This window comes from Ensifer sp. Root1252 (genome assembly GCF_001425885.1).
Lineage (GTDB): Bacteria > Pseudomonadota > Alphaproteobacteria > Rhizobiales > Rhizobiaceae > Ensifer > Ensifer canadensis.
The window spans coordinates 728,028-783,642 of sequence record NZ_LMDT01000012.1; the positions used below are offsets into that span (position 1 = coordinate 728,028).

The 55,615-nt window shown below is 61.6% G+C and carries 55 protein-coding genes and 1 pseudogene (2 of these 56 only partly in view); 24 read left to right on the forward strand and 32 right to left on the reverse strand.

The genetic code is table 11. From position 1 onward, the window contains the following. Nucleotides 1-85, forward strand: the 3' end of a protein-coding gene (locus ASD02_RS16055) for an Hpt domain-containing protein (protein WP_025427193.1). 284 nt of this gene lie to the left of the window's left edge; the window shows 85 of its 369 coding nt (coding positions 285-369); its start codon lies beyond the left edge, outside the window; its stop codon occupies nt 83-85. 181 nt (nt 86-266) lie between these two features. Next, on the forward strand, nt 267-587 hold the full coding sequence (locus ASD02_RS16060) for a 2Fe-2S iron-sulfur cluster-binding protein (protein WP_025427192.1): 321 nt from the start codon (nt 267-269) through the stop codon (nt 585-587). 463 nt (nt 588-1,050) lie between these two features. On the opposite strand, the gene ASD02_RS16065 is transcribed toward ASD02_RS16060, so the two are convergent. Then, nucleotides 1,051-1,680: a DUF922 domain-containing protein gene (locus ASD02_RS16065; RefSeq protein WP_025427191.1), complete on the reverse strand. Its 630-nt coding sequence runs from the start codon at nt 1,678-1,680 to the stop codon at nt 1,051-1,053. Nucleotides 1,681-1,785: 105 nt separating this feature from the next. Here ASD02_RS16065 and folP point away from each other — a divergent pair, with 105 nt between their 5' ends. Genes folP through folK form a run of 3 tightly spaced genes read left to right on the forward strand, consistent with a single transcriptional unit; the run spans nt 1,786 to nt 3,534 of the window. Beyond that, entirely contained in the window at nt 1,786-2,637 is an 852-nt protein-coding gene (folP, locus tag ASD02_RS16070; RefSeq protein WP_025427190.1) for a dihydropteroate synthase, read from the forward strand. 14 nt (nt 2,638-2,651) lie between these two features. Further along, entirely contained in the window at nt 2,652-3,020 is a 369-nt protein-coding gene (gene folB / locus ASD02_RS16075; protein ID WP_025427189.1) for a dihydroneopterin aldolase, read from the forward strand. Nucleotide 3,021: 1 nt separating this feature from the next. Then, complete coding sequence (folK, locus tag ASD02_RS16080; protein ID WP_025427188.1) at nt 3,022-3,534, forward strand: 2-amino-4-hydroxy-6-hydroxymethyldihydropteridine diphosphokinase; 513 nt, start codon at nt 3,022-3,024, stop codon at nt 3,532-3,534. 69 nt (nt 3,535-3,603) lie between these two features. Here folK and ASD02_RS16085 read toward each other — a convergent pair whose 3' ends face one another. After that, nucleotides 3,604-4,155, reverse strand: a complete 552-nt coding sequence (locus tag ASD02_RS16085; protein ID WP_025427187.1) for a hypothetical protein — start codon at nt 4,153-4,155, stop codon at nt 3,604-3,606. Between the two features lie 248 nt (nt 4,156-4,403). Here ASD02_RS16085 and ASD02_RS16090 point away from each other — a divergent pair, with 248 nt between their 5' ends. After that, complete coding sequence (locus tag ASD02_RS16090) at nt 4,404-5,267, forward strand: cytochrome b/b6 domain-containing protein (RefSeq protein WP_162250506.1); 864 nt, start codon at nt 4,404-4,406, stop codon at nt 5,265-5,267. Beyond that, nucleotides 5,264-6,052, forward strand: a complete 789-nt coding sequence (locus ASD02_RS16095) for a molybdopterin-binding protein (protein ID WP_025427185.1) — start codon at nt 5,264-5,266, stop codon at nt 6,050-6,052. The genes ASD02_RS16090 and ASD02_RS16095 overlap by 4 nt, the downstream gene beginning before the upstream one ends. Before the next feature lie 110 nt (nt 6,053-6,162). Here ASD02_RS16095 and ASD02_RS16100 read toward each other — a convergent pair whose 3' ends face one another. The 3 genes from ASD02_RS16100 to ASD02_RS16110 all read right to left on the reverse strand — a co-directional run bounded on the left by ASD02_RS16100 (nt 6,163) and on the right by ASD02_RS16110 (nt 9,380). Beyond that, the gene (locus tag ASD02_RS16100) at nt 6,163-7,248 is read right to left on the reverse strand and encodes a TIGR01620 family protein (RefSeq protein WP_025427184.1); all 1,086 of its coding nucleotides are present in this window, start codon (nt 7,246-7,248) and stop codon (nt 6,163-6,165) included. Then, a complete protein-coding gene (locus ASD02_RS16105; protein ID WP_057220821.1) occupies nt 7,245-8,738 on the reverse strand; it encodes a YcjX family protein in 1,494 nt (497 codons plus the stop codon). The genes ASD02_RS16100 and ASD02_RS16105 overlap by 4 nt, the downstream gene beginning before the upstream one ends. Before the next feature lie 120 nt (nt 8,739-8,858). Beyond that, on the reverse strand, nt 8,859-9,380 hold the full coding sequence (locus ASD02_RS16110; protein WP_057208685.1) for a histidine phosphatase family protein: 522 nt from the start codon (nt 9,378-9,380) through the stop codon (nt 8,859-8,861). Between the two features lie 415 nt (nt 9,381-9,795). Between ASD02_RS16110 and dksA the strand changes: the two genes are divergently transcribed. After that, on the forward strand, nt 9,796-10,215 hold the full coding sequence (dksA, locus tag ASD02_RS16115) for an RNA polymerase-binding protein DksA (protein WP_025427181.1): 420 nt from the start codon (nt 9,796-9,798) through the stop codon (nt 10,213-10,215). Between the two features lie 101 nt (nt 10,216-10,316). Here the strand turns inward: dksA and ASD02_RS16120 are convergent, their stop codons facing one another. Further along, nucleotides 10,317-11,282 carry a flagellar biosynthetic protein FliO gene (locus ASD02_RS16120; protein ID WP_057208683.1) on the reverse strand — a complete coding sequence of 322 codons (966 nt, stop codon included), beginning with the start codon at nt 11,280-11,282 and terminating at the stop codon, nt 10,317-10,319. Nucleotides 11,283-11,558: 276 nt separating this feature from the next. Here ASD02_RS16120 and ASD02_RS16125 point away from each other — a divergent pair, with 276 nt between their 5' ends. Next, on the forward strand, nt 11,559-14,183 hold the full coding sequence (locus tag ASD02_RS16125) for a PAS domain-containing sensor histidine kinase (protein WP_025427179.1): 2,625 nt from the start codon (nt 11,559-11,561) through the stop codon (nt 14,181-14,183). A 142-nt stretch (nt 14,184-14,325) separates the two neighbouring features. On the opposite strand, the gene ASD02_RS16130 is transcribed toward ASD02_RS16125, so the two are convergent. Further along, entirely contained in the window at nt 14,326-15,255 is a 930-nt protein-coding gene (locus tag ASD02_RS16130) for a pseudouridine-5'-phosphate glycosidase (RefSeq protein ID WP_025427178.1), read from the reverse strand. Between the two features lie 31 nt (nt 15,256-15,286). Further along, nucleotides 15,287-16,234: a carbohydrate kinase family protein gene (locus tag ASD02_RS16135; RefSeq protein WP_057208681.1), complete on the reverse strand. Its 948-nt coding sequence runs from the start codon at nt 16,232-16,234 to the stop codon at nt 15,287-15,289. 239 nt (nt 16,235-16,473) lie between these two features. Here ASD02_RS16135 and recA point away from each other — a divergent pair, with 239 nt between their 5' ends. The 3 genes from recA to ASD02_RS16150 all read left to right on the forward strand — a co-directional run bounded on the left by recA (nt 16,474) and on the right by ASD02_RS16150 (nt 21,571). Next, nucleotides 16,474-17,562, forward strand: a complete 1,089-nt coding sequence (recA, locus tag ASD02_RS16140) for a recombinase RecA (RefSeq protein WP_025427176.1) — start codon at nt 16,474-16,476, stop codon at nt 17,560-17,562. Between the two features lie 229 nt (nt 17,563-17,791). After that, nucleotides 17,792-20,455 (forward strand): alanine--tRNA ligase, encoded by a 2,664-nt coding sequence (gene alaS, locus ASD02_RS16145; RefSeq protein WP_057220822.1) that lies wholly within the window; start codon nt 17,792-17,794, stop codon nt 20,453-20,455. 264 nt (nt 20,456-20,719) lie between these two features. Continuing rightward, nucleotides 20,720-21,571, forward strand: a complete 852-nt coding sequence (locus ASD02_RS16150; protein ID WP_025427174.1) for an AraC family transcriptional regulator — start codon at nt 20,720-20,722, stop codon at nt 21,569-21,571. A gap of 228 nt (nt 21,572-21,799) precedes the next feature. On the opposite strand, the gene ASD02_RS16155 is transcribed toward ASD02_RS16150, so the two are convergent. Continuing rightward, a complete protein-coding gene (locus tag ASD02_RS16155) occupies nt 21,800-23,014 on the reverse strand; it encodes an NADP-dependent isocitrate dehydrogenase (RefSeq protein WP_025427173.1) in 1,215 nt (404 codons plus the stop codon). Between the two features lie 267 nt (nt 23,015-23,281). On the opposite strand from ASD02_RS16155, the gene ASD02_RS16160 reads away from it, so the two are divergent. From ASD02_RS16160 to murI, 3 genes are all read left to right on the forward strand, one after another. Continuing rightward, nucleotides 23,282-25,270, forward strand: coding sequence for an FUSC family protein (locus ASD02_RS16160; protein WP_057208679.1), 1,989 nt, complete (start codon nt 23,282-23,284; stop codon nt 25,268-25,270). 89 nt (nt 25,271-25,359) lie between these two features. Next, complete coding sequence (locus ASD02_RS16165) at nt 25,360-26,205, forward strand: RNA methyltransferase (RefSeq protein WP_025427171.1); 846 nt, start codon at nt 25,360-25,362, stop codon at nt 26,203-26,205. Then, entirely contained in the window at nt 26,192-27,037 is an 846-nt protein-coding gene (murI, locus tag ASD02_RS16170; protein ID WP_025427170.1) for a glutamate racemase, read from the forward strand. Before ASD02_RS16165 ends, murI begins: the two co-directional genes overlap by 14 nt. Here murI and ASD02_RS38260 read toward each other — a convergent pair. Then, nucleotides 27,034-27,192, reverse strand: a complete 159-nt coding sequence (locus tag ASD02_RS38260; protein WP_156407977.1) for a hypothetical protein — start codon at nt 27,190-27,192, stop codon at nt 27,034-27,036. The genes murI and ASD02_RS38260 overlap by 4 nt on opposite strands. A gap of 255 nt (nt 27,193-27,447) precedes the next feature. On the opposite strand from ASD02_RS38260, the gene ASD02_RS16175 reads away from it, so the two are divergent. After that, nucleotides 27,448-28,962 carry an ATP-binding protein gene (locus ASD02_RS16175; RefSeq protein WP_025427169.1) on the forward strand — a complete coding sequence of 505 codons (1,515 nt, stop codon included), beginning with the start codon at nt 27,448-27,450 and terminating at the stop codon, nt 28,960-28,962. Between the two features lie 86 nt (nt 28,963-29,048). Here the strand turns inward: ASD02_RS16175 and ASD02_RS16180 are convergent, their stop codons facing one another. Continuing rightward, nucleotides 29,049-29,384 (reverse strand): cupin domain-containing protein, encoded by a 336-nt coding sequence (locus tag ASD02_RS16180; RefSeq protein ID WP_025427168.1) that lies wholly within the window; start codon nt 29,382-29,384, stop codon nt 29,049-29,051. A gap of 113 nt (nt 29,385-29,497) precedes the next feature. Here ASD02_RS16180 and ASD02_RS16185 point away from each other — a divergent pair, with 113 nt between their 5' ends. The 5 genes from ASD02_RS16185 (at nt 29,498) to ASD02_RS16205 (ending at nt 33,796) form a co-directional block, all read left to right on the forward strand. Continuing rightward, nucleotides 29,498-30,025: a MarR family transcriptional regulator gene (locus tag ASD02_RS16185; protein ID WP_057214325.1), complete on the forward strand. Its 528-nt coding sequence runs from the start codon at nt 29,498-29,500 to the stop codon at nt 30,023-30,025. A 227-nt stretch (nt 30,026-30,252) separates the two neighbouring features. Beyond that, complete coding sequence (gene rpsD, locus ASD02_RS16190; protein WP_025427166.1) at nt 30,253-30,870, forward strand: 30S ribosomal protein S4; 618 nt, start codon at nt 30,253-30,255, stop codon at nt 30,868-30,870. 161 nt (nt 30,871-31,031) lie between these two features. After that, the gene (locus ASD02_RS16195) at nt 31,032-31,979 is read left to right on the forward strand and encodes a glutaminase (RefSeq protein WP_025427165.1); all 948 of its coding nucleotides are present in this window, start codon (nt 31,032-31,034) and stop codon (nt 31,977-31,979) included. A 111-nt stretch (nt 31,980-32,090) separates the two neighbouring features. Next, complete coding sequence (gene ttcA / locus ASD02_RS16200) at nt 32,091-32,975, forward strand: tRNA 2-thiocytidine(32) synthetase TtcA (protein WP_057220823.1); 885 nt, start codon at nt 32,091-32,093, stop codon at nt 32,973-32,975. After that, a complete protein-coding gene (locus ASD02_RS16205; protein ID WP_025427163.1) occupies nt 32,972-33,796 on the forward strand; it encodes an inositol monophosphatase family protein in 825 nt (274 codons plus the stop codon). Before ttcA ends, ASD02_RS16205 begins: the two co-directional genes overlap by 4 nt. 72 nt (nt 33,797-33,868) lie before the next feature. Here ASD02_RS16205 and ASD02_RS16210 read toward each other — a convergent pair whose 3' ends face one another. The 8 genes and pseudogenes from ASD02_RS16210 to ASD02_RS16240 all read right to left on the reverse strand — a co-directional run bounded on the left by ASD02_RS16210 (nt 33,869) and on the right by ASD02_RS16240 (nt 41,966). Next, entirely contained in the window at nt 33,869-35,161 is a 1,293-nt protein-coding gene (locus ASD02_RS16210) for a multidrug effflux MFS transporter (protein ID WP_025427162.1), read from the reverse strand. Nucleotides 35,162-35,216: 55 nt separating this feature from the next. Continuing rightward, nucleotides 35,217-36,452 carry a multidrug effflux MFS transporter gene (locus ASD02_RS16215; protein WP_025427161.1) on the reverse strand — a complete coding sequence of 412 codons (1,236 nt, stop codon included), beginning with the start codon at nt 36,450-36,452 and terminating at the stop codon, nt 35,217-35,219. Nucleotides 36,453-36,844: 392 nt separating this feature from the next. Then, nucleotides 36,845-37,183, reverse strand: coding sequence for a Grx4 family monothiol glutaredoxin (gene grxD, locus ASD02_RS16220; protein ID WP_025427160.1), 339 nt, complete (start codon nt 37,181-37,183; stop codon nt 36,845-36,847). A gap of 135 nt (nt 37,184-37,318) precedes the next feature. After that, nucleotides 37,319-37,561 (reverse strand): hypothetical protein, encoded by a 243-nt coding sequence (locus ASD02_RS16225; protein WP_025427159.1) that lies wholly within the window; start codon nt 37,559-37,561, stop codon nt 37,319-37,321. Between the two features lie 7 nt (nt 37,562-37,568). Then, the gene (locus tag ASD02_RS16230) at nt 37,569-37,802 is read right to left on the reverse strand and encodes a BolA family transcriptional regulator (RefSeq protein ID WP_025427158.1); all 234 of its coding nucleotides are present in this window, start codon (nt 37,800-37,802) and stop codon (nt 37,569-37,571) included. A 19-nt stretch (nt 37,803-37,821) separates the two neighbouring features. Further along, nucleotides 37,822-40,062 carry a phosphoribosylformylglycinamidine synthase subunit PurL gene (gene purL / locus ASD02_RS16235; RefSeq protein ID WP_025427157.1) on the reverse strand — a complete coding sequence of 747 codons (2,241 nt, stop codon included), beginning with the start codon at nt 40,060-40,062 and terminating at the stop codon, nt 37,822-37,824. Nucleotides 40,063-40,258: 196 nt separating this feature from the next. After that, a pseudogene (locus ASD02_RS39790) lies at nt 40,259-40,399 on the reverse strand (acyloxyacyl hydrolase); the annotation flags it as partial. 148 nt (nt 40,400-40,547) lie between these two features. After that, nucleotides 40,548-41,966 carry a PLP-dependent aminotransferase family protein gene (locus ASD02_RS16240; protein ID WP_025427156.1) on the reverse strand — a complete coding sequence of 473 codons (1,419 nt, stop codon included), beginning with the start codon at nt 41,964-41,966 and terminating at the stop codon, nt 40,548-40,550. Between the two features lie 82 nt (nt 41,967-42,048). Between ASD02_RS16240 and ASD02_RS16245 the strand changes: the two genes are divergently transcribed. Next, complete coding sequence (locus tag ASD02_RS16245; protein WP_156408408.1) at nt 42,049-42,303, forward strand: DUF1127 domain-containing protein; 255 nt, start codon at nt 42,049-42,051, stop codon at nt 42,301-42,303. A 140-nt stretch (nt 42,304-42,443) separates the two neighbouring features. Here ASD02_RS16245 and ASD02_RS16250 read toward each other — a convergent pair whose 3' ends face one another. From ASD02_RS16250 to purC, 4 genes are all read right to left on the reverse strand, one after another. Continuing rightward, entirely contained in the window at nt 42,444-42,851 is a 408-nt protein-coding gene (locus ASD02_RS16250) for a hypothetical protein (RefSeq protein ID WP_025427154.1), read from the reverse strand. A gap of 55 nt (nt 42,852-42,906) precedes the next feature. Further along, nucleotides 42,907-43,578 (reverse strand): phosphoribosylformylglycinamidine synthase subunit PurQ, encoded by a 672-nt coding sequence (gene purQ / locus ASD02_RS16255; RefSeq protein WP_025427153.1) that lies wholly within the window; start codon nt 43,576-43,578, stop codon nt 42,907-42,909. Nucleotides 43,579-43,847: 269 nt separating this feature from the next. Next, complete coding sequence (gene purS, locus ASD02_RS16260) at nt 43,848-44,090, reverse strand: phosphoribosylformylglycinamidine synthase subunit PurS (protein WP_025427152.1); 243 nt, start codon at nt 44,088-44,090, stop codon at nt 43,848-43,850. 32 nt (nt 44,091-44,122) lie between these two features. After that, nucleotides 44,123-44,887: a phosphoribosylaminoimidazolesuccinocarboxamide synthase gene (purC, locus tag ASD02_RS16265; protein WP_025427151.1), complete on the reverse strand. Its 765-nt coding sequence runs from the start codon at nt 44,885-44,887 to the stop codon at nt 44,123-44,125. Between the two features lie 335 nt (nt 44,888-45,222). On the opposite strand from purC, the gene ASD02_RS16270 reads away from it, so the two are divergent. Further along, a complete protein-coding gene (locus ASD02_RS16270) occupies nt 45,223-45,537 on the forward strand; it encodes an ATPase inhibitor subunit zeta (RefSeq protein WP_025427150.1) in 315 nt (104 codons plus the stop codon). Nucleotides 45,538-45,594: 57 nt separating this feature from the next. On the opposite strand, the gene ASD02_RS16275 is transcribed toward ASD02_RS16270, so the two are convergent. Then, nucleotides 45,595-48,147, reverse strand: coding sequence for an EAL domain-containing protein (locus ASD02_RS16275; protein WP_057247485.1), 2,553 nt, complete (start codon nt 48,145-48,147; stop codon nt 45,595-45,597). Nucleotides 48,148-48,238: 91 nt separating this feature from the next. Further along, on the reverse strand, nt 48,239-48,793 hold the full coding sequence (locus ASD02_RS16280; RefSeq protein WP_025427148.1) for an alpha/beta hydrolase: 555 nt from the start codon (nt 48,791-48,793) through the stop codon (nt 48,239-48,241). Nucleotides 48,794-48,954: 161 nt separating this feature from the next. Here ASD02_RS16280 and ASD02_RS16285 point away from each other — a divergent pair, with 161 nt between their 5' ends. Then, nucleotides 48,955-49,773 (forward strand): DUF2189 domain-containing protein, encoded by an 819-nt coding sequence (locus tag ASD02_RS16285; RefSeq protein ID WP_057208670.1) that lies wholly within the window; start codon nt 48,955-48,957, stop codon nt 49,771-49,773. Between the two features lie 58 nt (nt 49,774-49,831). Here the strand turns inward: ASD02_RS16285 and ASD02_RS16290 are convergent, their stop codons facing one another. From ASD02_RS16290 to ASD02_RS16320, 7 genes are all read right to left on the reverse strand, one after another. Next, nucleotides 49,832-50,137: a PilZ domain-containing protein gene (locus ASD02_RS16290; protein WP_025427146.1), complete on the reverse strand. Its 306-nt coding sequence runs from the start codon at nt 50,135-50,137 to the stop codon at nt 49,832-49,834. A 229-nt stretch (nt 50,138-50,366) separates the two neighbouring features. After that, nucleotides 50,367-51,668 carry an adenylosuccinate lyase gene (gene purB, locus ASD02_RS16295; protein ID WP_025427145.1) on the reverse strand — a complete coding sequence of 434 codons (1,302 nt, stop codon included), beginning with the start codon at nt 51,666-51,668 and terminating at the stop codon, nt 50,367-50,369. A gap of 69 nt (nt 51,669-51,737) precedes the next feature. After that, on the reverse strand, nt 51,738-52,292 hold the full coding sequence (locus ASD02_RS16300) for a hypothetical protein (RefSeq protein WP_051509166.1): 555 nt from the start codon (nt 52,290-52,292) through the stop codon (nt 51,738-51,740). Further along, a complete protein-coding gene (locus ASD02_RS16305) occupies nt 52,289-53,032 on the reverse strand; it encodes a DUF2259 domain-containing protein (protein WP_025427143.1) in 744 nt (247 codons plus the stop codon). Before ASD02_RS16305 ends, ASD02_RS16300 begins: the two co-directional genes overlap by 4 nt. Beyond that, nucleotides 53,032-53,706: a ribulose-phosphate 3-epimerase gene (gene rpe / locus ASD02_RS16310; protein ID WP_025427142.1), complete on the reverse strand. Its 675-nt coding sequence runs from the start codon at nt 53,704-53,706 to the stop codon at nt 53,032-53,034. The genes ASD02_RS16305 and rpe overlap by 1 nt, the downstream gene beginning before the upstream one ends. Nucleotides 53,707-53,782: 76 nt before the next feature. Further along, on the reverse strand, nt 53,783-54,790 hold the full coding sequence (locus tag ASD02_RS16315) for a P1 family peptidase (protein ID WP_025427141.1): 1,008 nt from the start codon (nt 54,788-54,790) through the stop codon (nt 53,783-53,785). Then, nucleotides 54,787-55,615 carry the 3' portion of a branched-chain amino acid ABC transporter substrate-binding protein gene (locus ASD02_RS16320; RefSeq protein ID WP_025427140.1) on the reverse strand. The gene runs 260 nt beyond the window's last position, so only the last 829 of its 1,089 coding nucleotides appear in the window; its start codon lies beyond the right edge, outside the window; it ends in the stop codon at nt 54,787-54,789. The genes ASD02_RS16315 and ASD02_RS16320 overlap by 4 nt, the downstream gene beginning before the upstream one ends.

Here is a 55,615-nt window from a genome sequence, read left to right on the forward strand (position 1 = left end):
GCGTCCGACCGATGCGGCTTTGCCCGACGTTCTTGCAGAGAGCGTGCTTGAGGCTGAACTGTTTATCCTGAAGCTCTGCCGCTGATTGCAGCGAGCCACAAAGGTGCATCGCGGCCCGCGCTGAAACGCCGCGTCCGCGATGCAACTGCCGGCTGTTGTTGACTGGATGGCCGAATTGTTGGAAGAACTTTCCCTGAATTCGCGCCCGCCGCCCCGCGCGGCTTTGCGCAATCGGCCAGTCCCATCAGCTTATTCCGGAAAGTGACATGACAAAACTTACGATCGTTGCCTTTGATGGCACGCGCCACGAACTCGATGTCGAGAACGGCTCGACCGTCATGGAGAACGCCGTTCGCAATTCGGTTCCGGGTGTCGAAGCGGAGTGTGGCGGGGCCTGTGCCTGTGCCACCTGTCATGTCTATGTCGACGATGCCTGGACGGCTGTCGTCGGCGCTCCGGAAGCGATGGAAGAGGACATGCTGGATTTCGCCTATGATGTCCGTCCGACCTCGCGGCTTTCCTGTCAGATCAAGGTCAGCGATGCGCTGGACGGGCTCGTCGTGCACGTGCCCGAACGCCAGGCCTGATCGCTGGCCGTTGGCGCCCATCTTCAGTCTATCGATCTATTGATGTCATGTTTGCCAAAAAAGCGCCTCGCTGGTCGTGTGACGAGCGAGGCTAGGAGGGCGCATCGCACGCAGATGAGGGAGGGAACATCTGCTGCATGAAGACACGCCAGGAGAACCTGTATTTGCTGCGTCGTCGAGCTTTGCGCTTAAAGAAACGAAACGACACTGCTGAACTCAAGTAACGGCAATATTTATACGTCGTGCAAGACCATGATGGTCCGCCAAATTCCTTTCGACAACGGAGGGTTGGATTTCAATTCGCCCCCACGTTCCATATTCTGAATATAAGCGAGTCGCTCAGCTGTAGCTATCGCTAGATTTCACCAATAAAATACTGTGGGTGCGCACTCGTTGAACAGGTCGCCTCAAAGTATATTCCGGCTATGCTTATGTCGGTCGTGACCGTTGAACAGCGACCTGTCTAGCGCTGCGTTTTCTTCAGCGCATCCAGCCGGTATTGCAGCAATCGGATTATGCGCTTGTCGAAATTGGCCGCCTCCGTCCGGTCGAACCGGGCCTGGTCCTTGTCGTGAGCGGCGATCGCTTCGGTACTGGCGCGTGTGACGCTTTCTTGCATCTGTTCGCAGTCCGCCTGCGGCCTCAGGGCCAGAAACATCTTCTCCATCTCGCGGGCGTGGTTGCGGGCGATCTCGGCGTGGCGTTCCTCGTGCCGCTTGATATCGCTCGACAACGTATCCCAGACCAGAGCGAGGTCGCGGCTGGCCTGCTTGCGATATTTCCAGCGCGGCAGGATGATGCGCGTGCTGAGCGTGACGCGGGCGACGCCGACCGCGCAGCGTCCGCCGCGATTGACGTAGGTGATCGTGCCGCCAAACTTGATCCGCGTCGCGCCCGGATGGCGCGCGCCCGTCGATTTCATCATCGGCCCGGCTTTGGACAGAGCTTTGTCGAGGTCCGCCGCCGTGCGGCCGCCGATCGAGAAATAGGAAAAGCTCTTGTTTATCACCGTTTCGCCGGACGCAGAGCCCAAGGGCATGGCAACCAGAAGGGCAAGAAGGGCGGCTTTGAACGGAACGCGTACTCGAGACATCAATGCGTAGTTCTCTTTAGTTGAACTTCAATCAAGCTTGGGGCATAGCCAGCGTGGGTGCAACAGCAAATCGAAATGGTTGTCTGCGGCGCATCGTGAGGGGAAATGACTTACAATCCATTTCAAAATTTTCATTGGAAGCTGGCGCATGGCCGTAGTCTCGAACTGGGGCCGCGTGGCGTTTTGATGGCGATCATCAATGTTACCCCCGACTCTTTCTCCGATGGCGGTCGTTTCACGGATACGGCAGCAGCCGTTGTCCAGGGCAAGCGCTGCATCGACGACGGCGCCCTGATCCTCGATGTTGGCGGTGAATCGACCAGACCGGACGCAGCGCCCGTGAGTGCCAAAGAGGAACAGAACCGGATCTTTCCGGTCATCGCGGCATTGGCGCGCGACACCGATGCGCTCATTTCAGTCGATACCTATAGGGCAGAGACCGCACGGCTTGCCGTCGACGCTGGCGCCCACATCATCAACGACGTGCACGGCCTTCAGCGCGAACCGGATATCGCGCGGGTTGCTGCGCAGACGGGCGCCGGGCTCTGCATCATGCACACAGGCCGCGATCGCCAGAAGCTTGCCGATGTGGTGGACGACCAGTTCCATTTCCTAGACCGCTCGCTGCAGATCGCGGCAGAAGCCGGCATCGAACGCGAACGGATCGTGCTTGATCCGGGCTTCGGCTTTGCCAAGGACACGGAAGAGAACCTCGAACTGATGGCGCGGTTTACCGAATTGCACCGTTTCGAGCTGCCTTTTCTGGTCGGCACGTCACGCAAGCGGTTCCTTGGTGCTGTCACCGAACGAGAGCCGGCGGACCGCGATGCCGCCACCGCGGCGACCACGGCCCTGCTACGCATGGCGGGTGCGGCCATTTTCCGCGTACATGATGTCGCAAACAGCAGGGATGCGCTGATGGTGGCGGATGCTATGCTGGGTGCAAAGAAGAGCTGACGGGACGGAAAACCATGAGCGCGACCTATACGATCACCCTGAAAAACTGTGCCTTCTTTGCGCGCCATGGCGTTCTCGACGAGGAAGAATTCCTCGGGCAACGGTTTTTCGTCGATGCGGAGCTTGAAGTGGAGCAAGGCTCGGCGCTGGTCGATGATTCGATCGACGACACCGTGCATTACGGCATCGCCTTTACCGAAATCGAGCGCATCGTCACCGGTCGGCGGCGCTATCTGATCGAGGCGCTGGCGCTCGAGGTCGCAAAGACCCTGTGCGTGCGTTTTCCGCAGGTCCGGCGTGCCAAGGTCTCCGTCCGCAAGCCGAATGCACCGGTTCCCGGAATTCTCGATTATGTCGAAGTCACGGTCGAGCACGTCGCCTGAGATGAGCGGGCATATCGCAACTTTGGGACTTGGCGGAAACCTGGGCGAGCCGAGAAGGGCCATGGCAGATGCATTGCAGATGCTCGATGCCAGGCCGGATTGCGCGGTTCGGGCCGTTTCGCGTCTGTATCGGACACCACCCTGGGGCAAGACCGATCAGGACTGGTTCTTCAACGCCTGCGCCGAAGTCGAAACGTTGCTCGGCCCGGAGGCATTGCTGGACGCCTGCCTTGATATCGAGCGGCAGATGAAGCGGGTGCGCGACGAACGCTGGGGCCCGCGCACGATCGACATCGATGTCCTCACCTTCGGCGACCTGTCCCAGACCGAGACCAAGCTGGAGCTACCACATCCGCGCATGACTGCGCGCGGTTTCGTCCTGATGCCGCTTGCGGACTTTGCCTCCGGCATGCGTGTGAACGGACGGCGGGTCGAAGACTGGCTGGCGGATGCCGACGTCACCGGCATCGAGGTGGTGGACGAAGACAGGGGCTGGTGGCGGGCAGGGGCCTGAGTTCGAGTAGCACAAAAAGAAAAGCCCCAGCGTTTGGCCGGGGCTTTTCTCCGCAATCTGGACTGTCGTCTACTTGATCGAGCCGACGGCGATGTTGTCGAGCTGGCGGTTGAGACTGACGCCGATCACCGGCACCATTGTATCCTCGACCTTCACCGAGATGGTGATGTTCATGGTCGAGTCGTTCTGGAGCCGGGCGATCATCGCGCCGTTCAGCTTCTTGCGGTTGATGCCGACGACGACCTTGTCCTTGGCGACGTTGCCGGAGACTACGTCGAGACCCTTGCCATCAGCGCCGTCGAGAAATTTTCCGGTGTAGCTGCCGCCCTTCTGGGTGATCAGCGCCGACATCGGTTGCTTGAACACGCCGACGCGGCAGAAGCCGTCGAGCTTGATGCCGGCATCATTGCCGGCAACCGGTTCGCCGGCGAGATCGCAGGTGAACTTGGTGCCCTTGTATTTCCCGGCGACGATCTCGCCGGGGCCCTTCCACTGGCCGGAGACTTTCTCGAAGAAAGCCTTGTCCTTGCCACCGGAAATGGCTGGCGTAGCAACGCCGACGGTTGCTGCGAGCGCGAAGGCGGCAGCGCCGCGAGCGATCAAAGAAGGGCGCGAGAACATAAACGATCCTTGATGGGTCAACGTCCGAAACTAGGAGCCACATTTGCGCGCAAATGGTTAATGGACGGTTTCTTTCGGGCTGATATCAAGGCTTCTTTGTGTCGGTGATGCGCTCTGTGCGCCGCAGATCGGATGGCTGCAAGGCAGTCACGGCGGCCTCACCGTCATGTGCTACGATGCGCGCAGACGTGTTTATGAAACTCTATCGCAACGGCGTACGTATCCACTTGAAACGCGGAGGTTTCATGATGGCAGCGGCGATCAACAGCACCACCCCGGAAACGGACATCTCGCAGGCACTCATAATCCGCCGCCACGGACTTGCCACGCGGCTGACCCATTGGCTGTGGGCACTGGCATTGTTCTTCCTGCTCCTGAGTGGCCTGCAGATCTTCAACGCCCACCCGACGCTTTATCTTGGGCAGCAATCGGGCTTTGCCTTCGACAACGGCGTGCTGTCCATCAGCGCCGCCCGGACGCAAGATGGAGAGGTCAGGGGCGTGACGACGCTGCTCGGCCGGGGGGTCGACACGACGGGTGTTCTCGGGGTCAGCGGCGCCGCAGACCGGCGTGACTACAGGGCATTTCCAGCCTGGCTAACGGTGCCTTCTTATCAAGACCTGGCGACGGGCCGGGTGATACATTTCTTCTTCGCGTGGCTTTTTGCGACCGTCTTTCTTGTCTGGTTGGTTGCGAGCCTGATCAACGGGCACCTGTGGCGCGACATCCTGCCATCGGCCTCCGATATCAGCGGCCTGCCACGAAGTTTCGTCAACCACGTGCGGTTCCGATTCGATCACGGCCGCAGCTACAATGGCTTGCAGAAACTCTCCTATGCCGCTGTTTTGCTCGTCTTTTTTCCGTTGATGATCCTGACGGGGCTGACGATGTCGCCGGGCATGGACGCGGCCTGGCCATGGTTGATCGACGTCTTTGCCGGTCGACAGACGGCACGCACGATCCACTTCGTCGTCATGCTTTTGCTCGTGGGCTTCTTCGCCATACACATCTTCATGGTTTTTGCCGCCGGGCCGATCAACGAATTGCGCTCGATGATAACAGGGCGTTACCGCATCGATAGCGAGGCGCAGCGCAAGGAGGCAGGGCAATGACGCGGCTTCTGATCAATCGCAGGCGCTTTTTGACCGCCGCCGGCATTGCCGCCTCGACGTTGCCTCTTGCAGGTTGTGATGCATTCGATGGAATCCTGCAAAACAGAAGCCCGGTCCGTGATGTCCTGGCATCGGCGAACAGCCTGACTTATCGGGTACAGCGGCTATTGATGGACGCGGACCGGCTGGCGCCTGAGTTCGCCGAAAGCGAAATCCGCCAGGGACAACGGCCGAACGGCTCGACCGATCCGACCGACCCGGAGTATATCGCCCTCCAGCAGGATTTTTCCGGATACCGCCTCGGCGTCACCGGTTTGGTCGAAAAGCCGCTCAGCCTGACATTGGCCGAATTGCGCAACATGCCGTCGCGGACACAGATCACCCGCCACGACTGTGTCGAGGGCTGGAGTTGCATCGCCAAATGGTCGGGCGTTCCGCTAGCCAAGGTACTTGATGAAGCCAAGATCAGACCGGAAGCGCGTTATGTCGTCTTCCATTGCTTCGATCGCATGGGTCTCGGGCTTTCCGGACCGACGGCCTACTACGAATCGATCGACCTCATCGATGCGCGCCATCCGCAGACGATCCTTGCCTATGGATTGAACGGACGGTCACTTCCGGTCGCCAATGGCGCGCCGCTTCGAGTGCGCATCGAGCGGCAGCTCGGCTACAAGATGGCGAAGTACATCAGTGCCATCGAGGTCGTTGCGGATCTTTCGACGTTCGGTCGTGGACGCGGCGGCTTCTGGGAAGACTTGGGCTATGAGTGGTATGCGGGCATCTAGTTCTACAGGCCGCGCGTCTTTTCAGACGCGCAAAGGTCGCTGAAGCACTTTGAATTTCTGCATGTTTTCATCCTTAAGTCGGGTAGGTTTTAGGAAACATGCAGTCGTTTCTAGACGTCGCCGTTCTGACTAGCCGCGCGACCGGCACCGGGCGCGAGGTCCGAAAGAAAGTCGCCGATCCCGGGACGTTTCAGTGCTCTGAAAGGCATCGGTCGGCAAAGGTCCATGGCAGCGATGCCGATGCGGGCGGTCATCAGTCCATTGATTACGCCTTCGCCGAGCCGGGCCGAGAGTTTTGACGCCAAGCCGTGGCCAAGCACCTGCTGGATGAGGCTGTCACCGGCGGCGATCGAGCCGGTGACAGCGAGATGGGCGATAACGTCGCGCATCAGCCTGATCATGCCGAGCGTACCGGGGCGGCCGCCATAAAGCTCGGCCATCGCGCGGATCATGCGAGCGGATTCATAAAGCACATAGCCGAGATCGACGAGCGCGCGGGGGCTGACGGCGGTGACGATCGACACGCGCTTGGAAGCGGCGAGAATGATGCGCCGGGCCTCGCGATCGAGCGGCGTCAACAATTCGCGCTCCGTCAGGTCAAGCAGATGCGGGCCATCGATGATTTCGCCTTCGGTTTCCTTAAGGCGCGTACGACCGCGTGCCGTGCGCGGATTGGTGGCGAGAAGATGGACGAGTTTTTCCGAAGCGGACCGTGCCAGCTTGGTATTGCCGGAAGCGGCGGCATTCTCCGTTTCCGTCTTCAAGCTCTGGACGGCAGTCAGTTGCATCATGCCTGAAAGCTCGCGGCCAATGACTACCAGCAGTGCCAGGAGCCCGATGGCAACGATACCCATTGCGGCATAGCCGAGCCAGTCGGCGCGGGAAAACAGGTCGCGGATGAGGCGGTCGACCCAAAGACCCGTCGCCAGCGAGAGGAGAATGCCGAATGCCCCCATGGCGATCTTGCCGACGGACAGGCGACGCCTGCGCGGGTTTGCCTCCGGCAAAGCGAGGCTTTCGACGCCAAGCGTCGTTTCCCGGAAGGGATCCTCCGTGTCGGGGGTCATCACCACCTTGTCGTCGAAGCTCGCCGGGGCGCGGCGGGGGCGGTCGCTTTCCGCCGGCTTCTGCTCCGGATCCGGGTTCACCGAAAAAGCACCGGGCTTTCGGCCACGGCTGTTGAAATCGTCACTCATGCCAACCGGTCTCCGAACAGGAACTGCATCGCCCGATCGAGCCGGATATGCGGCACCGACAGCTTCAATCCGCCGCCCGTCTCTTCAAGATGCGGCGGCCGGAAGCGCACGAAACTGAACTCGGGCATCGGGTGCACGTCGCCGAATTTTTTCGCCGACGCATCGGCATCAAGCGCCCTAAAAAAAACTTCAGGATCATCCGGCAAGTCACCGGGAAATATCGCTGTTTTCCCTTCACCGTCGAAGGTCTCGCCGTTGATCTTCTCGCCAGCGATCGGTGTTCCGACGATAACCGGAAGCGTATGCCCTCCATGGTCGACCGTGGCCTCGCGTGTCGCCCGGACCGAGGCGATCGCCATGACCTCGAGCCCCGCACCGCTCATGCCGATGCGGGCGGCTGCCCGGCTGACGAGACGCGCCGTGATGCGCTCCAACCGATCGTGGCTTTCGTGGTGCAGATGGTCCGCCTTCGTCGCGGCGATCAGCACCTTGTCGATCCGTCGGGTCAGGAAAGACGAGAGCCAGCTGTTCGTGCCGGGACGGAAGCAGGCGAGCACGTCGGCCAGCGCCTGCTCCAGATCGAGCAGCGCTTCCGGCCCGCCATTGATCGCCTGTAGCGCATCCACCAACACGATCTGACGGTCGAGCCGAGCAAAATGCTCGCGGAAGAACGGGCCGACGACGTGCTTCTTGTAGGCTTCGTAGCGGCGCTCCATCATCGCCCAGAGCGAACCTTTCGGCGCACGGCCCTCGGGCAGGTCGGGCAGTGGCGAGAAGGTCAGGGCAGGTGAGCCCTCGAGATCGCCCGGCATCAGGAAGCGACCGGGCGGCAGGGTCGAGGGCGAGCTCGCGTCCGCCTTGCAGGCTTTGAGGTAGGCGGTGAAGCTTTCGGCGAGCCGGCGCGCGCTGCTTTCATCGGCGATCGCCGTTGGTCCCGCAGATGAGGCAAGCGTCAGCCAATCCGCCGACCGGTTGGCGCGGCCCGGAGCACGGGCGCGGGCAACCGAATTGTCGCTGAACTGCTTGAAATCCTGTGCGAGTAGCGGCAGATCAAGTAACCATTCACCGGGATAATCGACGATATCGAGCGACAGCCGGCCGGCCGAGAACAGCCTGTTCCAGCCGCTGGCGCTCTCGAAATCGAGGGTAATGCGAAGCTGCGAGATCGCGCGGGTCGAATCCGGCCAGATACGATCGCGCACCAGGGCGGCAATGTGATCCTCGTACTGAAAGCGCGGCACGGCGTCGTCCGGCTGGGGTTCAAGCCTTATCTTCGAGACGCGGCCGGAGCGCACCGGCTCGAACACCGGCAGCCGTCCGCCGTTGAGGAGATTGTGGACCAGCGACGAGATGAAGACGGTCTTTCCGGCTCTCGAAAGCCCGGTGACGCCCAGCCGGATAGAGGGATTGACGAGGCCCGATGCACGATCGGTGAGATTGTCGAATGCAATCAGGGCGTCGTCTTTGAAGCTGGTCAGATTTGGCGCCAAGTCGTGCTATCCCTCGCGGACCTTGCCGCTTTCGTTCATGCGAATGTCTGCCAGACGTGCGGCAGGTCCTGTTTGCCTTGGCGATATAGGAAATATTTCCCGCACCGCAACAATGGCATGTCATTTCGGTTCCCTGGTTGGCAGGATCAGCGACACCAGCGTGGCCGTTGCGGCGCCGCCTGGGCCTCCCTGTAAGTCAAGGATCGCAAGGGCTGCCGGCGGATAACCATGCGGAAGGGCGTCGGTCGCCGCCTCGTTCCCGGCAAAGCGGCGGAAGAGTTCGTCAATCATCGGATTGTGTCCGACGATCATCAACGAATTCAGATGCCTGTTTGCATCGATGATATCGGTATAGACGCTTGCCGGGCCGGTATAGAGCGCATCGACATAGCGGATCTGGATGTCTTCGCTGACGGATCGGAAGAAGGGTTCCGCGGTCTGGCGACAGCGGACCGCCGTCGAGCACAAGATCAGCTCCGGCCGGATGCCGCGATCGGCAGCCATCTGCGCGATCAGTTCCGCCTCGGCATATCCTACGTCGTCGAGCGCGCGATCGAAATCACGTTGACCGGGCAAGGCCCAACCGGAGCGGGCATGACGCAGAAGGAAGAGACGGAAGGGCCTGGCGGCACTGTCTTGCATATATTGAATTCCGGTAGCTGCCGGCCGCGGGTCGCGACGGGATAAAGTATCGCCGGATCGGGGTCTTGCGCGTCTCGCGGCGGATCACCACCTTTTCCCGTCGATGATGCAAAGATCAAGCTGTGAACCGCTTTTTTCAGGGGATTGCCCGGTTGCCGCCGGGCGCACCAATCCCGGCAAAAGGGCGGCGTCGCGCTGGCGGCAGAACATCCAAGTTACGACCGGTCTTCTTGGCGCCGGGTAGGTGATCATCTCTACGACTAAGATCTCATCTGTAATTTTGATGAAATATTCGCCAGTTAGCCTGAATTGCAAGCATTGTTAAAATACGGTTGAGTGTCTAATCCGAGGCTTGAATCGCGGCTTCCATGGGGCTATACACCGCCGCAATGAGATGTTCTTCAGGAGAATCGCGTTGAGTGAGAAGATCGATCTTAGTACCTTTGTCCTCTCGGAGGACGAGGAATTCATGAATGCCACCCACCGGGCCTATTTCCGGGCCAAGCTGAATGCTTGGAGAAACGACATCCTTCGCGAGGCACGCGAGACACTGGATCACTTGGCCGAGGAGAGCGCCAATCATCCCGATCTCGCCGACAGGGCCTCTTCCGAAACAGACCGGGCGATTGAACTGAGAGCCCGCGACCGTCAGCGGAAGTTGATCTCGAAAATCGATGCGGCGCTACAGCGGCTCGATGAAGGGACCTACGGCTATTGCGAGGAAACGGGAGAGCCGATCGGCTTGAAGCGTCTGGACGCCCGACCGATCGCAACGCTCTCGATCGAGGCGCAGGAGCGCCACGAGCGTCGGGAAAAGGTCTATAGGGACGAATAAGGGTCCGATTTCCGGATCAGTCTTGAGAAAAAGGCGCGGGTTGACCGCGCCTTTTTCTTTTTGCTGAATGTTTGTTCCGTGGTGAAATGACGCCGAATGTGTCAAGGCTTACGGCCGGCGGAGATGTCGGCGAGCATGCGGTTCATCTCTTCCTCGATCGTCGGCTCCTTGCGGACATCGTCGATCGGTGCGCCGAGCATCGGCTCATGGCGGGCGGCAGCGGCCACAGGCGCGCGATTTTCCGGACGTGCGGCCGCCGCAGCCGGCGTCAGCCGCTGCAGGTCACCGCTGATTTCGGCGTCGAGGATACGTTCGAAGTCCGAAAGCGCGCTTTGGGCAACGGGCTGCGATTGGGCAACGGCTGCAGGACGCTGTTCCTGCACTGGCGGCTGGGTCGGCAGCACGCGGCTGCGGGCGGCATCGAAGATGCCCTCGACCTTCTCGGCCGTATTGACAGGGGCAACGATCTCGGGCGCCTGTGGCGCAACCCTTTCGACCGGACGCGGCTCAATGGCCATCACGGGGGCCATCACAGGAGCCGGGCGCTGTTCGACAATCGGGCGAACCGCCGGGGCCGGCTCGACACGCGCAACCGGCTGCTCCTGCGGTATCGCCGCCGGACGCACTGGCGCGGCGACGGCCATCTCCGGCTGTACGACAGGGCGCAACTGCACCGGCGCTGCTGCCCTTGTCTCTGTTCCATTGCCGCTGGCAACCGGCTGCTCGATCGGCTTGCGCTCGATGACTGCCGGACCGTCGTTCGCTGAGGCGCTCTCATCGATCGGTGCAATCCGGCTTTCGATGACGATATCCGTAGGTCCGCCGATCATGATCAGGTGTTCGACGTCGTCGCGACGCACGAGCACCAGGCGACGGCGTGTGTCGACAGCGGCCGCATCGAGCACAGCGAGGCGAGGCTGCCTGTTCTTGCCGCCGCGAATGAAGGGCGACGACGGCCTGTTGCGCATGATCCAGAGCACGGCCACGAGGCACAGAAGCCCGATCGCAACGGCGCCGGCGGCGATAATGAATCGGCTACCGTTGTCTCCGACGATCGTTTCCATCATAGGCTGAACTCCTTAAAGCCTTTCGAGTGGCAGTATTTGACGGCTTTTTTCGGGCTTGGACAAGCACTTCGCCGACATTCCCTGTGAATTGACCGCTGCGCTTCCGCACAGGTGCTTTTTGCTGTTATCTCTGATCGTTAAAGATGATTCCTATCCGAATGATCGAGGGCGTGTCGGGATTGGCCGATTTCACCTGGCGGATTGCGCGGATGCCGGCCGGAGCGCCGGACCGTATCGGCTATGTGCCGGGCGGTATTGGCGGCAGATGAGGACCCGATGACGAAAATGCGGCAGTCAGGTGACTACCAGATGCCGGTTGTTGACCGTGGCGTCAGGCCGGGAACCGTCATGCGGATCGTCCTGCTTGCGATCGTTCTGACCGTCTCTGCGATCGCCTTCGTGATCTTCAAGAACGAGTTGGACAACGAGATCGTGCTCGGCATCCTTGGCGTTCTTGCCATGGTCGGCATCTTCTTCCTCGTCTCGTCGGTCATCGGCTTCATCGAGGTGATGCCGCAATCGCGGCCGGACGAACTGGCGCGCGCCTTTCTCGACGCCCATGAAGACGGCACGATCGTCACCGACCGCAAGGGCCGCATCATTTACGCCAACGCCGCCTACGGCGCGCTGACCGGCGCGAAGAATTCTGCCGGCATCCAGTCGCTCGAAACGATCCTGTCGCGAAACCGCGAGGCGACCGAAGCGATCTACCGCCTCACCAACGGTCTGCACGAAGGCAAGCAGGGGCACGAGGAGTTTCGGCTGTTGAAGCCGCTGGCGACCGGTGCTGCGTCCAGCGGCTCTGGTGCCCACTGGTTTCGCTTGAAGGCCCGGGTGTTGCCGCTCGAAGATAGTGACCGCAACCCGCTCTATCTCTGGCAGATTGCCGACATCACCGCCGAACGTGACGACCAGGAGCGGTTCTTCAAGGAACTGCAGAACGCCATCGATTATCTCGACCATGCTCCGGCCGGCTTCTTCTCCGCCGGGCGCAAGGGCGAGATCTTCTACATCAACGCTACCCTTGCGGATTGGCTGGGCATCGACCTGACAAAATTCCAGCCGGGCTCCATGAGCATCGGCGATCTTGTCGCCGGCGAGGGGTTGACGCTGGTGCAATCGGTGCAGGCGGAGCCAGGCCTGAAGAAGACCAAGGTGCTGGATCTCGATCTGCGCAAGTCCAACGGCCAGAGCCTGCCGGTGCGCATGGTGCACCGCGTGTCGTCGGCACGCGATGGCGCGCCCGGCGAAAGCCGGACCATCGTCATGTCGCGCGACGGCGGCGAGGACGAGGATCAGTCGGCGTCGAGCGCTGCGATGCGCTTCACCCGCTTCTTCAACAATACGCCGATGGCCATCGCCTCGGTCGACGGCAACGGTCGCATCCTTCGCACCAATGCGCCGTTCCTCAAGCTGTTTTCCGGCCTTGTCTCCCAGGACGATGTCGAGCGTGGCGCGCTGATCGAAACGGTGGTGCATCCGACGGAAAAGGGCCGTCTGCATGAGGCGCTTGCCGCCGCCAAGGATCGCCAGGGCGATATCGCGCCGATCGACGCCTTGCACCCGGCCGATGGCGAGCGGCATTTCCGCTTCTATATCAATGCCGTCATCGACCAGAGCGATCAGGCTCCGGAAGAGGCAGCGATCATCTACGCGCTGGAGATTACCGAGCAGAAGGCGCTCGAAAACCAGATGGCGCAGACGCAGAAGATGAATGCGGTCGGCACGCTTGCGGGCGGCATCGCGCACGATTTCAACAACGTGCTGACGGCGATCCTGCTGTCCTCCGACCACCTGCTTTTGTCGGCGCGACCGGCCGATGCGAGCTTTGCCGATCTGATGGAGATCAAGCGCAACGCCAATCGTGCGGCGGTGCTCGTCAGGCAGTTGCTCGCCTTCTCGCGCAAGCAGACCATGCGGCCGACAGTGCTGAGCATGACCGACGTGATCGGCGACCTGCGCATGCTCGTCGATCGCATGACCGGGACCAACGTCAAGGTCGAAGTCGACTACGGGCGCGATCTCTGGCCGGTGCGCACGGATCTCGGCCAGTTCGAGCAGGTGCTGCTCAACCTTGCCGTCAATGCGCGCGATGCCATGCCGTCAGGCGGCATCATCACGCTTCGCACGCGCAATCTGCCGGCAACGGAAATCGCGGCCATTGGCCGGCGCGAACTGCCGGAGGAAGATTTCGTCATGGTGGAGGTTTCCGACCAGGGAACCGGTATTCCGCCAGAAATTCTCGACAAGATCTTCGAGCCCTTCTTCACCACCAAGGAAGTCGGCAAGGGCACGGGCCTTGGTCTTTCGATGGTCTACGGCATCGTCAAGCAATCCGGCGGCTACATCTATCCGGAATCCGAAGTCGGCAAGGGAACCACCTTCCGCATCCTGCTGCCGCGCCATATCGACATTCCGGAAGCCGCGGGTGAACCGACGCAGGGCGCATCCAATGGGGCGGTGACGCTGCCGCCGGCTGAAGCTGTCGCCAAGCCAGTCGCCAAGACCGAGGAACCGACCGATCTCACCGGTGATTCAGCCGTCGTCCTCCTGGTAGAGGACGAAGAAGCGGTCCGCCGCGGCGGCAAGCGCATGCTCGAGACCCGCGGCTATACCGTGCACGAGGCAGGCTCTGGCGTCGAAGCACTCGAGATCATGGAGGAGCTCGATGGCGCCGTCGATATCGTCGTTTCGGACGTGGTGATGCCGGAAATGGACGGGCCGACACTCTTGACGGAGCTGCGCAAGAAGTACCCGGACCTGAAGTTCATCTTCGTCTCGGGTTACGCGGAAGATGCCTTCGCCCGCAATCTTCCTGCCGACGCCAAATTCGGCTTCCTTCCGAAACCGTTCTCGCTGAAGCAACTGGCCGTGGCCGTGCGCGAGATGCTGGACTCCTGAGGCGTGCGCGAAACTGCGCAGTGCATTGAGCGAATCTGAGAAATCGCGGCGCGCATTTCGGCGCTCGCCAAGAATTGCAGTCCAACAAAAAGCCCGACGCTTTCGCGCCGGGCTTTTCTCTTATGATCTTAATGTCAGTCGACTACTTCGCGGTCAGCGCCACAGCGATTTCGCCGGCGAGGCGGGCATTGTTCTCGACCAGCGCTATGTTGGTTTCGAGGCTGCGGCCCTCGGTCATGTGGAAGAGGTTGTCGAGCAGGTACGGGGTGACCTCCTTGCCGGAAATCTCATCGCGTTCGGCGTTGTCGAGCGCGCGGCCGATGTAGATTTCCATCTCCTCGCGCGCGATCTCGCTTTCGGCCGGAACCGGGTTCGCGATCAGCATGCCGCCATCGACGCCGAGCAGTTCGCGCATGTTCTGGAAGTTGGCGATTGCCGCTGGGCTGTTGAGCATCAGCGGGCTCTTGAGGCCCGAATCGCGCGACCAGAAGGCCGGGAACACGTCGCTGTCATAGGTCACAACAGGCACGCCGCGGGTTTCGAGGACCTCGAGCGTCTTCGGAATGTCGAGGATGGCTTTCGCGCCGGCGCAAACGACGATGACGGCCGTGCGTGCCAGTTCGTCGAGGTCGGCGGAGATGTCGAAGCTCAGCTCGGCGCCGCGGTGCACGCCGCCGATGCCGCCGGTCGCAAAGACGCGGATGCCGGCGCGGGCAGCGGCGATCATGGTGGCGGCAACGGTCGTCGCGCCGGTGCGGCGCTCGGCGATGGCAAAGGCGAGATCGGCGCGCGATACCTTCATCGCGCCTTCGGTCTTGGCCAGCTCTTCCAGCTTCGCATCGTCAAGGCCGATATGCAGAACGCCGTGAATGACGGCGATCGTCGCCGGAACGGCACCCTGGTCGCGGATGATCGCTTCGACGCTGCGGGCCATGTTGAGGTTGCCCGGATAGGGCATGCCATGGGTGATGATCGTCGATTCCAGTGCCACGATCGGCGCGCCGCGTGCCTTGGCGGCTGCAACCTCGTCGGAATATTCCATCGGCAGGAAGGGGGAAGCGGGTTTGGTCATGGTTTTTCCTTGGGAGTTCGGCTGGCGGCGTTCATGCCAGCATTTGAGGTGCCGGCACAAGGGCCAGTGCCTGTTCGAGGTTGGCCTGCGACATTTGTTCCGAGGCGGCCAAGGGAGAGCGAAGCGTAATGCCGGCGGCGGCAATGCCGCGCCGCAGGCATTCCGACAGATCATGGCCGGCAAGACGGGCGGTGAGGAAGCCTGATGCCAGGGCATCGCCGGCGCCGGTAACATCGGCGAGCTCCGGCAGGGCCGGCGGCGTCGCGACGCAGACGGTTTCGCGATCGAAGGCGACGACCGCTCTGCCGCCTCGGGTAACGACGCCGCCATTGAGCCCGGCGGCGCGCAAAAGCGGCGGCCAACCCTCAGCATCCGCCGCATCCTTGCCGGTGAGCGCCCGCGCCTCGGCCTCGTTCATGAACAGGAAGCTGAGCCTGACCAGGCTCGGCTGGAATCGGATCACCTTTGCCGGCGATACGGCGATACCGGCGACAATGCGCCCATCCGTCGACGCCGCCGCTACGAGGGCGGCGATGGTTTCTTCGGGCAGGTTCGCATCGGTCAGCACCAGCCGGCTGTCGGCGATGGCATCGCGCAATGCGCGCCGCTGCAACTGGCGCGGCGAGAACATCCGGTAGAGATCCATGTCGGCAAGGGCGATCACCAGGTTGCCGTCATTTTCAATGATCGCAGTGTAGCTCGGCGTCTGGCGGTCGAGAAAGGTGAGGGGATTGTCGATGACGCCGGCAGCCGCTGCGGCCGCCGTCACGATGTCGCCAGCAGCGTCACCACCGCGCGTGCTGATCATCCGGACGCTATGACCCAGTCGTGCCAGGTTGCGCGCAGCGTTGAAGCCGCCGCCACCTGCCTCTTCGAACCAGGTGCCGGGGTTGCTCGAACCGGGTGCGGTCGTGCCCGAGATGCGGCCGCGCCGATCGATATGAGCGCCGCCGAAGACGGCGATTTCGCCTTCCTTCATGAATGTTCCTCTGCTGTCTATCGGCCGAATCGGATCGGGAGGGTTCATCGTCTCAGGGTGCGCCTGGCGCTGCCAAAAAAATTACGCAGCAAAGCGTGAACATGAATCGAACACAATCCGAATAATTCCTATTTTTCAATGTCTTGTCCTGCTCTTGCAAAAACGGAACAAAACATGTACAAAAACTCGTGCGGCGGCTTCATTGCCTCGGTAGCTTCAATAACCTAAAGGTGGACCAAATGGCACAAAACTCTTTGCGGCTCGTAGAGGACAAATCGGTGGATAAAAGCAAGGCACTTGAAGCGGCACTTTCCCAGATCGAACGGTCGTTCGGCAAGGGATCGATCATGAAGCTCGGTGGGAAGGACAGCATCATCGAGATCGAGACGGTTTCGACCGGCTCTCTCAGCCTGGACATCGCACTCGGCATTGGTGGCTTGCCGAAGGGCCGCATCGTCGAAATCTATGGTCCGGAAAGCTCGGGCAAGACGACGCTGGCGCTGCAGACCATCGCAGAAGCACAGAAGAAGGGCGGCATCTGCGCCTTCGTCGACGCCGAACACGCACTCGACCCGGTTTATGCGCGCAAGCTGGGCGTCGATCTCGAAAACCTGCTGATCTCGCAGCCCGATACCGGCGAACAGGCGCTCGAAATCACCGATACGCTGGTACGCTCCGGGGCGATCGACGTTCTCGTCATCGACTCCGTCGCAGCGCTCGTGCCGCGCGCCGAAATCGAAGGCGAAATGGGCGACAGCCTGCCGGGCATGCAGGCCCGTCTGATGAGCCAGGCGCTGCGCAAGTTGACCGCCTCGATCTCGAAGTCGAACTGCATGGTGGTCTTCATCAACCAGATCCGCATGAAGATCGGCGTCATGTTCGGTTCGCCGGAAACGACGACGGGCGGCAATGCGCTGAAGTTCTACGCCTCCGTTCGCCTCGACATCCGCCGTATCGGTTCCGTCAAGGAGCGCGAAGAAGTCGTCGGCAACCAGACGCGCGTCAAGGTCGTCAAGAACAAGATGGCGCCTCCCTTCAAGCAGGTCGAATTCGACATCATGTATGGCGAAGGCGTCTCGAAGACCGGCGAACTCGTCGATCTCGGCGTCAAGGCTGGTATCGTCGAGAAGTCCGGTGCCTGGTTCTCCTATAACAGCCAGCGCCTCGGCCAGGGTCGCGAGAACGCCAAGTCGTTCCTCAGGGACAATCCGGACCTGTCGCGCGAGATCGAGACGGCTCTGCGTCAGAACGCCGGCCTGATCGCCGACCGGTTCCTCGAGAATGGTGGTCCGGAACCCGACGACGGCGACGACGCTGCCGAAGCATAAGCAGCGAGCCGAGCTTCAAGCTTTCAAAACCGGTCGCCTTCATCGGCGGCCGGTTTTTTGCTGCCGTCTGGACAGCATGATACGCGAACGATAAAAGCCTGTGGTTCCGGCGACCGAGGGCGTTGGAGGGCGCAGCCGTCAGCGATGGCCGCGGGGTCGAAGGATAACGGCGAGTGGCGCGGCAGATGCCGGGGCCTAGGCCTGAATTGGTGCACAGATAGGACGCAAGATGAGCGGCGTGAATGAAATCCGGTCGACGTTTCTCGACTATTTCCGCAGGAATGGTCATGAGGTGGTGTCGTCGAGCCCGTTGGTACCGCGCAACGACCCGACGCTGATGTTCACCAATGCCGGCATGGTCCAGTTCAAGAACGTCTTCACCGGGCTTGAGCAGCGTCCCTATTCGACGGCCGTGACGGCGCAGAAATGCGTGCGCGCCGGCGGCAAGCACAACGACCTCGACAATGTCGGCTACACCGCGCGCCACCACACCTTCTTCGAGATGCTCGGCAATTTCTCCTTTGGCGATTACTTCAAGGAAAACGCTATCGAGCTTGCCTGGAACCTGATCACCAGGGAATATGGCCTCGACGCCAAGCGCCTGCTGGTCACGGTCTATCACACCGACGACGAAGCCTTTGGCCTTTGGAAAAAGATCGCCGGCCTTTCCGACGACCGCATCATCCGCATCCCGACCAGCGACAATTTCTGGGCCATGGGCGATACCGGCCCTTGCGGTCCTTGCTCGGAAATCTTTTACGACCACGGCGACAAGATCTGGGGCGGGCCTCCTGGTTCTGCCGATGAGGACGGCGACCGCTTCATCGAGATCTGGAACCTCGTCTTCATGCAGTACGAGCAGATCACCAAGGAAGAGCGCGTCAACCTGCCGCGTCCGTCGATCGACACCGGCATGGGCCTCGAGCGCCTGGCAGCCGTGCTGCAGGGCCAGCACGACAACTACGAAATCGATCTCTTCCGCGCATTGATTGCCGCGTCTGAAGAAGCAACCGGCGTCAAGGCCGAAGGCGACCAGCGCGCCAGCCATCGCGTCATTGCCGACCACCTGCGTTCGTCCGCCTTCCTGATCGCCGATGGCGTGCTGCCGTCGAACGAGGGCCGTGGTTATGTGCTGCGCCGTATCATGCGCCGCGCCATGCGCCACGCGCAGCTGCTCGGTGCCCGCGATCCCTTGATGTGGAAGCTGCTGCCGGCGCTCGTCGGCCAGATGGGCCGCGCCTATCCGGAACTGATGCGCGCCGAGGCGCTGATCTCGGAGACGCTGAAGCTCGAGGAAACCCGCTTCCGCAAGACGCTGGAGCGTGGCTTGAACCTCCTGTCCGAAGCCTCGGCCGACCTTTCCGAAGGCGATCAGTTCAATGGCGAAACCGCCTTCAAGCTCTACGATACCTACGGCTTCCCCCTCGACCTGACCCAGGATGCGCTGCGCGCCAAGGGCATCAGCGTCGACACCGACGCCTTTACGACCGCCATGGAGCGGCAGAAGGCCGAAGCCCGCGCCAATTGGGCAGGCTCCGGCGAAGCGGCAACCGAAACCATCTGGTTCGAGCTGCGCGAAAAGCACGGCGCGACCGAGTTCCTCGGTTACGATACGGAAGTTGCCGAAGGCGTCGTCCAGGCGATCTTGCGCGATGGCGCTGTCGCTCAGTCGGCCACCAAGGGTGAAACCGTCCAGATCGTCCTCAACCAGACGCCGTTCTACGGCGAATCGGGTGGACAGATGGGCGATACGGGGACGATCACCACCGACGGCGGCAAGCTTGTTGTGACCGACACGCAGAAGCGCGGCGAGGGCCTGTTCGTTCAATTCGGCGTCGTTGCCGAAGGCACGATCAAGACCGGCGACGCGGCCCAGCTCGAAGTCGATCATGCCCGCCGTTCGCGCCTTCGCGCCAACCATTCGGCCACCCATCTGCTGCATGAGGCGCTTCGCGAGGTGCTCGGCACCCATGTGGCGCAGAAGGGCTCGCTGGTTGCGCCCGAGCGCCTGCGCTTCGACGTATCGCATCCGAAGCCGATGACGGCCGAGGAGCTGAAGATCGTCGAGGAGATGGCAAACGAGATCATCGTTCAGAATACGCCGGTCACCACGCGCCTGATGAGCGTCGACGATGCGATTGCCGAAGGCGCCATGGCGCTCTTTGGCGAGAAATACGGTGACGAAGTGCGGGTCGTGTCCATGGGGCAGGGCATTCACGGCTCCAAGGCCAACCGTGCCTATTCGGTCGAACTCTGCGGCGGCACCCACGTTTCGGCAACCGGCGACATCGGTCTGGTGCGCGTCGTTTCCGAAAGTGCCGTTGGCGCCGGCGTGCGCCGCGTCGAGGCGCTGACGGGCGAGGCAGCCCGTGCCTATCTCAACGAGCAGGACGAGCGGGTGAAGACGCTTGCCAACACGCTCAAGGTTCAGCCGGGCGACGTGCTCGGCCGCGTCGAGGCACTGCTCGACGAGCGCCGCAAGCTGGAGCGCGAACTGACGGAAGCCAAGAAGAAGCTGGCGCTCGGTGGCGGCGGTCAGGCCGGATCGACCGATGCCGCGCGCGACATCGCCGGCATGCGTTTCCTCGGCAAGGTCGTTTCCGGTGTCGAACCAAAGGATCTGAAGAGCCTGGCCGATGACGGCAAGAAGAGCCTCGGCTCCGGCGTCGTCGCCTTCGTCGGCGTTTCCGGCGATGGCAAGGCAAGCGCAGTCGTGGCTGTCACCGACGATCTGACTTCCAAGGTCAGCGCAGTCGATCTCGTGCGTATCGCCTCGGCCGCCCTTGGCGGCAAGGGCGGCGGCGGCCGCCCTGATATGGCGCAGGCCGGCGGCCCTGACGGCGAGAAGGCAGCCGACGCGATCGAGGCCGTTGCCGTTGCATTGGCCGGCTAAGGACACTGCATAATTCCTCAAATCGGATGCGATTGGAGGATAAAATTATGCAGCAAGTTTAAGGTGTTACAGTGCCATTTGCGCGTCATACTTGATGCGCGGCGCTGTAGGCGCAGAAACGTGAAATTGAAAAGGGCGCCGGTTTCGGGCGTCCTTTTTTGTGATTGCGATTGCCCCCTCTGCATGCTCGCCGCAAAACTCCGCAGGATTTGTCAAAGTCGTCTATGGTCTACCGATCCGTGAGCAAAGCGCGAAGGGCTAGACATGGACGAGCGGGCGACCTGGGCAAGCTACGAAAGACGGCTGCACAGGGTGAGCGACTACATTTACGGCCATCTCAACGAGGAGCTCGATCTCGACCGTCTCGCTGAAATCGCCTGCCTGTCGCCACACCACTGGCACCGAATCTACAGGGCCGTCCACGGCGAGACGTTGGCGGCAACGGTCAAGCGGCTACGGCTGCAGAAGGCCGCCGCCGATCTCGTGCAGTCCGATCTTCCTGTCGAAGCGATCGCGCAGCGCTCTGGCTACCCCAATATTCAATCCTTCAACCGCACCTTCAAGGCCGTCTATGGACTGCCGCCGGCGCGGTATCGGAGGGAGGGCAGCCACAAAACCTTCGAAACCGCTTCATCGGAAGGAATTGCGGATATGTATGAAGTCACCCTCAAGGAGATCGACGGCTTCGATCTCGTCGGCGTCGCCCACTCCGGCTCTTATATGGGCATCGGCAAGGCATTCGAGACGCTCTACGGCACACTGATTTCGCGCAATCTTTATCGTCCGGACATGGAGATGATCGGCATCTATCTGGATGATCCGGAACTGGTGCCGGCGGACAGGCTGCGCTCCTTTGCCTGCGTCACCGCCAAGGAGACCCTGCCTGCCGATGCACCGCTGACACCCCAGACGCTCGAGGGCGGACGCTATGCCGTTCTGCGCCACAAAGGCCCCTATGCGGACATGCCCTTGGCCTATCAATGGCTTTACGGCACGTGGCTGCCGCAATCCGGCCGCGAGGTGCGCGACAGCCTGATGTTCGAGAAGTATCTCAACAATCCGCGCGACGTGCCGCCGACCGAGCTCTTGAGCGAGATCTATCTGCCGCTGAAATGACCCGCTCGACTTCTCTCGTCATCCTCGGGCTTGCCCCGAGGATCCACCTGAGCCGTCGCCAACGCACAGATGTCCTTGGGCTCAAGAGGCTTGGCCTGGATGCTCGGGTCAAGCCCGAGCATGACAGAGGGAATGGGTCGCCAGAGGTTCTTGGAACTGCGGCTATCCAACCAAAAAGAAACCCGGCACAAGGCCGGGTTTCGCATTCGGGTCGATGGCGTGTGCCGATCAGGCAGCCATTGCCTTCTTCAGGTTCTCGTCGATCTTGTCGAGGAAGCCGGTGGTCGAGAGCCACGGCTGGTCGGGGCCGATCAGGAGCGCCAGGTCCTTGGTCATGAAGCCGGCTTCGACGGTATCGACGCAGACCTTTTCCAGTGTTTCGGAGAAGCGGGCGAGTTCGGCATTGCCGTCGAGCTTGGCACGATGGGCAAGGCCACGGGTCCAGGCGAAGATCGAAGCGATCGAGTTGGTCGAGGTCTCTTCGCCCTTCTCGTGCTGGCGGTAGTGACGGGTCACGGTGCCGTGGGCCGCTTCTGCTTCGACCGTCTTGCCGTCCGGCGTCATCAGAACCGAGGTCATCAGGCCGAGCGAGCCGAAGCCCTGAGCCACGATGTCGGACTGGACGTCGCCGTCGTAGTTCTTGCACGCCCAGACGTAGCCGCCGGACCACTTCAGCGCCGAAGCGACCATGTCGTCGATCAGGCGGTGTTCGTACCAGATCTTCAGTTCCTTGAACTTCTCGGCGAATTCTTCCTCGAAGACCTTCTGGAAGATGTCCTTGAAGCGGCCGTCATAGACCTTGAGGATGGTGTTCTTGGTCGAGAGGTAGACCGGAACCTTACGCTGGATGCCGTAGTTGAACGAAGCGCGGGCGAATTCGGTGATCGAATCGTCGAGGTTGTACATGCCCATGGCAACACCGGCCGACGGTGCGTCGAAGACGTCGTATTCGATTTCCTTGCCGTCTTCGCCGACGAACTTCATCGTCAGCTTGCCCTTGCCGGGGAACTTGAAGTCGGTGGCGCGGTACTGGTCGCCGAAGGCGTGACGGCCGACGATGATCGGCTTGGTCCAGCCCGGAACCAGACGAGGCACGTTCTTGCAGATGATCGGCTCGCGGAAGATGACTCCGCCGAGGATGTTGCGGATGGTGCCGTTCGGCGACTTCCACATCTTCTTGAGCTTGAATTCTTCGACGCGGGCTTCGTCCGGGGTGATCGTGGCGCACTTGACGCCGACGCCGTGCTTCTTGATGGCGTTGGCTGCATCGATCGTCACCTGGTCGTCGGTGGCGTCGCGGTTTTCCATGCCGAGGTCATAATACTCAAGATCGACGTCGAGGTAGGGATGGATCAGCTTGTCCTTGATGAACTGCCAGATGATGCGGGTCATCTCATCGCCGTCGAGTTCGACGACCGGATTGGCGACCTTGATCTTTGCCATGAATATGCCTCGTAGCTTAGCGGGACAACGGGAGCGATGTCCCTTCCTCTTTAGAAAAATCCAGAGCCCTATAGCATTGTGAAACGGCAAGGCAAAGCATGCTTGGCTGAAACTTTGGGTGGAGACTCGATCGACCGGCGGGCAGGGGCCGAGGATGGGTTTTGGACTGGTTTAAGCCGGCCTGCGCCTTGAAAAGATCGGAGGCAGCGTTAATCAAGAAGAAGCGGTGACGCGTCGATGGTCACCGTAGCAGGCAAAAGGCATCCGATGGAAATTCGCTCCCGCGTGCGCGACTGGCTTCTCGCCAATGATCCTGCCTTTTCCCGGCTGCGCCAGGCGACGCGCATCACCGCGACGATCGTTTCGTCGGTTTGCCTGCTGATGGCCTTCCACTATCTCGTGGCGCCATTGCCGCCGGCAGCCTACGGCCTTGCCGTTTCGCTCTCGATCGAAGGCGGCCTTGCCGTCCGCGACCGCACGCACGGCGAACAGCTCGTGACCCGTATAATCGCCGTCATCGTTGGCGTCTCGATGGTCGCGCTGGCCTCGGTGCTGGAGAGCCACCGCTACGTCTCCGATGTCGTTTTCCTGTCGATCATCTTCCTGGCGGTCTATTGTCGCTCCTTCGGGCCGAGATGGTTTGCCGTCGGCATGTTCGCCTTCATGTCCTATTTCATCGGAGCTTATCTGCGTCCGACGATTGACCAGTTGCCCGCACTGGTCTTCGGTGCAGCGGTTTCGGCCATGGTCGCCCACCTGGTCCGCACCGTGCTTCTGCCCGACCACCGCTATCGCGACCTCATGCGCGCTGCGGCCAGCGTCCAGCAGCGCGTCGACCAGATGCTGGAGGAGCTGGTCGATGTCGCACGCAAACCGACCCTGATCGAGACGGATCGCACCCGGCTGCACCGGAGGGAAGAGCGCCTCAAGGAGGCGGTGCTGATGGCGGAAAGTTTCATTCCGACCGAGAACCGACGCCCGGAACCCGAGCCCGGCCTTGCCTCGTCGGATGTGGTGATCAACCTTTTCGACCTGCATCTGGCGGCAGAAAGCGTCATCGTGCTGAGCCTTCAGGCCATGCCTCCGGTCGCATTGGTCGAAGCGATGCTTACGCGCAACTCCGCCGAGATCGAAGCGGAGACGGCGCGCATCGACCGCACGAACGAGCGGCTTGTCGAGACCGTCAAGGCGCTCTCGTGGCTGCGCAATGTTCGCCAGCGCCTCGCCCATAGCCTGGAAAAACTCGACGCGCATGATCTCGAGGATCCGGTGGAGCGAGCCGTTGCCCCGGCGTCCACGCGTCCAAAGCTGACAGTGTCTAATCCGGCGCTCAAAACGGCCATCCAGATCACGCTCGCCGCCGGCATCGCCATGGTGTTCGGGCTGATGCTGTCGCGCGACCGATGGTTCTGGGCGGTGCTGGCTGCCTTTCTCGTTTTTACCAACACCCGCTCGCGCGGCGATACGGCGGTCAAGGCGCTACAGCGCTCGGCCGGTACGCTATTTGGCATCGTGGTCGGCATCGTCGCCGGCACGCTGGTTGCCGGAAACATCTATTTGGTGCTGCCGCTGAGTGCGCTCTGCATCTTTCTCGCGTTCTATTTCCTCGCAGTTTCCTATGCGTCGATGACCTTCTTCGTCTCTATCGTGCTGTCGCTGCTCTACAGCCTGATGGGCGTGCTGACCCCACAGCTGCTGCAGCTGCGGCTGGAGGAAACCCTGATCGGCTCCATCGCCGGTACTGTGGTTGCCTTCGTGGTTTTCCCGACCCGTACGCGAACATCGCTTGATCTCGCGATCAAGGCCTGGTGTGGCGAACTGACAGGACTGCTGCAAGCGGCGAAGGAGGGCGCCTCCGGCATGGCGCTGATTGCGCGGTCGCAGTCCGTCGACCGCGCCTACCGCGAGCTTGCCGCGGCGGCCAAGCCCCTTGGCGTTTCCTGGCAGCTTGTCACGCGCCCCGGCCACGTCAGGCAGACGCTGGCGATCTTCATGGGGTGCACCTATTGGGCGCGCGTGTTTGCCCGTCGCGTTGCCGACGAGGCCGACGCCGTCGGCTCCACGTTCCACACCGACATCGACGAAAATCTGACATTGGTTCGCTCGATCGCGGAGAAAGGGGCCGGCTATTTCTACGACGGCGGCCGCGTCGCCGGGCCAGTCAGCCGACATCTGCCGATATCGAAGGACGATGCGGAACTGGGGCTGGAGATGATCGGCATCTCCCTCAGCCGTCTGCATCCGGCAACACCGTGATGCCCGCAGTCCTCAGCATGTCGGCCGGACTTTAATTTTCCGGTCTTTTGTGCGAGGGAAGCGCCGAACAGAAGGCGAAGGCGAAAGACATGGCAGGCACCAACAGCGAACGAGAACTCCTGACCGAAGGACCGGCGATCATTCTCGCCTATCCGCAGCTCGGCGAGAATATCGGCATGGTTGCCCGCGCCATGGCCAATTTCGGCCTGTCTGAACTGCGCCTCGTCAACCCGCGCGATGGCTGGCCGAACGAAAAGGCGCAGTCTGCCGCCAGCCGCGCCGACCACGTCATCGAAGGCGCCAAGCTCTACGACACGCTGGAAGAGGCGATCGCCGACCTCAACTTCGTCTATGCGACAACGGCGCGCGACCGTTACGGCTACAAGCCGGTTCGCTCGCCGATAGTGGCGGCGCGCACGCTGAGACAGCGCTTCGTAGCCGGCGAGGCGACCGGCATCATCTTCGGCCGCGAGCGCACCGGATTGACGAACGAGGAAGTGGCGCTTGCCGACGAGATTGTGACGTTCCCCGTCAATCCGGCTTTCGCTTCGCTCAATCTCGCCCAGGCGGTGCTGCTAATGTCCTACGAGTGGCTGAAGACGGGCATGGAAAGCGAAGACCAGACGTCGTTCCAGGCACTGGAGCAGCGTCCGGCGAAGAAAGACGATCTGCAGGGCCTGTTCGATCACCTCGAGGATGCGCTGGAAGCGCGCAACTATTTCCGCTCCGCCGACAAAAAGCCGAAATTGGTCGAAAATCTGCGCACAGTTCTGACCAGACCAGCCTTTACCGAAACGGAAATCCGGGTGCTGCGCGGCGTGATTTCGTCGCTCGATCGGTTTTCGCGTGAACATCCCCGAGGTTCCGGCGCTCCCGTTGATCACAGCAGGGCCGAGCACAACAAGAAAGTATCAGACAGCGGTGACAGCGACTGAACTGAAACCCATTCTCGTCTTCGACAGCGGCATCGGCGGGCTCACGGTGCTGCGCGAGGCGAGGGTGCTGATGCCGGAGCGGCATTTCATCTATATCGCCGACGATGCCGGCTTCCCCTATGGCGGCTGGGAGGAAGAGGCCTTGCGCGCCCATGTCATCGCGCTCTTTGGCCGGCTGCTGGCCGAGCACGATCCCGAAATCTGCGTGATTGCCTGCAACACCGCATTCACCCTCGTCGGTGCCGATCTGCGCGCCGCCTTTCCGCAGATGACCTTCGTTGGCACCGTGCCGGCGATCAAGCCGGCGGCCGAGCGCACGCGCTCGGGGCTGGTTTCCGTGCTTGCGACACCAGGCACGGTCAAGCGCGCCTATACGCGCGACCTCATCCAGTCCTTCGCCAGCCAATGCCATGTCCGCCTGGTCGGATCGGAGAACCTCGCCAAGATGGCCGAGGCCTATATTCGCGGCGAAAAGCTCGATGATGCGGAGGTATTGGCCGAGATCACCCCGTGCTTCATCGAGATGGATGGCCGCAAGACCGATATCGTCGTTCTCGCCTGCACGCATTATCCCTTTCTGGCCAATCTGTTCCGCAAGCTGGCGCCCTGGCCGGTCGACTGGTTGGATCCAGCCGAGGCCATCGCCCGGCGGGCCCGCTCGCTCGTGCCGCTGCCCGACGGCTTTGAGCCGTTGAACGGCGAGGACCCGGCGATCTTCACTTCGGGAAATCCCGATTTTTCCACACGCCGGCTGATGCAGGGCTTCGGCCTGACCGTCATGTCGAACGTCACTACCCCCGAACAGACGGCCGCCAGCGAAACGATCGGCTAGAAGAAGATCGCCAGCAGGACGCCAATCGACGCGGCGAGCGCAATCGCAATCAGGAAGTTCGCGCGGCCTGATTGCGCGGATTCCTTTTTCGAGACGATGCGTTGACCATCCTCGTAGTTCATCTGGAAGTGGTTTTCGGTCTCGTTCTGATCCATTCGTGGCCCGGAAATCCCGGTCGCTCAAAGACGTATGGGCCGGGGCAGGCGCTTGTTAAAGATGTATCAATAGGTTTATTCAACGTTTCCGCGCAAACAACCGGGTGAACTGGCCGATCTTTCCATGGTCCACAACGCGGTATTCCCTGTGGGTTTTCTGCAGCGGTTGCATGACCGCCGGCAAAACCGTGCTAGGTGTCGCTCGTTTGGCGAACTCAGCATGGTCGCGAATCAATCCAAAATGAAGAGGTGGAAATGAAGGTCGGCATCGACATGGGAGCGACGTCCGAAGGGACCTCGGCCTCGCTCGATATCGAAGAGCTTCTGGCCACCCGTCTTCTGGTGCAGGGCAATTCCGGTTCGGGAAAATCGCACCTTCTAAGAAGGTTGCTGGAGCAGTCTGCGCCATGGGTGCAGCAATGCATCATCGACCCCGAGGGCGATTTCGTCACACTTGCCGACAAGTTCGGCCATGTGGTCGTCGAGGGTGAGCGCACGGACGCTGAGCTGATCGGCATTGCCACGCGCATTCGTCAGCACCGAGTTTCCTGCGTGCTTTCGCTCGAAGGTCTCGACATCGAACAGCAGATGCGCAGCGCCGGCGTCTTCTTGAACGCCATGTTCGATGCGGATCGGGAATACTGGTATCCCGTACTCGTGGTGGTCGACGAAGCGCAGATGTTTGCGCCGTCGGTCGCTGGTGACGTCACCGAAGAAGTCCGCAAGATCTCGCTCGGCGCGATGACCAACCTCATGTGCCGTGGCCGAAAGCGTGGACTTGCCGGCGTCATCGCCACGCAGCGCCTGGCAAAACTTGCCAAGAACGTGGCGGCGGAGGCGTCCAACTTCCTGATGGGCCGCACATTCCTTGATATCGACATGCTGCGCGCTGCCGACCTGCTCGGCATGGATCGCCGCACGGCCGAAATGTTCCGCGATCTGAAGCGCGGCTCCTTCGTCGCCCTTGGCCCGGCGCTGTCGCGCCGGCCGCTGAAGGTGACGATCGGTGCCGTCGAGACTTCAGCACGCTCGACGAGCCCGAAGCTGATGCCGCTGCCGGAAGCGCCGCAGGACGTGGAAGACCTGATCTTCACGCCTGACGCCGACGAACTGACGCGGCCGATCATGCGCCGTGCCGTACCGCCGCCGCGCCCGGCAACCGATATTCTCGCGGAGCTTTCCCGGCCGCGCCCCGAACCGGTCGCCCCGGTGGAAACCAGGCCAGCCCAGCCGGAAATGTCGGCGGAGGAGCGCGGTGCGCTGCTGGACGGTCTGTTTACCGAGATTCTCGCCAATCCCGATGCCGCGTTCCGGCCGGATGCCGAACTGTTCCAGGATTTCCTCGTGCGCTGCCGGATTCGCCGCGTGCCGGGAGCAGCCCTGTCCTTGAGCGCATTTCGGCGCAAGATGGCAATTGCCCGCTCCGGCGTCGACACTGAGACTGCGGCGACAGAGGCCTGGGCGTCGGCGCTCCGGCTTGCCGATCGCGTCACCGAGGACCTGCAGGGCGTGTTCCTGATGATGGCGCAGGCGGCCGTGCGCGGCCTTGCCTGTCCGTCGGACGCGATGATCGCGCGCGCCTACGGCACCCATTCCGCACGACGCGCCAGACGCCTGCTCGGCTATTTCGAGGAGAATGGGCTCGTTGTCGTCCATGCCGATTTCACCGGCAAGCGTATAGTCGCCTTTCCGGACCTCGGCCACGAAACGGCGCCGGGCGACGCCAACGGGCCGGATGCAATGGATCCGTCCGCCGCTGCAGCTGAATAGGCACGTCCTCCGCCCGAGGCTTCAATTCCAAGTATTTGAAGACGAGACGGTACCGATGCACAACGCCACCCGTCGCTTGCGGGGCGTCAAACCCACTCCTGAATCACGCGGTCGGACGCGTGGATGCAGGTCATCTCAAGCCGGGTGTTGCCGCTGTTGACGAAACGGTGCGGCGTGCTGGGATCGACGATGATGATGTCGCCGGCCTTGCCGATGAGCGTCTGCTCACCGACCGTGAACTCCGCCTCGCCCGAATGAATGAGCCAGGTCTCCGGATAGGGGTGAACGTGAAGCGCCGGCCCTTGGCCAGGCTCCGCATCCATCAGGAAAAGCGAAACCGGCGTGCCGTACTGCCCCCCTTCAAAGAGGATCGTCCGGTTGGGGCTCTGTTTCTGCTCTGCACGGGGAATGACATGAAACATGCTGGCCTCCATCGGGGTTGGTTTACCGGTTCGAATGAATTATCTTGACGAGAAGATATTATGTAAAAATATCTTCTCGTCAAGATATATTGCCAAACACCGCGGAGTTGATAATGCAGCATGAGCAAGAGGAGAGGGACCACGTCGACCGGTTGCGCGCGCAATGGGATCGCGAATTGCCGGATCTCGATACGGAGCCAATGACCATCCTCGGGCGGGCCTATCGGCTTTCTAATCTCGTGCGTCCGTCGATCGAGGAAACCTTTGCCTCCTTCGGTCTCGACCGCGGCGAATTCGACGTGATCTCAACACTCCGGCGCTCCGGCCCACCGTATCGCCTCACGCCGACCGACCTTTATACATTGCTGATGATTTCGTCAGGCGGACTGACACATCGACTCGATCGATTACAAAAGGCGGGGCTGATCCTGCGCGAGCGCTCGGTATCGGATGGACGCAGCAGCGTGGTTGGGTTGACGAAGAAGGGCATAGCGCTTGCCGAAGCCGCGTTTCGGGCTGACATGGCGAGCGAGGCGCGCTATATCGCAGGTCTGAAGCCGGAGGAACGCGCAGCACTGGCAGCGCTATTGAAAACGCTGCTTGTTTCCTTGGAAAACCAACAGGCTGGCGACCCTGCCTGAAATGGTGCCGAATACGGTGATTTCGTTTGACAATGGCGGCTGGAAGCCCTAAAGCCGCCCCAACGCCGGGCAGAAATGTCCGGTGTTTCATTTGACATGTCCCGTGGTTTCTCCGGCAGCGTGATCGTGAGAATCCTGTCAGAACTCTCAAAATGGGTTCAGAGGAGGGCGTGTTTCCTTGATCCGGTTTGGCAACAGACCGGTGTAACCGACTGAAAGGAAATGCGATGAGCAAGCGCGAATCGTCCAAGTACAAAATTGACCGCCGTATGGGCGAAAACATCTGGGGCCGTCCGAAGTCGCCGGTTAACCGCCGCGAATACGGCCCGGGCCAGCACGGCCAGCGTCGCAAGTCCAAGCTTTCGGACTTCGGTGTGCAGCTGCGCGCCAAGCAGAAGCTCAAGGGCTACTACGGCGACATCCGCGAAAAGCAGTTCCGTGCGATCTTCGCCGAAGCTGACCGCCGCAAGGGCGACACCCCGGAGAACCTGATCGGCCTGCTCGAATCGCGTCTCGACGCGATCGTCTACCGCGCAAAGTTCGTTCCGACCGTTTTCGCCGCACGTCAGTTCGTCAACCATGGCCACGTCAAGGTTAACGGCGTTCGCGTCAACATCGGTTCCTACCGTTGCAAGCCGGGCGACGTCATCGAAGTCAAGGAAAAGTCCAAGCAGCTCGTTACGGTTCTCGAAGCCGTTCAGCTCGCTGAGCGCGACGTTCCGGATTACATCGAAGTCGACCACAACAAGATGGTTGCAACCTTCGTCCGCGTTCCGGTTCTCTCCGACGTGCCTTACGCCGTCGTCATGGAACCGCACCTCGTCGTCGAATTCTATTCGCGTTAATCCGAGGCTCTGGCCTTGTGAACGATCGAAACCGCCCGGAAACGGGCGGTTTTTTTGTCTCTTCAGATACGTGGCTGTTTGATCTGCCGCGCGTCTTGTTCCGCGACGGGGACTTGGTCGCCTCGGCGGGACAATGGCTCGCGCGACGAAGGGGAAATCGCATGCCGGAGCAGAAGACGCCGCAGGACCTGCAGGCGATCATCGAGGACATTTACCGCGAGCTGACGCCACGGCTCGGCGAGGGCAAGGTCGCCGACTACATCCCACAGCTTGCGCGCGTTTCTCCGAAACACTTCGGAATGGCAATCGTCACCACCGACGGGCAGGTGCACCGGGTCGGCGACGCCGAGGTGCCGTTCTCCATCCAGAGCGTCTCCAAGGTATTCACCCTGACGCTGGCGCTCGGCAAGCACGGTGAGACCATCTGGCACCGCGTCGGCCGCGAACCTTCAGGCTCGGCCTTCAACTCGATCGTCCAGCTCGAGCAGGAAGGCGGCAAGCCGCGCAACCCGTTCATCAATGCCGGCGCGATCACCATCAGCGACCTGATCCTTGCCGGCCACACGCCGCGCGAACTGATCGGCGAGATCGTCCAGTTCGTTCGTTATCTCGCAGATGACGATGCCATCGTCATAGACCACGAGGTCGCGCGCTCCGAGACGGCGACCGGCTTCCGTAATTTCGCGCTTGCCAACTTCATGCGCTCCTTCGGCCGGCTCGATCACCCGGTCGAGCATGTGCTCGGCGTCTATTTCCACCATTGCGCTCTGGCAATGACCTGCAGCCAGCTCGCCAAGGCGGGCCTGTTTCTGGCAGCCGGCGGCACCAACCCGCTGACCGGCCATTCCGTCGTATCGCGCCAGCGGGCCCGACGTATCAACGCGCTGATGCTGACCTGCGGCCACTATGACGGCTCGGGCGATTTCGCCTATCGCGTCGGTCTGCCCGGCAAGAGCGGTGTTGGCGGCGGCATTCTCGCGGTCGCACCCGGCAAGGCCTCCGTCGCCGTCTGGTCGCCGGGCCTGAACGAGAACGGCAATTCGCTGTTGGGATCGCTGGCGCTGGAGATGTTGGCCGCCCGCACCGGTTGGTCGGTGTTTGGCTCCTGATTTCGGACGAAGGGCCGTTTTCCCTTGATCTTGCGGATGGAACGGGGCAAGTGCTGGCCGTGACGTGCCGTGCGCTCTCCTTCCCGAGCCGGCCATTCCAGGATCGTTGCCATGGATCATTCGCCAGCCCTTTCGCCTGACGCAATCGACAATGCCGTTGAAGACGGCGATATCGAGACGGGTCTTCATCCGATCTTCGAACGCATGCCGTCGTCGGTCTCCTTCAACAAGCTGCGCAAGCGGCTCTTGCGGCAGACGCGCCAGGCGCTCGACGATTTCGGCATGCTGAAGGGCGCCAAGCGCTGGCTGGTCGGGATTTCAGGCGGCAAGGACAGCTATAGCCTGCTGGCACTGCTGATGGACCTGCAATGGCGCGGGCTGCTGCCCGTCGAGCTTGTCGCCTGCAACCTCGATCAGGGGCAGCCGAATTTTCCGAAGCATATCCTGCCGGAATACCTGGCCTCGATCGGCGTTAAGCACCGTATCGAGTATCGCGACACCTATTCGATCGTGAAGGAAAAGGTGCCGACAGGCGCCACCTATTGCTCGCTCTGTTCGCGGCTGCGCCGCGGCAATCTTTACCGGATCGCGCGCGAAGAGGGCTGCGATGCGCTGGTGCTCGGCCATCACCGCGAGGATATTCTGGAGACGTTCTTCATGAATTTCTTCCACGGCGGCAGGCTCGCCTCGATGCCGGCGAGGCTTCTGAACGACGAAGGCGACCTGATGCTGCTGCGGCCGCTGGCCTATGCGGCAGAGGACGACTTGGCGAAATTTGCCACTGCCATGGAATTTCCGATCATTCCCTGCGACCTCTGCGGCTCGCAGGACGGCCTTGAGCGCAATGCCATGAAGGCAATGCTTGCCGACCTCGAACGACGCATGCCGGGCCGCAAGGACACGATGCTGCGGGCGCTCGGCCATGTGAACCCCTCGCATCTGCTCGACCCCAAGCTTTTCGACTTCCAGTCCCTCTCACCGGAGCCCAAAGAATGAGCCATTCCGTCGACATCGCCGCCCTTGCCAATCTGCTGCAGGAGGCTGCGGTCAAAGAAATCCTGCCGCGGTTTCGTAATCTCGGCGCGGGCGATGTCCGGATGAAGTCGGAAGCGATCGATCTCGTCACCGAGGGCGACGAGGCAGCCGAGCGCCTGATCAAGGCACGCATGGATGAGATTGCGCCAGGCGCCGTGTTCATCGGCGAAGAATCCGTTGCTGCCGATCCGGCGCTGCTCGACAAGCTGGCAGACGCCGATCTCGCCGTCGTCGTCGATCCGATCGACGGCACCTTTAACTTCGCAGCCGGCCTGCCGCTGTTCGGCGTCATGGCGAGCGTCGTGTCCAAGGGCGAGACCGTTGCCGGCATCATCTACGACCCGCTTGGCAACGACTGGGTAATCGCCGAGAAGGGCTCCGGCGCCTGGATGTGCCGTCCTGACGGCTCGCAGGAGCGCATGTCGGTGACTGCAGGCGTTCCGCTTGAAAGCATGGTCGGCGGCGCCTCGACGGGCTTCTACAGCCAAGAGGCGCGGCGCGAAGTCATGGCCAACTTGGCCAAGGTCCGTATTGCGACCAGCTACCGGTGCGCCGCGCACGAGTATCGCATCCTTGCCGGCGGCTACATCCACTTCTTGATGTACCAGAAGCTGATGCCCTGGGATCATCTGGCCGGCACACTGATCGCGCAGGAGGCGGGTGCCTATGCCGCACGCTTCGACGGCGCGCCCTATCTGCCTGCCCACCTCAATGGCGGCCTGCTGCTGACGACCGACAAGGACAGCTGGGAAACGCTGCGTCGCGAAGTCTTCACCATCTAAACACCGACATCGTCGAAACAGAAAAGCCCGCCTGGAGCGATCCAGGCGGGCTTTTTGTTGGTGAGGTCGATATCACATATGGCCGCCGCCGTGGTCGAGCGAGACATCCTTGTCGCCGGGATGGGTGAAGAGCTTGCCCTTTTCGGCCCAAAGGGTGGCCAGGATCGTCACGAGCCCGAAGAGGGCAAAGCCCCCGAGCAACGGCTGCAGCGTGCCATTGAACAACTGGCCGACGGCGCCACCGAGCAGTGCGCCGCCGGTCGTCGAGACGAAACCGGTGATCGCGGTCGCCGTTCCGGCAAGGTGACCCATCGGCTCCAGGCTGATCGCGGTGAAGTTGGTGGCGATGACAGCGAAGAACATCAGAAGAACCGAGAACATCAGGTAGCTGATGACGAATGCCGGCGTGCCCCAGAGCGACATGGCAAAGCCGATCACGGAAATCAGCGTGAACAGGATCATCGACACGTGCGAGATGCGGCGCATGCCGAAGCTGCGCACGAAGAAGCCGTTGGCGAAATTGGCAACGGCGATGCCGCCGGCAGTGCCGGCAAAGGCGATCGGCAGCCACTCGCCGAGGCCATAGACCTCGCCGAAGATCTGCTGGACGGTGACGATGTAGGCGCAGATGACCGCGGTGAACATCGTCATGCCGATCATGTAGCCGCAGGTGATGCGGTTGGTCAGCACCGTCTTGAAGCCGGATGCGACCGATGAGACGGAAAGCGGCAGGCGCTCTTCCTTCGGCAGCGATTCCTTCATGCGGGCCAGTGCCCAGACGAAGAGGACAGCGCCGACGATGCCGATCAGGATGAAGATCCAGTGCCAGTTGGCGTAGAGGATGACGAGCTGACCGATCGACGGTGCGACGATCGGAACGATCATGAAAACGATCATGACGTAGGACATCACCCGCGCCATCTCGCGACCACCGAAGCAGTCACGCACGATCGCCATGGTGGTGATGCGCACGGCGGCAGCGCCGATGCCCTGGACGAAGCGCAGGACCAGCAGCATTTCGAAACTCTGGGTCAGGGCGGCGGCAAACATCGACACGGTGAAGAAGGCAAGGCCGCCGAGCAGCACGGCGCGACGTCCGAACGTATCGGAAAGGCTGCCGAAGAAGATCTGCGAAAGCCCGAAGCCAAGGAAGAACACGCCGATGACGAGCTGGGTGTCGTTGGAGTTGGCGACGCTCAGCGACTGGCCGATGCTCGGTAATGCCGGCAGCATGCTGTCGATGGCGATTGCCACGCTCGCCGTCATGACGGCAATGGTGATGATGAATTCGACGAGGCCCATATTGAGGCGGGCCGCGCCCGAAACCCCGTCGACATGTTCGGATTGTGTGGTGATCGTGGTCATTGTGCGAACCCGTGAAGAGCAGATCTGGGAGGAATAATCGGCCGGCAGGCTATCGTCAGCCTGCCGGATTGTGTGCCTTGAACAGCTTTCCGCGTTCGGCGATGAGGACGAAGACGACGCCGATCGCCGCGACGGTGAAGTAGCCGATCGCGAGCGGTGTCGCCGTCCCATCGAAAGCCTGGCCGATGAAGGCGCCGATGACGCCGCCGCCGATGGTCTGGGTGAAGCCGAGCACCGAGGAGGCCGTGCCGGCGACGTGGCCGAGCGGCTCCATCGCCATCGCATTGAAGTTCGACGCGATCAGCCCGAACTGGAACATGGCGGCGCCATAGAGCACCACGAACAGCGGGAAGGGCACCGGACCATAAAGCGACGCCGCCATCCAGAGGAAGCTCGCCAGCGTGAAGCCGAGTAGGGCAGCATGCGACAGCGCCCGCATGCCGAAGCGCCGAACGAGCTGCGAATTAGTGAAGGACGCGACCGCCATCATCCCGGCAAATGCCGCAAACACGACCGGAAACCACAGGCCCAGCCCATAGACCCCGACCAGGATCTGCTGGGCAGAGTTGATGAAGCCGAAGAGCGCCCCGAGGATAACGGATGTCGCCAGCGTATAGAACAGCGACAGCCGGTTCGTCAGGACGATCTTGAAGCCGCTGAGGATGACCGAAGGGGTAAAGGCGCGGCGATGATCCGGGTTCAGCGTTTCCTGAAGCCGGAACACCACAAGCGTTGCGATCGTGAAGGCAAAGAGCGCGATGACGACGAAGATCATGTGCCATTCGGCAAAGATCATGATCAACTGGCCGACGCTCGGCGCTATGACCGGCACGATCATGAACACCATCATGATCAGCGACATCACTTCAGCCATGCGACGGCCGCCATAGACGTCGCGAACGATCGACACGGTAATAACACGGGTCGCGGCTGCACCGATGCCCTGGACGAAGCGCAACGCCAGCAGCGCGCCGAAGGTCGGCACGATGACGATTGCGATCGCGCAGACACCATAAATGCCGAGGCCGACGAGCAGCGGCGCCTTGCGGCCGAATCGATCAGACAACGGGCCGAAGAAAAGCTGCGCCACGCCCATACCGATAAGATAGGCGGTGATGACATATTGCCGATGGTTTTCGTCGGTTACACCAAGGCTGGCGCCGATCTCCTGCAGGCCGGGCAACATGATATCGATCGACACGGCATTGACCGCCATCAGCATCGCCATCAAGGCGATGAACTGAAATTTGCTGAGGCCGGGAGCGGCCGCTTCGTCTGTCATGCTCGTCATAGGCAAAATCCTTGCGGCGCGCCGGACGCAACCGAAATAGGTCAAGACCGGAGTTTGTTCCGGAAAGAGGCGACGTCGGCTGGCAAAATGCCGGTCGGCATGTCGAGAACAGTTGAGGGGACGGGCCTGGTCCGGCGCAGCGGTGCAGGCGGCATCCGATGTGAAGCGAAAGGGACTATCGGCGATGGGCAGCCGGGCCAAGCCGGAGCATGGGAACGGGCGAACGCCCTTTCAGGCTGCTTATGCCGCTTTATCGCGACCACTTCATGACAGAGCGTGAGTGTGCTCCGCCTAGTAAAGAACAACGAAAATTAGACGATCCGGATTTAATTCCGGAATCAAAAAAGGCGGTCACCCGCCTTTTCCGACCAGATCGGAGTTGGCGGCCTGACTTAGGCAGCGGCGCCCTTGACCGAGATTCCCTGTTCCTGCAGGTGCGACTGGAGCTCGCCAGCCTGGAACATTTCGCGGACGATGTCGCAACCGCCGACGAATTCACCCTTCACGTAAAGCTGTGGGATGGTCGGCCAGCTCGAATAGTCCTTGATGCCCTGACGCAGGTCCGCGTCGGCAAGGACATTGATGCCCTTGTAGTCGACGCCGATGTAATCGAGAATCTGGACCACCTGGCCGGAGAACCCACACTGTGGGAACTGCGGCGTACCCTTCATGAAGAGCACCACGTCGTTGGTCTTGACTTCGTTCGCGATGAATTCGTGAATTCCGCTCATCTTTTCATCCTTCCTGCGCCCGGTTTCAAGGACCGGATATCGATTGGGCCTTAGATAGCATGCATATCGGTGATTTTCATCACCCAAGTGCAACAAATATTGATGGGCCTCAAGATGTGGTTTTAATACAACTGCTCAGGCCGAACGGCGACGGGTCTTGCTGCGTGCGCTGGCGGTTCGCCGCCGGCTCACCTGTTTCTTGGCCGGCTTTCCGATGGCGGCTTCCAGGATATCCCCTAGAATGCCACCCGTCGCCGCCTTGCGCGTCCGGCGCTTGGTCCGCTTCGTCGCGGTCCGCTTGACGCCGGTCTTCTTCAGGATTTCCTTCAGCGCGCTGTCGACAACGCCACTGACCAGTTCCTTGATCAGGTCGGCCATTCCAGCCTTACTCCGGCGCGCTGGTCTGAAGGGCAAGGGCGTGCAGAACGCCGCCCATGTTGCCCTTCAATGCGTTGTAGACCATCTGGTGCTGCTGCACGCGGGTCTTTCCGCGAAAGACTTCGGCCACGACTTCGGCGGCATAGTGGTCGCCGTCACCGGCCAAATCGCGGATCGTGACCTTGGCGCCGGGAATTCCTGCCTTGATCATGTCTTCGATGTCGCCTGGTGCCATGGGCATGATATGCCAACTCCCTTTATTATTCTGCGGCAGCAGCAGCGTTGCTGGAGCCGTCCATAAAGTCAGGGAACCACGATTCATGGGCCGAGCGCAATTGCTGAATTGCGACGGCGCGCGCTGCACCGAGCTTGACGGCATCGCCGCCGGTCTTGCCGATTTCCGGCAGGGCAACGCCTGCCTTTTCCGCACGGGCGCGAACGGCAGCGACGTTACCGGCCGCAACCGTCAGCACGTAGCGTCCCTGGTCTTCGCCATAGAAAACAGCAATCGGATCATGACCTTCGACCACATCCACGGTCGCGCCGATATCCGAAGCCATCGCCATTTCGGCAACGGCGAGAGCCAGGCCGCCGGACGAGCAGTCATGAACTGATGTCGCCAGACCGTCGACGATCAGCCCACGGACGAAGTCACCGACCTTGCGCTCATGTGCGAGGTCGACATGCGGCGCCGGACCGTCAGTGCGGCCATGGACGTCGCGCATGTAGACCGACTGGGCGATGTGCGAACCGAGGCCTTCCGGCGCGCCGGCAAGCAGGATCGTTTCGCCGGCAGCGGCAAACCGGATGCGCGCCATCTTCGACCAGTCCTTGATCAGGCCGACGCCGCCGATGGTGGGGGTCGGCAGGATTCCCTGGCCGTTGGTCTCGTTGTAGAGCGAGACGTTGCCGGAAACGATCGGGAAATCAAGCGCGGTGCAGGCCTCACCGATGCCCTTGATGGCATGGACCAGCTGGCTCATGATCTCAGGACGTTCCGGGTTGCCGAAATTGAGATTGTCGGTTGCTGCCAGCGGCAGCGCGCCGGTTGCCGTCAGGTTGCGCCAGCATTCGGCAACCGCCTGTTTGCCGCCTTCGAACGGATCCGCCTCGACATAACGCGGCGTCACGTCGGAGGAGAAGGCCAGCGCCTTGCTCTGGTGACCCTCGACGCGCACAACGCCGGCGTCGCCGCCCGGCAGCTGCAGCGAGTTGCCCTGGATCAGCGTGTCGTATTGTTCGTAGACCCAGCGGCGCGAGGAATTGTTGGCCGAACCGACCAATTGCACGAGCGCATCAGCAACGTCCGTCTGCGGGATGTCGTTGGTCGCAAGCGCGGTCGGGACCTTGGCCGGGGTCCAGGGACGGTCGTATTCCGGCGCTTCGTCGCCCAGTTCCTTGATCGGCAGGTTCGCCACTTCTTCGCCCTGATGCAGAATGCGGAAACGCAGGTCGTCCGTGGTCTTGCCGACGATCGCGAAATCGAGGCCCCACTTGACGAAGATCGCCTTGGCGACTTCTTCCTTGGCCGGCTCAAGCACCATGAGCATGCGCTCCTGGCTTTCCGAAAGCATCATTTCGTAAGCGGTCATGCGCTCTTCGCGCACCGGCACGGTGTCGAGGTTAAGCTCGATGCCGAGGTCGCCCTTGGCGCCCATTTCGACGGCCGAGCAGGTGAGGCCGGCTGCACCCATGTCCTGGATGGCGATGACGGCACCCGTCTGCATCAGCTCGAGGCAGGCTTCGAGCAGGCACTTTTCGGTGAAGGGGTCGCCGACCTGCACGGTCGGGCGCTTTTCCTCGATCGATTCGTCGAACTCGGCCGAGGCCATGGTCGCGCCGCCGACGCCGTCACGGCCAGTCTTGGCGCCGAGATAGACGACCGGGAGGCCGACGCCTTCGGCCTTGGAGTAGAAGATCGCATCGCTTTTGGCGAGACCGGCGGCAAAGGCGTTGACGAGGATGTTGCCGTTATAGCGGGCATCGAACTCGACTTCGCCGCCGACGGTCGGAACACCGAAGGAATTGCCGTAGCCGCCGACGCCGGCAACGACGCCGGAAACGAGGTGGCGGGTCTTCGGGTGATCCGGCGAGCCGAAGCGCAGGGCGTTCATCGCCGCAACCGGACGGGCGCCCATGGTGAAGACGTCGCGCAGGATGCCGCCGACGCCGGTCGCAGCACCCTGGTAGGGCTCGATATAGGACGGATGGTTGTGGCTCTCCATCTTGAAGACGACGCAGTCGCCATCATCGATGTCGACGACGCCGGCGTTTTCACCCGGACCCTGGATGACGCGCGGGCCCTTGGTCGGCAGCGTGCGAAGCCACTTCTTGGAAGACTTGTAGGAGCAGTGCTCGTTCCACATCGCCGAAAAAATGCCGAGCTCGGTAAAGGTCGGCTCGCGTCCGATCAGGCCGAGAATGCGCTCGTATTCGTCGGGCTTGAGCCCGTGCGAGGCGATGAGTTCCGGGGTGATGGGGCGGGTGTTGGAAATCGTCATCGTCGACCGTCAAATCCTTCGGGCGGCGCGCAATCCTTCCACGGGATATGGCGCGTGCGAACCGCAACAGACACAGGGGGCGCTTTGCCGCTTCTTTAGCGTATGCTGCGGCGCAGCGCGACAGAAAAATACGGGCGATCAACAACGGTTGCCGCCCTTTTTGATGCCCTCACGCGCCTCAGGTGGTGCCGACCTGTCAGAACTTGTAGCCGAGTGCGAGATCGGCACGGGTCGAGCCATCGTTGGGGCCGCCGCAAAGTTCGGCATGCGAGGCATGCGCCACCGTTGCCGACAGGTTCCAATGCTCGTTTAATCTGAATCCGGCTGCGGCATATTCGCAGGCGCTGTCGAAAGCAAACTGACGAGAACAAGCGACGATGTCGCGAGGCGGTGGGATGAACGAAGAAAAAGCAATGCTGGCATGCCGAATTGTTGAGGCGAATCGATCTACACAAGACTGCTAAAACATACGGGACACCGGGTTATCAGTCGAAACTGTCGTAACCCACTCGTCCGCTGTCGAGCAACCGCCGCAAAGTCTGGAAGCCGTTGCGCACTTCGGCACGGTCGGCCGGTGAGGAAAAGCCGATACGGATACGGTGAAAGACGCGGTCCGCCCGGCCGGCCTTGAATTCGTCCTCGTCGTCGACGAGCACGCCTTCCTGCAGTGCAGCCTGCTTGAATGTGCCGGAAAGCCACGGTTCCGGCAGCTTCATCCAGAGGAAGGGAACGCACGGATGCGAGCTGAACTCGATGCCATCGAACACTTCGCGGGCAATCGCCTCGCGCGCCCGGATCTCTTCGATACCCTTGCCGCGCAGAATAGTGGCCGCTCCGGAAAGCACCAGCCGCGAACACAGCTCCGCCAGGATGAACGGCAGGCCGCCACTGACCATCTTGTGGGCAATGCGAATGCGCTGGCTGAAATGGGGAGGGCAGGCAACCCAGCCGCCGCGCACACCGGCAGCAACAGACTTTGAAAGACCACCAACCAGGAAGGTCCGCTCAGGTGCAAGCTCCGCTAAAGGCGGCGTCGGATCGCCGGTCATGGCGCCGTAGAGATCGTCCTCCACCAGCCAGACACCGTACTTGCGGGCGATATCGGCAATCGCCTGACGCCGGGCGAGCGGCATGACGGCAACGGTCGGATTCTGCGCGCTTGGCATAAGGAAGGCGAGCTTGGGATGCTGCTGCGCGCAGACCCGCTCGAAATCCTCGGGAATCAGGCCGAATTCATCCGATTCCATCAGGGTCGTGCGGCGCCCGATCAAGCCGGCGCTGCGGCTGACCTGGGAATAGGTCAAGGTCTCGAAGGCGATACGATCGCCGGGCGAGGTGACTGCCGCGATCACGGCAATGACAGCCGCGTGCGCTCCGAGCGTCGGCACGATCGTTTCAGGCGAGGGACGAAAGCCGCCGCGCGCCAGCCATTGGCATCCGGCCTCAAACCAGTGATCCGGGAAATTGCGCGCGTAGCTGGCAATGTCGGCGTGGTGATCGCGGCTGATCTCGCTCAAGAGCTCACTCAGGACAAAGCCCTGGCCGATGTCCGGCGCCGCGGTGCTGTCGAAGCGCAATTTGCCGGCGGGTGCAATCAGCGGCCGGGTGCCGGCCAAGGATGTGGTCAGCGGATCGGCCTGCTCGGGCGGGCGGCTTTCCTGGTGATCGAGAACATAGGTTCCGCGCCCGACCTCGCCGCTGACGAGGCCGCGTTCGCGCACGATATTGTAGGCGCGTCCAATGGTACCAATGGTGACACCAATGTCATAGGCGAGATTGCGCTGCGGCGGCAATTTTGCGCCGACGGGCAGGGCGCCTTCGCCAATTGCCTGTTCGATCTGGTCGGCGATCCGCGCATAAAGCGGACCATGACCCTGCTGAATGTCCGGGAGCCAATTTGTCATAGTGACAATTACCTAGATTACACAGCGAAATATGTCAATTATCACCAATGCAATGATAGCAATCGATGCATTGGAGCCTACAATGAGTACAATTGATACAATTTGCTCGGCAGTCGTGAAAAAGGCCCCTCGCGCGCGTCGCAAGATCGGGTTTGATGTCGAAATCTCGGGGAGTGCTAAGAACGCGCTTCAACGTCTCTGGCGGCTCTATTGTTTCCTGGCCGCCAAGAGACGCAGCCGGTTAGCTCTCGAAGAGATGAGCGATTGGCAACTGAGCGATATCGGGGTCTGCGAGAAGGATGCCCGGCGGGAATCGTCCGTGGCGTTCTGGCGTTAACGGGCATCACACAAAGCGTGCGGTGGTTTTGCGATAGCGGCATGCGAACAAAGCGCCGTATGCCCTAGAGATTGCGACGCGCATCAGCGAACGCTGAGGGCACCAGCCAACAGCGTCCGAACTCTCAACCGGTGCCTGGATTAATTGCAGCCCTGGCCGCCAGCGGCCCAACGCCGGATATCTGCACTCATGCGGGTGGCGACCGGTTCGCTCATGAGCGGTCCGAACGCCTGCAACCGCGCCGGCTGGCCTTCCGCCTGGATGACGGCAAGCGGCCGTGCTTCCGGCGACTTGCGCGGCACGATCAGGATGCGGGGACGTCCGGAGAAGGAATTGAGTTCAGGGGCAAGCCGGTAGTTCTTGAAGGCAGCATCGCCCGATTTGAACCAGCAGCTGTTGGCGCCGAGCGCCACGCGTTCCATTGTCGGCAGGGCTGCCGAGCTTGCCGTCGGCGCCGGCGGGCGCGATGTTTGGCAGGACGCCAGAAGCGTCAGGGCGAACGCCGCGCAAGCAGGGCCGGTCAGGCGTCTAGAAAACATGGAAGGCATCGACGGTCTCGCTTGCGTTACGGGGATGGTCGGATGCCTTCTATCAGCGCGACGGTTAAGCGGCGATTACTTCGAGAGCCGAAGCGAAGATGCCGCGACCATCGGCGCCGCCATGAGCCGCCTCGATCAGGTTTTCCGGATGCGGCATCATGCCGAGCACGTTGCCGGCCGTGTTCATCACGCCGGCAATATCGCCCATCGAGCCATTCGGATTGGTGCCTTCGGCGTAGCGGAACACGACCTGGCCGTTGCCTTCGATCGTCTTCAGGGTCTCCGCGTCGGCGAAGTAGTTGCCGTCGTGGTGCGCAACCGGGCTGCGGATGATCTGTCCCTTGGAATAGGCGCGGGTAAAGTCGGTGTCGGCGTTGACGACTTCGAGCTTGACCTCGCGGCAGACGAACTTGAGCGATGCGTTGCGCATCAGCGCGCCCGGGAGCAGACCGGCCTCGACCAGGATCTGGAAACCGTTGCAGACGCCGAGGACCTTCACGCCCTTTTCGGCCTTCGCCTTGATCGCCTGCATGACCGGCATGCGCGCGGCAATCGCGCCGCAGCGCAGATAGTCACCGTAGGAGAAACCGCCGGGGATGACGATCAGGTCGACATCAGGGATCTCCGTTTCGGTCTGCCAGACGGTTACGGGCGCCTTGCCGGAGATCTTGGTGAGGGCAGCGATCATGTCGCGATCGCGGTTGAGGCCTGGAAGCTGGACGACGGCTGACTTCATGGTGCGGTTCAAACCCTGCCTGCGCCTCTTGAAGCTCATGCAATTCGAGGCGGTTTCCGATGCGGCCGAAGCGCAATTTGACGCGCTCGGGCCGATATTGGATGCACTGCGCATCCTGCTATTTCGAAACCATCGAGCCGCGGACAGTATGCCCCTTCGATGTCGTTTCGGCTGATCTGCGTGAGGATGGCCCATGTCAGATGGGCCTCCTCATTATTTCCAGATCACGCCGGCCTTCACGTCAGGCCATCCGCGGCACTCCGCCGCCATCAGGCGAGGGAGATGGTGTAGTTTTCAATCACTGTGTTGGCGAGCAGCTTTTCGCACATCGCCTTGAGGTCGGCCTCGGCCTTGGCTTTGTCGCCGGTTTCGATCTGTAGATCGAAGACCTTGCCCTGGCGGACCTGGCCGATGCCGTCGAAGCCGAGTGCGCCGAGCGCACCTTCAATTGCCTTGCCCTGCGGATCGAGAACGCCATTCTTCAGCGTCACGGTTACACGTGCCTTGATCACTTTCACTTTCCCCGAACTAACTTGACCAGAAATTACTTGACCAGAACGGGGCCGGTGCCGCGCACAGGCTCGTTCTCGTTCATGATGCCGAGACGGCGAGCCACTTCCTGATAGGCCTCGACCAGCCCGCCCAAATCACGGCGGAAGCGGTCCTTGTCGAGCTTTTCCTTGGTCTCGATGTCCCACAGACGGCAGCTATCCGGCGAAATCTCGTCCGCCAGGATGATGCGCATCATGTCGCCTTCGAACAGGCGGCCACACTCGATCTTGAAATCGACGAGCTGGATGCCGACGCCGAGGAACAGGCCGGTCAGGAAGTCGTTGATGCGGATGGCAAGCGCCATGACGTCATCGAGTTCCTGCGGGCTTGCCCAACCGAATGCGGTGATGTGCTCTTCGGAGACCATCGGGTCATCAAGAGCATCGGCCTTGTAGTAGAATTCGATGATCGAGCGGGGGAGGACGGTGCCTTCCTCGATGCCGAGGCGCTTTGCCAGCGAGCCGGCAGCAACGTTGCGCACGACGATCTCAAGGGGGATGATCTCGACTTCCTTGATCAACTGCTCGCGCATGTTCAGGCGGCGAATGAAGTGCGTCGGAATGCCGATACGGTTCAGATGCGTGAAGATATACTCGGAAATCCGGTTGTTCAGCACACCCTTGCCGTCGATGACGTCATGCTTTTTCTTGTTGAAGGCGGTCGCGTCGTCCTTGAAAAACTGGATCAGCGTGCCCGGCTCGGGACCCTCATAGAGGATCTTTGCCTTGCCCTCGTAGATACGGCGGCGACGATTCATGGATATTGTCTCTGTGGTTGTTGGCGCACTTGGGTCGCGCTAGTGGAGTCTTCTCACGGCGTCCATAGCTGAAAAGAACGCGTTTCACAATCGGCGTATCTTCCCTTCCCCTGATTTACCTAAAGCGTGTCGCAACCTTTCAGATTCGCTCCTTGCGCATCCGTTCTTTGGTTTTTCGCATGCCGTTGTCGCAAAACCGCTGCGCACTTTTGCGCGACATGCTTACGGTACCACGAAAGTCACGAAACGAGAAAACTTCGCATTGCACTTTGACCACTGTTTTGGTTTATGGCCATAACTATTTCCGGCATGGAATTCTCACGGGAGATCAATTGATGACGACGATGCAGGATCGCGAAAAGGCCTTCGAAGCAAAGTTTGCGCTGGACGAGGAACTGAGGTTCAAGTCTGAGGCGCGCCGCAACAAGCTTCTTGGTCTCTGGGCTGCCGGCTTGCTCGGCAAGAGCGACCCAGAGGCCTATGCGAAGGAAGTCGTTGTGGCCGATTTCGAAGAGGCCGGCCACGAGGACGTTGTGCGCAAGATCAAGGCCGATTTCGACGCTGCCGGCGTTGCCCAGAGCGAAGAGCAGATCCGTGTGCGCATGCTCGAGCTTCTCGGCGTCGCCATCGAGCAAGTCCAGAGCAGCTGATCTTCGAGGCTATCATACGCCCATGATATCGCCGCTCGGCCTCAGTTCGGGCGGTTTTTATTTGACCGCCTTGTAGCGACGCCCTTTTTCCGGCGGCGCATCCGCGTTCGGTGACAGTTTCCAGCCGCTCTTGATGCGCTGTTCGAAATCGAGGCGGCTCATCGGCTTTGCCAGGGCGTAGCCCTGCAGAATATCACAGCCAAGCTCCCTCAGTATCGCCGCGTGCTCCCACGTTTCCACACCTTCGGCCACCACCTTGATATTGAGCGAATGCCCGATGTCGATGATGGCACGAACGAGCTTTGCCTGCTTGGCGCTTTCGTTGATCGGCCCCACCAGCGCCCGGTCGATCTTCAGGCGGGCCGGGTTCAGGTTGAGCAGGCCGATAATCGAGGCATGGCCGGTGCCGAAGTCGTCAATTTCGATCTCGATACCGAGCGTGTTGAGCGCGGCGATCGTCGCGGCAATCTCGTCTTCGAGATCGTCAAGAAAGATGGATTCCAAGAGCTCGAAAGACATGACACCAGGCGGGATGTTCATGGCGCGAAGGTCTGAAATCAGGCTCGGGTCCCGCAGTCTGCGCGAGGAGACATTGACCGAGATCTTGGGGACGGTCAGACCGGCACGCCCCCAGGCCGCAAAATCGGCATAGGCCATCTCGACGATGTTCCTGTCGATCGCGGGCAGGGCGTTGATCTCTTCAGCTACCTTCAGAAAGTGGCTCGGAGGAAGAATTCCGCGTTCCGGGTGGTCCCATCGCACCAGAGTTTCGACGCCGGTGAGCTCCAGCGAATGGGCGTCGAACTGCGGCTGATAGTAGGGCACGAACTGGCCTTCTTCGATCGCCTGACGGATATCGTCGCCGGTGCGTTTGGCGCTGAGGATCTGGTTCTGGATCTGCTCGGAAAACACCTCGAAGCGATCGCGGCCGAGGCTCTTGGCCCGGTAGAGCGCGATATCTGCATTCATCAGCAGTTGCTTGGGATCCGTCTCGACCTCGCCCCTCCAGGCAATGCCGATGCTGGCCCCGAGCCGGCAAAGCTGGCCGTCATAGGGAATGGGCCGGCGGAAGGCATGGACGATGCGGGCGGCCAGATCTCCAAGCTCGTCCATCCCGCGGCCGCGCCGACAGAGGATCACGAATTCGTCGCCGCCGATGCGGGCGATGAAATCGTCCTGGTCGGCATGAGACCGCAGGATTGCGGCTGCATGGGTCAGCATCGCATCGCCGGCCTGATGCCCGAGCGTGTCGTTGATCTGCTTGAAGCGATCAAGATCGAGGTGGAGGATAGCGTTGAGCGTCGGATCGTCCGCCAGTATCTGGTCGAGATAGCGCCTGTTCGGCAGGTCCGTCAGGTAGTCGTGCAACGCGTTGTATTCGATACGGATGCGCGCTTCCTCAAGCTCGCGGTTGCGGGCCTCGGTTGCGGCCTTGGCCTTGCGCAGTTCCTCCTGCAGCGCGATGTCTTCGGTTACGTCCCAGTTCGCGCCGATCAGTTTGCGGGTGCCATCGCGGTCGACATAGAACGCCGTGTTGGCGCGAATGTGCCGGATTTCTCCATTCGCCAGGACGATGCGGAACGCATTGGTGAAGGGTGCACCCGCGGCGACGCCGTCATTGACGCGGGCGATCGCCTTTTCGCGGTCGTCGGGGTGGAGCATATCTTCCCAACTGCGGCCGCTGGGCGCGCCGGCTTTGGGGTCAAGCCCATAAATACCGAGGATACGTTCGTCCCAAAGCGTCTCCTGGGTTTCAAGGTTATGGTCGAAGACCCCGATCTTCGATACGTCGAGGGCAAGTCTCAGGCGCCGCGAGATTTCCTCCAGCCGCGCCTCGGCCTCCTTGCGCGGCGTAATGTCGGTGTCGGTGCCGATGATGCGAGTGGGCTTGCCGTCCGGCCCATAGGCGACGGATGCGCCGCGGCTTTCGATCCAGACCCAGTGTCCGTCCGCATGGCGTTCGCGGTACTGGAAGGTGTTGTACGTGACCTCTCCAGAATCCTGGCGTCCGATCGAGGCCATGACATGCGCGCGGTCGTCCGGATGCACATTCTCGATCCAGCGATCGAGCGCGCCATCGACCTCGGCGTCATCAGCCAGACCACGCAGGCGCTTCCAGGTGGCGGAATAGAAGAGGTTTCCGGTCGAAAAATCGTGATCCCAGACGCCTTCAAGTGCGCTTTCCAGCGCATACTTCCACCGCGTCTCGTCGCTGCGAAGCCCCGCGATCTCGGCGATCAAGTGGTCGACCGGCAGCATCAGCAGCATGCGACCGTCCGCCATTGCATAGGAGGTGCAGACCACCGAAACGATATCGGCTGCTCCATGCAAGCGGATCGTCTGGGCGGACGCGGAAGATCGCACCGTCCCGGTCGGCCTCAGCAGGTGATGGTCGTCGGGGTGAACAAGGTCACGAAGAGAACGGTTGAGCAACTCTGCCGGCGGAAGACGCAGAAGCTCGCTGGCATAGGGGTTTACCGAAACGATTGACGCTTGTTCATTGAAAACGAGCGCCGCCACCGGCAGCTGGTCCAGCGCCGCTTGCGTCACGATATTCAGCTTCGCCGGCGCGCGGCGTTCGCTCCTGATGGGATCTTTCGGTCCGGTCACGTATCCCACGATCCAGCATTTGTTGCCGGCAGATGATGATCGCGGACCATGAACTTCGGATTAATGCCGAGTCGTCTTATTCGCAGTGCGATCAGGGTTGGAGGCGGCTGAGGAACTGCGCAAAGACCATCGTGCCTTCCGGCCAGGGGCCATGCCCGGACTCGGTGTTGAGGTGGCCGGATTCCCCCGCATCCACCAACAGCGAGCCCCAGGACTTGGCGATTTCGTCGGCATGCTCATAGGAGCCGAACGGATCGTTGCGGCTTGCGATCAACAGCGACGGGAACGGCAGCGGATCGCGGGGATAGGGGCCGAATGTCATGAGATGCTTCGGACGGATCGCGGCATTGGCCACGTCAGGCGGAGCCACCAGGAAGGCGCCGGCGATCTTCTTTTCGATGTGGGGCAGGGCATGGACCGCGGTCGCGACGCCGAGGGAGTGGGCGACGATGACCACCGGCTTTTCAGCGGCATTGACCTCCTCGACCATGCGCGCCACCCAATCCTCGCGCACGGGCTTGGCCCATTCGGCCTGCTCCACGCGGCGGGCGGTGGACATTTTTCTCTCCCAGCGTGACTGCCAATGGTCAGGGCCGGAGTTGGTGTAGCCGGGAACGATGAGGATATGGGCGTCGGAAAGTTTCATAATGGCCGCGATGTGGCGTCGAAAATCGTCGAAGTCAAGGCGTAGGCGACAGAGGCATCATTTTATGTATAATCGACACTGCAGGTCGCGGTCGATGCGGCTCGAGTTTTGCCGTTGTCGCTGGTCCGGGACCGCTCTGTAGTGGTTGAGGAGTGTGAGCCATGACAACATTCCATGTTCTGTCGGGACCGGACGCCAGCGTCGCCCATCCCGGAATAAAAAAGATCGGCCTGGCTGACGTGATGGACGCGTTGCGCCTCGGGTTCAACGACTTTCGCGAAAAGCCGTCTCACTATGTTTTTCTCTGCTTGATCTACCCCATCGCCGGTGCCGTGCTCATGACGTGGAGCGCGGGCGCCAACATGCTGCCGCTGCTCTATCCGCTCGCGTCCGGCTTTGCCCTTATCGGGCCGGTCGCCGCCATCGGACTCTATGAAATCAGCAGGCGCCGCGAACTTGGCATGGACACGTCCTGGCCTCACGCCTTCCGCCTGCATCGATCTCCGGCACTGCCCTCGATCGTGGCTGTCGCAGCGATGCTATTCGTCATCTTCATTGCCTGGCTCCTGGTGGCACAGGCGCTCTATATCAGGATCTTCGGCGCCGAACCGCCGGCATCGATCGCCGCCTTCTGGAACGGCATCGTCAACACGGAGCAGGGCTGGAACCTGATCCTGGTCGGCAACGCCGTCGGGTTCGTCTTCGCCGCGATCGTGCTGTCGATCAGCGTAGTGTCGTTCCCGTTGCTGATCGATCGTGACGTCGGTGCTGTGGCTGCCGTCGAAACCTCGATACGCGCAACTCTCGTCAATCCCATCCCGGTTGCCTTCTGGGGGCTGATCGTTGCGGCCGGCCTGCTGATCGGGTCGATCCCGGTCTTCGTCGGCCTTGCCGTCATCATGCCGATCCTCGGTCACGCGACATGGCACATGTATCGCAAGATGGTTGAGCCCGGTGCTCGCAGCAGCCGTATGCGATAACGACAAAACGGCCAGCCTCCCGGAGGCTGGCCGCTTCCTCCTGTGAGGATCGTCCGACCTACTTGAAAAATTTGTAGTAGGACGAAATCTGGGCGGCGGTGTTGGACGAAAGATTGAGCTTGATGCCGATCTTGTCACCGCGATACCAGCGGACCATGCCGGTCAGAAATCCGAGTTCTTCGCTGCGGATCGTCACTTCCTGTCCGGTGCGTGCATTGATGTCGAAATAGAGCTGAAAGCAGATGCCTTCTGCGGAAAGATCCGTAACGATGCCGTTGCTCGCACCCGTCTTGCAGGTCACCGTTCCGGTAATCTTCGTCTGCGTGCGCGCTGCCGTGCGCTGAACACTGTCCTTGTAGGCCATGTGAACCCTCGATCTGAATTGATCAGCCTCGATCATCTCACGCAAAGATTGAATTCCTCGCTAACAAAAATGCCCGCATTCGAGCAAACTGCATCAAATGCGGGCATAATAGCGCAATACCACAGAAACGTGCTTCGCTCTGACACGAACCGGGCGGCTATCGCGCCCGGCCCTTATTGCTTGCGCATGTCGTTATCGCAAAAGCGCTACGCACTTTTGCGCGGCGGCGTCAGCCAAAGACCCGGCCGAAAATCGTGTCGACGTGCTTGGTGTGGTAGCCGAGATCGAACTTTTCGCGGATGTCGGCTTCCGACAGGGCCGCGCGAACCTCCGTGTCGGCAAGCAACTCCTCAAGGAAGTCCTTGCCCTCTTCCCAGACCTTCATCGCATTGCGCTGAACGAGGCGATAGGCGTCCTCACGCGAAACACCGGCCTGCGTCAGAGCGAGCAGGACACGCTGCGAGTGAACGAGACCGCGGAACTTGTTCATGTTCTTGGTCATGTTGTCGGGATAGACGAGCAACTTGTCGATCACGTTGGTCAGGCGGGCAAGCGCGAAGTCGAGCGTCACCGTCGCATCAGGGCCGATCATGCGCTCGACCGAGGAATGCGAGATATCGCGCTCGTGCCAGAGGGCTACGTTCTCCATCGCCGGAATGGCGAAGGCGCGAACCATGCGGGCAAGACCCGTGAGGTTCTCCGTCAGCACCGGGTTGCGCTTGTGCGGCATGGCCGACGAGCCCTTCTGTCCCGGCGAGAAGTATTCTTCCGCTTCCAGGACTTCGGTGCGCTGTAGGTGGCGGATTTCGGTTGCCAGCCGCTCGATCGACGAGGCGACGACGCCAAGAGTGGCGAAATACATCGCATGGCGGTCGCGCGGAATGACCTGGGTGGAAACCGGCTCCGGCTTCAGGCCAAGCGCCTTGGCGACGTGTTCCTCGACGCGCGGGTCGATATTGGCGAAGGTGCCGACGGCGCCGGAGATGGCGCAGGTCGCGACTTCTTCACGGGCCGCGATAAGGCGCTGCTTGCAGCGATCGAACTCGGCATAGGCAAGCGCCAGCTTGACGCCGAAGGTCGTCGGTTCGGCATGAATGCCGTGCGAGCGGCCGATCGTCACCGTATCCTTGTGCTCAAAGGCGCGGCGCTTCAGTGCTTCGAGCAGCTTGTCGATATCAGCAAGCAAAAGGTCGGTTGCGCGCACGAGCTGTACGTTGAAGCAGGTGTCGAGCACGTCGGAGGATGTCATGCCCTGGTGGATGAAGCGGCTGTCGGGGCCGACGAACTCTGCCAGATGCGTCAGGAACGCGATGACGTCATGCTTGGTGACGGCCTCGATTTCGTCGATCCGGTCGACGTCGAATTTGGCGGCGCCGCCTTTTTCCCAGATCGTCTTTGCGGCATCCTTCGGGATCACGCCGATTTCGGCCAGCGCATCGCAGGCATGGGCCTCGATCTCGAACCAGATGCGGAACTTGGTTTCCGGCGACCAGATGGCCACCATTTCCGGTCGGGAATAACGGGGGATCATGGGCTCTCAGCTTTCGTCATCAGTGGAGGATGGCTGTGCCTCTAGCAAAGATGCCCGACAAGCTCAACGTTATTGACGGCCTCGCGAACCTGCAAGCCACAGGCTGGCGGCCAGAAGTGCGGCGCCGCCAACCGGAAGATAGAGCCGAACGCCCAGCACAAGGAACTGGTAGAAGGCGACAAGCGAGGTAAAGGCGAACTGGTAGAACCAGGTCCGGGTACCGGTATTGGCATGCCAGCGGGCGTAAAAGACGCGATAGTCGAGTGCGAAGAGCATTGCCGTCACGGCGATCGTGCCGAGCGAAAGGCAGAGCAGATAGGCCGCAAACCGCGTCTCGGCAGGGCGGCCAAGCGTAGAAAACCGTGCGAGGAACAGGGCAGCTGGCCAGGCCAGCATGCCGCCCAGACCATACATCACCAGCAGTTCCACCAGGTGGAAGGTCAGGGCGCCCTCGCGCAGCCAGAGCGCGACCCAGGCGGAAGCGACCATCACCAGCCCCCAGGCTGGCGTGCCGAAGACAAGTTCCGCCGCGGACGGAAACGCCCGCAGGAATCGCGAGCGCTTGAGGGAGGGCGCGGAAGCATATGCTGATTTCACTTCCGCCCCGGCGCCCGTTTCGTTCATTTTGCGATCCGCGTCGGAACCGCAATCCATCGTCCGTCAGTCGTGCCCTCGAACCCGAGCGATTTGACGAGCACCATCACAACGTGGGTTTGCGTGCCGTCGTCATTCATGTGCGTTACCGCACCGCCGATGCGATAGCCCGTCGGGCAACGGCGGCTTTCCGGCACACGGGTATCGTCCTGCAGCACGTCGCTTGCAGGCTTGCCCGCCTTCATCGTCATCGACAGGCGGAAGCCTTTGACCTCCTTCAGGAAGTCCTTGCAGAGCCCACCTGGTTCGAAGCTCTTTTCTTCGAGCGTCAGGCCGTAGGTCTGGCGGAAGGCATCGTCGGCGGCAAAGGCATCGTAAGTGAGGGCCAATGGCGTTGCATTGGCTTCGGTAATCGGATTGTAGGCCGCCAGCAATCCCGGCGCCTCGGCAAGCCTGTAGGCGTCGATCAGCGGAGCGGCGCGCCGATGCGCCTCATGTCTCATCCGGTGCAGGGGGGCGCCATCTTCGCGACCGACTGCGCGCACCGGCGCACCCGGCAGAAAAGTGTCGTTGCGGGTATCGATGACGTAGATCGTGGAATAGGGAAAACCCGAGCCGTCCTGGACACCGTATTCCTCGAACGCAAAGACATATCCATCGGAGGAAAAGCCGATCGGCTGGAATGCGGCATAGTCACCCGCCGATGCCTGCGAGGCGACAAATGTCACCGCCAGGAGGAGGAGCCCTGGCGCTGCCGGGCGCGAGATCATCAGCGGGCCTGTTCGGCAGGCGCTCGGATCGCCTGGATGGCGGAGCGATAGGCATCGACCCAACCACCCTTGAAGATCGCCGAACCGGCGACCAGCACGTTTGCGCCGGCGCCGGCTGCAATCGCCGCCGTTTCAGGCGCAATGCCGCCGTCGACTTCGATCTCGATCGGCCGGTCGCCGATCATCGCCTTGATCCGGCGGATCTTTTCCGCGGTCGCGTCGATGAACTTCTGGCCGCCGAAGCCCGGGTTGACCGTCATCACCAGCACCAGATCGACGGTGTCGAGCACATATTCGATGGCGCTTTCGGGTGTTGCCGGGTTGAGCGAGACGCCGGCCTTCTTGCCGAGCGACCGGACAGTCTGCAGCGAGCGGTGCAGGTGCGGCCCGGCTTCGGCGTGAACCGTCAGGATATCGCAGCCGGCCTTTGCGAAGGCTTCGAGAAAGCCGTCGGCGGGCGAGATCATCAGATGGCAGTCGAAGGTCGCTTCGGTGTAGGGGCGCAGCGACTTGATCACGTCGGGCCCAAACGTGATGTTCGGGACGAAATGGCCGTCCATGACATCGAGATGGATCCAATCCGCGCCGGCATCGACGACATCGCGGACTTCCTGTCCGAGCTTCGAGAAATCGGCCGCCAGGATCGACGGGGCAATGCGGATGGGATGGGTCATGAGAAGGCTCCGGCTGTTTCCCGCGCAATAGCACTCCGCAGCCGCGCAAACAACATGCGCTGGTGCTAATCGCGCCTTAGCCGCGGCTCGACCATGACGGCAAGGGATCGTTTTCGGCAGGTGTGGCGTCGTGGACGCCGCGGGCGATCGCGCGCGCCATCGTCGCGGCGGCGGCAGCACCCAGATCGAGGAAGTCTGCGAGCTCCAGCGTCCGGCCGCTTGCGCCGGTGGCAAGGGCGAAAATGAGGTCGCCGTCGAGCGGCGTGTGCGCCGGCCATATTGCCCGCGAGAAGCCATCATGCGCGGCGATCGCCAGGCGCTTGGCCTCGGCCTTGGTCAACACCGCATCTGTGGCGATGACCGCAATCGTGGTGTTGGCGGCGGCCGACAAATTTGCGCCCATTTTCGTGCGGACCTCGGATGCATTCGCCGGCATGGGGTGGGGAAGGCCGAGCCCACCGAACTCGTCCTGTTTCTCGTGAGGGGCGGCCCAGAAGTGCCGGGTGCTGCCGACAGTCGCAGAACCCAAAGCATTGACGGCCACGAGCGCGCCGACGGTAATGCCGTTCGGCAGCACGATTGAGGCGGAGCCAAGGCCACCCTTGAAGGTCGCGGTCAAGGCGCCAGTGCCGGCGCCGACCGAGCCGGTGGCAAAATCAGCGTCAGCCTTTTGTACAGCCTCATACCCAAGTTCGCGGTAGGGCGGAAACTGCCCCCAATCCTTGTCGCCGCCATTGATCAGGTCGAACAGGATGGCGGTCGGGACGATCGGCACACGGTGCGGGCCGATCACAAACCCACGTCCCATTTCCCTCAGCGCCGCCTGCGCCCCGGAGGCGGCATCCAGCCCAAACGCTGACCCGCCGGACAGAATGATACCATCGACTGTCTGCACGGTGTTGTGCGGTTCGAGAAGATCCGTTTCGCGCGTGCCGGGCGCGCCGCCGAGCACCTGGACGGCGGCCGTTGCCGGTGGATCGCAGACGATGGCGGTCACGCCCGATTTCAAGCGATGATCTTCGGCATTGCCGACAGAAAGGCCGGCGACGTCGGTGATAAGGTTGCGTGGACCAGGCAGCATCATTGCACTCCGGCGGCGTCGGCAACCGGCACGAAGCGGCCGCTCTGCCATTGCATCAAGCGATAGGGGTTGCCGGCGCGTTCATGCCCCGCATTGAAAGCAATCGGCCCAAGAACCGTCTGGTATGGGCCTTTGAGCAGCGCCTCCGTCAACGGCTTTTCATCCTTCTCAGCCTGATCCTTGGCCTGCTCGAGAACAGACATGGCGCCGAATGCCTGGAGCACATAGCCATCGGGCTCGATGCCGGCGGCACGCATGGCCTCGGCTATGGGCTTGCCTTCGGGCGACCGCGCCGCATCGGGCAACGTCAGCGCCAGGACACCGTCGGTGAGCGGCACGGCAACGTCGGCTGCATTCAGCGTGTCACCGCCGAGCAAGGTGAGGTTCGCGCCTTCCTCCTGCGCGTCGCGCGCGATCACGGCAGTATCCTGCCGGTCGCCGCCGGTGAAAACGTGGGTGGAGCCGCTCTTGACGAGCCGTCGTACGAGATTGATCTGCTGCTCCTGGGCGGGGCGATAAGTGTCGGTAAAGACCGGGGTCAATCCGATTTCGCCGAGCGCTGCGCGCACGCTCTCGACCAGTTCGCGGCTATGGATCGTGCCGTCGTCGATCAAGGCGATCGGCTTGTCCTTCCAACGCGCGGTGATCGCAGCAACGACGGCTGCCGATTCGGCCTTGCCACTCGGCGCCAGGCGGAACAGCGGCCAATGCTTCTTGAGTACGTCTTCCATCAGGATGTCGGACCGTACGCTCAACGTCACCGCCGGTATATTGGCCTCGGCGAGGGCGGGCAGTGTCGCGTCGAGGCTCTCGACGCAGAGGAAGCCG

Excerpts from the sequence above, each read along its gene's own strand:
- folK (WP_025427188.1), top strand. The coding sequence starts at position 3,022 with ATGAGCGGGCATATCGCAACTTTGGGACTTGGCGGAAACCTGGGCGAG.
- ASD02_RS16245 (WP_156408408.1), top strand. The coding sequence starts at position 42,049 with ATGAGTACAATTGATACAATTTGCTCGGCAGTCGTGAAAAAGGCCCCT.
- purC (WP_025427151.1), bottom strand. The coding sequence starts at position 44,887 with ATGAATCGTCGCCGCCGTATCTACGAGGGCAAGGCAAAGATCCTCTAT.
- ASD02_RS16185 (WP_057214325.1), top strand. The coding sequence starts at position 29,498 with ATGCAGCATGAGCAAGAGGAGAGGGACCACGTCGACCGGTTGCGCGCG.
- folB (WP_025427189.1), top strand. The coding sequence starts at position 2,652 with ATGAGCGCGACCTATACGATCACCCTGAAAAACTGTGCCTTCTTTGCG.
- recA (WP_025427176.1), top strand. The coding sequence starts at position 16,474 with ATGGCACAAAACTCTTTGCGGCTCGTAGAGGACAAATCGGTGGATAAA.
- ASD02_RS16210 (WP_025427162.1), bottom strand. The coding sequence starts at position 35,161 with ATGACCACGATCACCACACAATCCGAACATGTCGACGGGGTTTCGGGC.
- ASD02_RS16240 (WP_025427156.1), bottom strand. The coding sequence starts at position 41,966 with ATGACAAATTGGCTCCCGGACATTCAGCAGGGTCATGGTCCGCTTTAT.
- ASD02_RS16205 (WP_025427163.1), top strand. The coding sequence starts at position 32,972 with ATGAGCCATTCCGTCGACATCGCCGCCCTTGCCAATCTGCTGCAGGAG.
- folP (WP_025427190.1), top strand. The coding sequence starts at position 1,786 with ATGACTTACAATCCATTTCAAAATTTTCATTGGAAGCTGGCGCATGGC.
- ASD02_RS16250 (WP_025427154.1), bottom strand. The coding sequence starts at position 42,851 with ATGCCTTCCATGTTTTCTAGACGCCTGACCGGCCCTGCTTGCGCGGCG.
- purQ (WP_025427153.1), bottom strand. The coding sequence starts at position 43,578 with ATGAAGTCAGCCGTCGTCCAGCTTCCAGGCCTCAACCGCGATCGCGAC.
- ASD02_RS16110 (WP_057208685.1), bottom strand. The coding sequence starts at position 9,380 with ATGCAAGACAGTGCCGCCAGGCCCTTCCGTCTCTTCCTTCTGCGTCAT.
- ASD02_RS16060 (WP_025427192.1), top strand. The coding sequence starts at position 267 with ATGACAAAACTTACGATCGTTGCCTTTGATGGCACGCGCCACGAACTC.
- grxD (WP_025427160.1), bottom strand. The coding sequence starts at position 37,183 with ATGAGCGGAATTCACGAATTCATCGCGAACGAAGTCAAGACCAACGAC.
- ASD02_RS16180 (WP_025427168.1), bottom strand. The coding sequence starts at position 29,384 with ATGTTTCATGTCATTCCCCGTGCAGAGCAGAAACAGAGCCCCAACCGG.
- ASD02_RS16130 (WP_025427178.1), bottom strand. The coding sequence starts at position 15,255 with ATGACCAAACCCGCTTCCCCCTTCCTGCCGATGGAATATTCCGACGAG.
- ASD02_RS16195 (WP_025427165.1), top strand. The coding sequence starts at position 31,032 with ATGCCGGAGCAGAAGACGCCGCAGGACCTGCAGGCGATCATCGAGGAC.
- ASD02_RS16290 (WP_025427146.1), bottom strand. The coding sequence starts at position 50,137 with ATGGCCTACAAGGACAGTGTTCAGCGCACGGCAGCGCGCACGCAGACG.
- purB (WP_025427145.1), bottom strand. The coding sequence starts at position 51,668 with ATGATCCCCCGTTATTCCCGACCGGAAATGGTGGCCATCTGGTCGCCG.
- ASD02_RS16280 (WP_025427148.1), bottom strand. The coding sequence starts at position 48,793 with ATGAAACTTTCCGACGCCCATATCCTCATCGTTCCCGGCTACACCAAC.
- ASD02_RS16090 (WP_162250506.1), top strand. The coding sequence starts at position 4,404 with ATGGCAGCGGCGATCAACAGCACCACCCCGGAAACGGACATCTCGCAG.
- ASD02_RS16135 (WP_057208681.1), bottom strand. The coding sequence starts at position 16,234 with ATGAAGGAAGGCGAAATCGCCGTCTTCGGCGGCGCTCATATCGATCGG.
- ASD02_RS16175 (WP_025427169.1), top strand. The coding sequence starts at position 27,448 with ATGAAGGTCGGCATCGACATGGGAGCGACGTCCGAAGGGACCTCGGCC.
- ASD02_RS16270 (WP_025427150.1), top strand. The coding sequence starts at position 45,223 with ATGACGACGATGCAGGATCGCGAAAAGGCCTTCGAAGCAAAGTTTGCG.
- ASD02_RS16095 (WP_025427185.1), top strand. The coding sequence starts at position 5,264 with ATGACGCGGCTTCTGATCAATCGCAGGCGCTTTTTGACCGCCGCCGGC.
- ASD02_RS16315 (WP_025427141.1), bottom strand. The coding sequence starts at position 54,790 with ATGATGCTGCCTGGTCCACGCAACCTTATCACCGACGTCGCCGGCCTT.
- ASD02_RS16155 (WP_025427173.1), bottom strand. The coding sequence starts at position 23,014 with ATGGCAAAGATCAAGGTCGCCAATCCGGTCGTCGAACTCGACGGCGAT.
- ASD02_RS16300 (WP_051509166.1), bottom strand. The coding sequence starts at position 52,292 with ATGAACGAAACGGGCGCCGGGGCGGAAGTGAAATCAGCATATGCTTCC.
- rpsD (WP_025427166.1), top strand. The coding sequence starts at position 30,253 with ATGAGCAAGCGCGAATCGTCCAAGTACAAAATTGACCGCCGTATGGGC.
- ASD02_RS16150 (WP_025427174.1), top strand. The coding sequence starts at position 20,720 with ATGGACGAGCGGGCGACCTGGGCAAGCTACGAAAGACGGCTGCACAGG.
- ASD02_RS38260 (WP_156407977.1), bottom strand. The coding sequence starts at position 27,192 with ATGGATCAGAACGAGACCGAAAACCACTTCCAGATGAACTACGAGGAT.
- ASD02_RS16125 (WP_025427179.1), top strand. The coding sequence starts at position 11,559 with ATGACGAAAATGCGGCAGTCAGGTGACTACCAGATGCCGGTTGTTGAC.
- ASD02_RS16165 (WP_025427171.1), top strand. The coding sequence starts at position 25,360 with ATGGCAGGCACCAACAGCGAACGAGAACTCCTGACCGAAGGACCGGCG.
- ASD02_RS16285 (WP_057208670.1), top strand. The coding sequence starts at position 48,955 with ATGACAACATTCCATGTTCTGTCGGGACCGGACGCCAGCGTCGCCCAT.
- ASD02_RS16100 (WP_025427184.1), bottom strand. The coding sequence starts at position 7,248 with ATGAGTGACGATTTCAACAGCCGTGGCCGAAAGCCCGGTGCTTTTTCG.
- ASD02_RS16160 (WP_057208679.1), top strand. The coding sequence starts at position 23,282 with ATGGAAATTCGCTCCCGCGTGCGCGACTGGCTTCTCGCCAATGATCCT.
- rpe (WP_025427142.1), bottom strand. The coding sequence starts at position 53,706 with ATGACCCATCCCATCCGCATTGCCCCGTCGATCCTGGCGGCCGATTTC.
- purL (WP_025427157.1), bottom strand. The coding sequence starts at position 40,062 with ATGACGATTTCCAACACCCGCCCCATCACCCCGGAACTCATCGCCTCG.
- ASD02_RS16305 (WP_025427143.1), bottom strand. The coding sequence starts at position 53,032 with ATGATCTCGCGCCCGGCAGCGCCAGGGCTCCTCCTCCTGGCGGTGACA.
- ASD02_RS16230 (WP_025427158.1), bottom strand. The coding sequence starts at position 37,802 with ATGCCCATGGCACCAGGCGACATCGAAGACATGATCAAGGCAGGAATT.
- ASD02_RS16065 (WP_025427191.1), bottom strand. The coding sequence starts at position 1,680 with ATGTCTCGAGTACGCGTTCCGTTCAAAGCCGCCCTTCTTGCCCTTCTG.
- ASD02_RS16120 (WP_057208683.1), bottom strand. The coding sequence starts at position 11,282 with ATGATGGAAACGATCGTCGGAGACAACGGTAGCCGATTCATTATCGCC.
- ASD02_RS16085 (WP_025427187.1), bottom strand. The coding sequence starts at position 4,155 with ATGTTCTCGCGCCCTTCTTTGATCGCTCGCGGCGCTGCCGCCTTCGCG.
- ASD02_RS16225 (WP_025427159.1), bottom strand. The coding sequence starts at position 37,561 with ATGGCCGACCTGATCAAGGAACTGGTCAGTGGCGTTGTCGACAGCGCG.
- alaS (WP_057220822.1), top strand. The coding sequence starts at position 17,792 with ATGAGCGGCGTGAATGAAATCCGGTCGACGTTTCTCGACTATTTCCGC.
- ttcA (WP_057220823.1), top strand. The coding sequence starts at position 32,091 with ATGGATCATTCGCCAGCCCTTTCGCCTGACGCAATCGACAATGCCGTT.
- ASD02_RS16215 (WP_025427161.1), bottom strand. The coding sequence starts at position 36,452 with ATGACGAGCATGACAGACGAAGCGGCCGCTCCCGGCCTCAGCAAATTT.